The organism is Psychrobacter sp. CMS30 (genome assembly GCF_904846565.1).
GTDB lineage: Bacteria > Pseudomonadota > Gammaproteobacteria > Pseudomonadales > Moraxellaceae > Psychrobacter > Psychrobacter maritimus.
Genome location: NZ_CAJHBF010000002.1, coordinates 171,466 through 229,136, shown reverse-complemented (window position 1 = coordinate 229,136; position 57,671 = coordinate 171,466). Strand labels below are relative to the sequence as shown.

Below are 57,671 nucleotides of genomic sequence, written 5' to 3'. Positions count from 1 at the left end.
ATTGGCAACGGTTTTTAGCGCTTGGTGCAGGATGCAATAACTAAGCGCTAGAAAATAAGCAATAAGCGTTAAAAAATAAGCACGATCAAAACCTCTTTAAACCCCCGTTTTTACAATAACAAGGATGTTGTTATGACTCTCAAAGACCGTTTTCGCGCGCCGCTCACGCCACGTGCACTTTTACCATCACTGGGTGCCGCGGGCTCTATTGCCGCTGGTGTGCTACTGATGACCCTGCAAGCTACCTCCGCCCAAGCAGCTGGACAGTATTATAACTGCGCCAATCCAACGGGCTGTAAACTGGTCAGTAGCAAGTATTTTACCTCAAGCCATACCGATACCAAATATCCTGTCGTAATGGCGCATGGGCTTGGCGGCTGGACGAAGCTGTTTGGCGTGCTTGACTACTTTTATGGCATTCCTGAAACCTTGATGGCAGGTGGCAGCGAGGTTTATAGCACTAAGACCTCCGCTGTTAATAACAGTGAAGTGCGCGGTGAGCAATTACTACAACAAATCAAAACCATTACAGCGATTTCAGGTAAACCCAAAGTAAATTTATTTGGTCACAGTATGGGCGGTATCGATATTCGTTATGTGGCTGGTGTGGCGCCTAATTACGTTGCCTCTGTGACCGCGGTTTCAAGTCCCGAGCAAGGCTCAAAAATGGCCGACTGGGTTATTAAGCAAGTCGTGGAAGGTAGCGCGAATAGTGGCTATGCTGAAGGTGAATTTAACGTAGGCTCTCAGATTGCTTTAGGCTTCTTTAAGTTCGTTGGTGGCTTTATGGACGTCGGCTCAGGTATCAGCTTTAAAGAGATACAAGAGCAAGATGGCTGGGAGGCGGTAACAGCGCTATCTACTGCGTCTTCGGCGAAGTTTAACGCCAAGTTTCCAGCCGCTATGCCTAGTAGTTATTGTGGTCAACCTACCAATACTGAAGTCAACGGTAACAAGTACTACTCTTTTAGCGGTATCGGTCAAGTGACCAATGGCTTAGATCCCAGTGATTATCTCTTAGCATTGACTGGGACCACCTTTGATGGCGAGAGCAATGATGGTTTGGTTTCTGCTTGCTCTAGCCGTCTAGGCTACGTGATTCGTGATGACTATAAAATGAACCATTTAGATTCGTCAAATCAAGTATTGGGCTTGACGGCATGGGGACAGCCTAGTCCTAAAACTTTATATCGCGATCAGGTTAACCGCTTGAAAAAAGCCAACTTATAAAGCTATTTTTTAAAGCTTGTTTTAGAGCTCATATATAAGTTAGCAAATTAACCGCTTTTAAATAAAAGGGTCAGTTCAATAGTGACCCTTTTATTTTATCCCATTTTATGGATAGTAACTTCCTATATAAACCGCTTGATTAAATAAGATATTCTCGTTATGTCACATAATCGCCGTGTACCATTTTTGCCCGTTATCATCGCTGTCATAGTCGTTTTAGTAGGAGCAATTATTTGGTGGTTTAAGCCGAATAATTCTAGTAATGCTTATTCTCAAGAGCAGTCTACAGCGCTGGACAATCAAACAAGCGCCAGCTTTACAGACGAAGCAAATGTTAATAATGGCATCGACACATTATCCAAGCAAAGCAGTAGCCAATTTACCACAGGTCTTGAGAATCTACCGCGCTCATTACAAGGGACGGATGTAGATGGTGAGATTATCATTGATGAAAATAAGCAGCTGGTTGTTACTGAAGGCTTAAGGCGCTTATTTGATTATTTCTTATCGGCGTTAGGCGAAGAAGAGGAAGCCGTTATTTATGCTCGTGTGGAAAGCTATATCCGCAGTCACACGCCAGAGCCTGCCGCCAGCCAAGCGGTGACGATATTTGACCAATACGTGGCCTATCTTAAAGCGATTCCTGCTATAGAAAGCCGTTATGGCAATCTACAATTACAAGCGACAAAAACTGGCGAGCTGGATTTAAACGTGGTAGCACAGCAAAAACAAGACGTCGCCAAATTGCGCCAGCAACATTTTGATAAAGCGACCATTAAAGCCTTCTTTGCGGCAGAAGATGAGTATGATGATTACAGTCTTGCGATGGTCAAAATCAACCAAGACAAGCAGCTCTCTGACGCGCAAAAAGAAGCGGCCAGACAGGATTATATTAGCCGTATGCCAGACAACGCGATTAAAACCAATATCGCCCAGCAAGCCAATCTTAATGAGCTAATTACTCGTACAGAGCAGATGCAAGCGCAAGGCGCAACGGCTGAAGAATTATACAATATGCGCCGTGCTTTGGTCGGCGCGCCAGCAGCAGCAAGGCTTGCACAGGTCGATCAACAAGATGCTGACTTTGATCAACGTTTTAAGCAGTATCAAACACAAAAACAGCAGCTGTTAAGTCAAAATGCAGATAAAGTACAAGCGCAAACCCAAATCAATCAAATAGAGCAGCAGCTATTTAATGAGACAGAACGCAAACGCTTAGCAGGATATGCGGCTTTACAAAAGCAAAAGGCAGCTGCTTTAAATACGAGTGTCAATTCCAATTCTAATTAATTTAATGCTTGATTACGCTCGGTAAAGGCTTGGTTTCGAAATGAACTATTGGCTAAAGCGTTAGCAGGTAATAATTCCTCATACAAGGTGCGTTAGCAAAAAAACCATACAGTGGAACAAATATCGCGGTAATCGATACCCAATCTATAATGACAGTCAGCTATCATTTGTGCATAATAGCGCCATTGTTTAGGTTAATGAAGAAGACAATAAATTAATCATAATAAAAATGCATACTTAAAATAAAAGATAATGACTACTTTTTTATTTTGAATGTTAACCATTACAGGAGCTAATATGAAAAACATGACTAAAATGATGATGGCTGCAACCCTTGCTGTTGGGACACTTGCTGCAGCAGGTTGCCAAACCACGACCCCTAGTGTTACCGCACCTGTGACTCAGCCAATTACTGCTGATGCCCTACAAGCGCATAACTGGCAGCTTGTCGATGCTAAGCGCACCAATGGCGAGAAAGTAAGCCAATTGTTCTTTGATCCAGCAAAACCATTAACGCTAAAATTCTTTAAAGATGGCACCACCAACCGTGTGACCTTTACCAATACTTGTAATAACATAGGTGCTAGTTATAGCGTCGTAAATGGCAATGTTGTATTAGGTAATGTCATGTCGACGATGATGGCCTGCCCTGAGCCACAAGCCAGCTTTGATACCGCGACATTGGCGACGGTACAAGGTAAATACAGCATCAATAATAATGCTAATAATGTGCCTGTTTTGACTATTAAAAACGACAATCAAGTCGCTTATTTTAAAGCCGTTGCTAAATAAAGCAGTCTTTAAGTAACTGATTTATTTAATACGAATGCTATAAAATTTAATATAAATAATGCCTCACTAATCAGTGGGGCATTTTTTTATCTAAAATTTGCCATGGTTTACGCTACACTGTCATAAGCTGCTAAACCAAGTATTTAGGCAGCAAAGTATTCAGGCAGCTATGATGTTTTTTATGCTATTCATTTTTTAACCTTATTTATTAAGATTCTCAGTACGCAATAATCAACATTTTATTGGACGTCATCTTATGTTAAAAATCTTTGTATCAAAGTCATTCTTCGATATACGTACGCTGAGTAGCATCACGGCGATAACGGCGTTTAGTTTGTTAGCGGGTTGTCAAACATTAACAACAAGTAATATGACTCAGACACCTGCTGATATGAGTGCGAGCAATCCACTGACGGCGCGCATGCCAGCGATAGATCAGCAAGGGCGTATTGCTTATGTCGAAGAGCAAGGGTTTAGCGCTGCAAAGATATCGACACTTTATAGCATTCGTCCTGATGGTAGCGACCGCCAATTGATAGATCAGTTAAATGGTTATATCTATGCGCCAGCGTGGTCAGCAGATGGTCAGATGCTGGCCTATAGCAAACAAGCACCGCGCCAGCATCCCAAAATTTATATTTATGAGCGCAAAAGCAACACGCAACATCTAATCGTAGATGTGGAGGGCAGTAATTTATCAGCCTCATTTTCGCCTGATGGGCAAAAACTGCTCTATAGCTCAACGGTTGGTGGTAATGCTGATATTTATGAGAGGCGTCTAAGTGACGGCAATACCAAACAGCTCACTACCTTGCCAAGTACTGAGGTGCAGCCAAGCTACGCTAGCGACGGACAAAGCTTTGTCTATACCAGTGATAAAGTCCGCGCTGGTCGCCCAAGTATTTATCGTTATAACTTTGCCACGGGTCATGCGAGTATTATACCGACAGCCGGCTATGCGGCCAGTCCGCAACTGAGTTTAGATGGTCAACGTTTGGCATACCTCAATGGTCGTAAGGCGGCGGTGATGACGCTTGCTACTGGGCAAGTTATCAATCTGGCAGAAACGGGACTAGACGAGCCCGCGCGACTGTCGCCTTCTGCACAGTATGCTGTCTATCCTACCAAGCTTCCACAAGTGAGCGGTCAAAATGGCGGTAGCTTAGTTATTCACTCATTATCCGGTAATACAAGTTATGCGATTAGCAGTAGAACGGGCGGGGTAGTGCGCTCACCCATTTGGGGTCGTTAAAAATTTTTTAATCTAAAGGTAATAAATATCATGGCGCACAAGAAAAAGAATGTCCGCAAAAAAGAATGTCCAGTCTGCGAGCGCGAGTTTAGCTGGACTAAAAAATTGGATAAAAACTGGGAGAGCATGGTCTATTGCTCGGACCAATGTCGGCGTATTAAAAAATATGAAGGTCTAGATCATCAAAAAGAAGATAAATAAGCGTTAATAGTCATTTAGAGGTATAAGGGAATAAGGGAGCAGACGATGGCACATAAAAAGGTAAACTTACCGCAAAAAGTCTGCCCCGTTTGCCAGCGTCCTTTTACTTGGCGTAAGAAGTGGGAAAAGGATTGGGAGCAGGTAATTTATTGTTCTGAGCGGTGTCGGCGTGCAAAAAGTAAATCAGATTGATTTTGAACTAGGACGAAATTAGTAGATAGCTAATCCTGCTTTTCGCTCGTATCTACTTATATACGCGAAGCACTAGCCAAGGTTTGATATGTTACTTGCTTCATATTTCAAAATAAGCTATTGCAAGTCAACTATTTAATCAGAATAACTACTAAAATGAGAGCTAAACTGCATTTCAAGAAAATATTACTTGTTTTTAAGTAAGCGAAAGACTCTTACATTATTGCAATTACACTCTCTCGAATTTCTTATATATAACTACTAAAAGCTGACAAGTATAATGATTATAGAAGCGTCTATTCTAGCCAATTTGTTAAAAGAACCAGTAACTAAGTCGGCTACTTGGCTGTTTGGGAAAACGTCAGTAGCTATTAAAAATAGAAAAATAGAAAATTCACTACAAGGCTTATCTGAGAAAATAACAGACGTTGCAAAAGTAAAAACAATATACAAAAATGACTCTAGTATAGACTTGCATGAATTTTATATTCCAACCAGAGTGAAGAATGTAAACATTCAGATTAATAAAATCATAGATATTGATGAAAAAAATATTGTTCTTGAGGGGACAGTGGGTCAGGGTAAGTCCATATTTATGAGGTATCTAACTTATCAAGAGGCTAGGTTAGGTAAGCGAATACCTATTTTTCTAGAACTGCGGAAGCTTGAAACTAACCAGAGTTTAGAAAATGCAGTCAGCTCTACTATAGCTGAATGGATACCAATATTTTCTAAAAAAAATTTTCATGTGTTGGCTGAAAGTGGAAATTTAGTCTTATTTTTAGACGGTTTTGATGAGGTAAGTCGTGACAAGATAAAAGGGTTCCTGAACGAAATAGAAAGGTGGCATAGGTATTACCCTAAAATGCAAATGATAATTAGCTCTCGTCCAGGAGATGATATTCAAAACATCAATGCTTTTAAAGTATCTCAGTTAGATCCATATAAATATCCTGAGCAAAAAGCATTGATAGATAAGTTAGTTCAAGAGGCAGATGTTAGAAATATTTTAAAGGAATCAATTGAAGAAAGTAATTCTGAAATTAAAGGTCTGCTTACAACTCCTTTAATGGTAACTTTATATGTGATGATATATAGGGCATCTTCCGAACTACCTAAAACTCAAAGTGAATTTTATAAAAATATATTTTCTATATTGTCGACTCGTCATGACAAGACCAAGCCTGGATACAAAAGGGAGTTTAATAGCAGCTTAGACGAAGTAAAGCTACAAGAAATATTTGAACATTTTTGTTTTACCAGTTTCAGAAAAGATGAATTGATATTCAGTTACCCAAGAGTAATAGAAATAATTAGTGCTTATATAAAAAATAAAAATATTAAATCAGAAGCTGGAGATATTCTTCAAGATTTCTCTAAAGTAGTTTGCCTTCTTCCTGTAGATGGGCTTAACTATACTTTTGTGCATAAAAGTATCCAAGAATACTTTTGTGCAAGTTTTATAATCAAAAAATCCGAATCTTTTAAGAAAAGATTTTATAGCGATTATTTGAATAATTTTATGGTATTTTCCAACATGAAAACTGTAATAGATTTCCTTAAGGATGGTGATAGATATAGCTATAATAATTTCTATTATATTCCGCTTTTAGAGGAATATATAAGAGTTTTTGATATTAATGAATATAGTAACAAGGTAGTAGAAAATATTTTAATAAAGGTTTATGGTAATAATAAAGTATCTATTAAGTTACTTGCAGAGGGTAATATTAGAGTGCTAATAATGAATATTCCAAAAGAAATTAATAATATTGTTTTTTATACCTTTGAAATTTTAGATAACAAAAAATCTTATTCGCAAATGACTGGATTACATAATGCTTCTGTCGAGGGTTTAAAAACAGATGGCTATGTTTATCTGAAAGATTACCTTAACGAGCACCAGTTGAATTTGATGAATAATAAAGCTGAAAATGAGTGCAGTAAATTATTAGATTTATACTGAGAACTCAAAAGATATGTATCTTTAGAAGAAGATTATGAGTATGAATAGTTATATTAATTTCCACAGGATTAGCATGGTTATTGTCAGCAAATGATAAAAGTATTTTTTTATTAAGCGAGCAATAAGTTTGCTTATTTAACGCAAATCATTACCCCATAAAAAATGGCTTACCCACATTAAATGAGTAAACCAAAAATTAACTATAAATTATTTAAGCGTTAACTGAGTTTCATGTTCCTACAAATTCGGATTCAACCACTTCTCAGCAGTTTTCATATCCCAACCTTTACGCTCAGCATAGCTCTCTAACTGATCGCTGCTGATTTTACCGACGTTGAAGTATTCACTCTCAGGATGCGAGTAGTAGAAGCCGCTGACCGATGAAGCTGGCCACATTGCATAGCTTTCAGTGAGTCTTGTACCGATAGCATCAACCGTGCCTAGCCACTCAAAGAGTTTGCCTTTTTCGGTATGCTCTGGGCAGGCAGGGTAGCCAGGTGCAGGGCGGATACCAACATATTTTTCTTTAATCATCTCATCATTAGTGAGCGACTCAGTCGGTTGGTAACCCCAATATTCTTTACGAATCAGCTCATGTAGATGCTCAGCAAAAGCTTCAGCTAAGCGGTCAGATAATGCCTGCACCATGATGGCGTTATAGTCGTCACCAGCTGCTTTATACTTTTCAGCCAATGCTTCTGTCCCAACTATAGAAACCGTAAAGCCGCCAAGATAATCGGTATGAGCTTCCGATGGCGAGATGAAGTCCGCTAAGCTAAAGTTTGGCTTGCCGCTGGCTTTGTCGCTCTGCTGACGCAAATGCTCAAATTGATATTCTGCTGTGCCGCCCTCAGTTGGTGCTTTGTCATAGACGGTGACGGTATCGGTACCGGTACGACGGGCTGGCATGAGCTTAAAGACGCCTTTGGCAACGATTAACTTCTCATCAATCATTTTTTGCATCAAGTCATTGGCATTATCAAACAAATCGCGTGCGGCTTCACCAACCACCTCATCTTGCAAGATTTTTGGATATTTACCAGCAAGTCCCCAAGAGATAAAGAACGGCGTCCAGTCGATATAAGGCAGCAGGTTAGTGATGGGGTAATCATCGAATATCACTTGTCCAAGCTTATTAGGCACTGGCGGTACATAGTTGTCCCAATCATCTTTAAAACCAAGCTCTATTGATTCAGCATAGGATATTTTTGCCGCTTTTGGTTGACGCTTAGCAAGGCGCTCACGTACTTTGATGTATTCTTCGCGCGTCTCATCGATTAAGCCTTGACGGTGCTCTTTGGATAGCAGCTTAGTCACTACGCCAACTGAGCGTGAAGCGTCCGATACATAAATGACGGCATCGTTTTGATATTGTGGTTCGACTTTAACCGCCGTATGGGCTTTAGAAGTCGTTGCCCCGCCAATCATTAAGGGTAGGGTCATGCCGCGCTCTTGCATTTGCTTAGCGACATAGACCATCTCATCGAGGCTTGGAGTAATCAGACCTGATAGCCCGATGATATCGACTTCCTCAGCGATTGCTGTATCAAGGATTTTTTCACAAGGTACCATCACGCCCAAATCGACGATATCGTAGCCATTACAGCCAAGTACCACGCCGACGATGTTTTTGCCGATATCATGAACGTCACCTTTGACCGTCGCCATAAGGATTTTACCTTTCTTTTCGCCCTCGACTTTTTCGGCTTCGATATACGGGTTCAGCCACGCGACCGATTGTTTCATCACGCGAGCAGATTTCACCACTTGCGGTAAGAACATTTTACCAGCGCCAAATAAGTCACCGACGATATTCATACCGTCCATTAATGGCCCTTCGATAACTTCTAATGGCTTGGGATACTTCTCCCACGCCTCTTTTGTATCGGCATCGATAAAGGTCGTGATACCTTTTACTAGCGCATGAGCAATACGTTCTTCGACCGTGCCTTCGCGCCATGACATATCGACGGTGCTGTCTTTTTTCTTACCGCCATCTTGATAGCTTTCAGCGATGGTCATCAGACGTTCGGTGGCATCTTGACCGCTCTCGCCTTGGTTGCGATTGAGCATGACATCTTCGATGGCGTCGCGGGCTTCCTTTGGAATATCATCATAGAGCTCAAGCATCGCTGGATTGACGATACCCATGGTCAAGCCGTTTTGAATCGCATGATAAAGGAATACCGAGTTGATGGCTTCACGAATCGGGTTACCACGGAAACTAAACGAGACGTTAGAGACGCCGCCCGATACCATGGCATTTGGTAAGTTTTCCGTAATCCATTTGGTCGCATTAATAAAGTCAGCACCGTAGTTATTATGCTCAGTGATACCGGTCGCAACCGCAAAGATGTTTGGGTCAAAGATGATATCTTCACTCGGAAAGCCGACCTCATTAACCAAGACGTCGTAGCTGCGCTGACAAATCTGAATTTTACGCTCGTAAGTATCAGCCTGACCGTCTTCATCAAATGCCATGACGATGACCGCTGCACCATAGCGCATACACAGCTTGGCACGCTCGACGAACTCGTCATGACCTTCTTTTAACGAGATAGAGTTGACGACGGATTTACCTTGGATACGTTTGAGACCTTCTTCGATAATGTCCCATTTAGACGAGTCAATCATCAAGGGTACGCGGCTGATATCAGGCTCGCCAGACACCAAATTGACAAAGTGAATCATCGCTTGCTTGGAGTCAAGCATGCCCTCATCCATATTGATATCGACGATTTGCGCGCCGCCTTCGACTTGGTCGCGGGCGACATCCAGCGCTTCGGTATAGGCTTCGGTTTTAATCAAGCGTAAAAACTTTTTAGAGCCAGTAACGTTAGTACGCTCACCGACGTTGACGAACAAGCTTTCAGGGGTAATGGTAAATGGCTCAAGTCCCGATAAGCGGCAAGCAGGGGCGATTTCTGGAATGACGCGCGGTGGATAATTGGCCACCATATTAGCGATTTGGCGAATATGCTCAGGGGTGGTTCCGCAGCAGCCGCCGACGATATTTAAGATACCCGCTTTGGCAAAGCCTTCAAGCAGTGCCGCGGTTTCTCTAGCGCTTTCATCATACTCGCCAAACTCATTGGGCAGCCCAGCGTTCGGATGCGCAGATACATAAGTATTGGCAATATTTGATAGTGTTTGGATATGTGGACGTAGCGCATCAGCGCCCAAAGCACAGTTAAAGCCAACTGATAATGGCTTAGCATGGCGAATCGAGTTATAAAACGCCTCAGCCGTTTGACCTGATAAGGTACGACCTGACGCATCGGTAATCGTACCCGAAATCATAATCGGTAACTCAAAACCAATATCATCAAAGACGCCAGTTACCGCAAAGATGGCTGCCTTGGCATTTAGCGTATCAAAAATGGTCTCGATTAACAGGATATCGACGCCGCCTTCTATCAATGCTAGCGTCGCCTCGCGATAGTTCAGTACTAATTCATCAAAGGTAATATTACGAAAGGCGGGGTCGTTAACATCGGGAGATAATGAACAGGTACGCGACGTCGGACCGATAACCCCAGCGACAAAGCGCGGCTTTTCTGGGGTCTTAGCGGTAAATTCATCAGCAGCTTCGCGCGCAATTTTGGCAGCGGTTTTATTCAGTTCCGGCACCAGATGTTGCATATTATAGTCGGCCATCGATAGGCGCGTACCATTAAAGCTGTTGGTCTCAATAATATCCGCACCGGCTTCCAGATGGGCAATATGAATCTCTTTAATCATCTGCGGCTGCGTGAGTACCAGCAAATCATTATTACCACGTACATCTTGCTCAATATCGGCAAAACGCTCACCGCGATAATCTGCTTCCTCGAGCTTATAGTTCTGAATATGCGTGCCCATTGCTCCATCTAACATCAAAATCCGCGACGCCATCTGCTCAGTGATACGAGCGCGCGCGTTTTGTTGCTGTACCTTATAAGGAAACACAGCAGGCGGCGTGAGAATAAAATCATTAGCCGTGTTTGATGCATTAGCTACATCTGTATAGCTATCAGCGGAAGAAGAGGTCGGTGATGTATTAGTCTTTTGAGTCATAGGAGCGCTGCTTATAGAGTCAAGATAATAAAGGGAAGGAGGTAACGTCGTTCAATATTTTTTAGGGTTAGCTTAGTAATAGAATAGGGCGTTTAAATCATATACTTCATAAAATAACGGCTTAAAACCGATAAGCAAATCTGGATTATTCTAGCATGAAATGCCTATGAATCACGGGATTGTGCTTATTCCGCTTTGGCAAAACCATTGCAGCCATCGCATTTAAACATATTTGAAATTTGGCGTTTTACAAATGGCTTTATGATTAAACGTACCATGACGCATGCATGATAGTGTTAGATTTTATGGCATTGATTCTCTTGTGTTGATTCTATTGGATAATGCCACTTGGTACAAATGAATATCCTTTCACGCAATGATTACATAAAGCTTTGCTTTCAAGCGTGAAACTCTAATTATTCACCTAAAACACTGACAAAACTTACATCGATAGCACAAAAAATAGCGTAAACGTAAATTTATAACGACTAGCTATATGTTAATTTAAGTTCAGAAGGATTGGCGTTTCATAAGCAATGCTTATTAGTAACTGCTAATGATTTTTATTTGTGAGTGATTAACAATTGGGAATCAACCAGCGATGTAAGCAGTGCTTCTGATATAAGCAGTGGTTCTAAGGAAAGACAATCTGACTGTAAGACGGTCATAAAAACTAAATAAATTATAGTTATTTAATCATTAAGGACAATGTTATGAAACTAGTTAAAATCGCCACCCTTGGCACTCTGGCACTTTCTATCGCAGGTCTTAGCGCTTGTAATAATATGATGCCAACCAAAAGCCCAACTATGAAAGCACCGATGCATAGCCAAGCTACCACCAGTATGAACGTGGTACAAATCGCTCAAAGCAATCCAGATTTTTCGCTATTGGTTGAAGCGGTGGTCGCTGCTGATTTAGCAGGCGCATTATCTGATACCAGTGCAAGCTATACGGTATTGGCACCGACCAATGCCGCCTTTGTTCAAGCATTACAAGAAACAGGTATGACCAAAGCTGAGCTGTTTGCCAACAAACCATTACTCACTAAGATTTTGACTTACCATGTGCTAAAAGGTAACACGCCCGTTTATCAAAAACACGTCAGACCCGGTAATTACACCATGCTAAGTACGGATACATTGGTCATTACACCACAAGGCAGACTCATGGATGAAAGTGGTCGCATAACCAAGATTCTAAAAACGGATATCGCTGCGAGTAATGGGGTGGTGCATGTGATTGATAGAGTACTAATGCCTAAATAAGTGATTAATTAATTTCTTAAATAAGCTCTTATATAAGCTGTATAAATTCAAACAAGGATTTAATAAGCTGCTCATTTAGGTAGTACACAAGCTCATATAGTACAAAGCGATATTATTAGCCTATAAGCCAATATTGGTTTTTAAGCTAAAAAGGGTTATTAACCTAACAAGGGCTTTGTACACGTGATCGATACAGTGTCGCTACCTAAGTAAGCACCAATTAAAAAATAATCAGCTAATATGGTAGTCATTGAAATCGTTGGTTTATTTCTAGGACTTACGAATTAACTAAGTGTTTAATTATTAAAATTTTACCCATTCACTAAGTTACTTATTTATAAGCCATTCACTCAAACCCTTATCCATCCTTAACCCTTACCCATTTATAAACATCCAATCACCAACCATTTACCCAAAGGAATACCCTATGTTAAAGAAGAACCTATTATCTATCGCTGTTGTTACCGCTGCATTGTCACTAGCTGCTTGTAACGATAAAGAAGCCGTTACCGAGCCAGTAGAGCCAGAAGCGACTACTGACGTCGTCGTTGAGCCAGAAGTTGCCCCTGAAGCAATGGCTGAAGCAGACGCGACTGCGATGCCAGCAGATATGGCTACCCAAAGCATTGGCGAGATGGCAGCCGGTAATGAAAATCTAACCATTTTAACGGCAGCACTACAAGCCGCCGACCTTGATGATATGATGATGGCAGAAGGTCAGTACACGGTATTTGCCCCAACTGATGATGCCTTTGCTGCTTTATTAACCAAGCTTAACATCACTAAAGAACAGTTATTGGCAGATAAAGAGATGCTCACTAGCGTCCTAACTTATCATGTCGTACCGATGGTAGTAAAAGCCGCTGATATCCCTTATGGCAATGCTATTGAAACCGCAAACGGTCAAACGTTCTCTATCAGCGATGCCAACGTCATTACTGATGCGAGCGGCAATACGGCTAATATCGTTGGCACAGATATGATGGCGACCAATGGTGTAGTCCATGTAATTGATAATGTATTGCTACCTAAATAAGCTGGTTTTATCGCTATAAACAACAATAAAAGTATCTAAGTATTTGAGAAGCCCAGCCACCGAGCTGGGCTTTTTGTATTTAATGACTTATTTCATGACTCATCGCAAAATATATCACTGTCTTTATGACAACCTTACGCGCATAAAAAAGCCCGAGACAATGGCCTCGGGCTTTTTGTTTTTTATCGATGTTATCAATGCTATTAATGCAATACTATCAATGTCATCGATACTATTAACACGATTTAGACAGCACTACAGTAGAGTGAATTATAGACGCTCTTTATGTAGTGGATCTTGTGCTGCCATTCTTTGTTGTTGCTTAAGATGACGCTCTTCCCAATAAGGCGCGTTTTTGATACCGAATTTTGCTGGATCAAACGTATAGTGCTTCACGCCTGCTTTACGCTGTGCTTCATAGTCTTTAAGCATGGTAAGCGTTGGACGGGCCACAAAGAAGATGACCAAAATACCAACGATATTAAGCCAAGCCATAAGACCAACACCGATATCACCAATCGCCCAGATATAACCGGCTGAGTTAAGACCACCGTAGGCAACCATCACCATGATTAGTACTTTAACTAAGAATAGACCGGTTTTATTGGCACCGCGGCTGATAAAGCGCGTTAAGTACGCGACGTTTACTTCAGCGATATAGTAGTAAGCCAAGATGGTGGTAAAGGCAAAGAAGAATACGGCGATAGCGATAAAGATATTACCAAATTGACCGTATACCGATTGCATTGCCATCTGTGTAAAGGCTGGTGAGTTAATTTCAGTAGCAGCAGCTACATTTTGTAGAATGAACTGACCATCTGGTAACGTACCTTGAATGTTATACATGCCAGTAGACAAAATCATAAATGCGGTAGCAGAACAAACCAGTAACGTATCAACGTAAACTGAGAATGCTTGTACCAAACCTTGCTGTGATGGATGCTCAACTTCAGCAGCACCAGCAGCATGAGGACCTGTACCTTGACCAGCTTCGTTAGAGTAAATACCACGTTTCACACCCCAACCGATAGCTGCACCAAAACCGGCTTGCGCAGTAAAGGCATCACCGATGATCAAGCCAAATACATCTGGGATCAAACTGAAGTTACTGAACATGATAATTAAAGCTAACAAAATATAACCGATTGCCATAAATGGAACGGCGTATTCAGTGAAGGTTGCAATGCGTTTGATACCACCGAAGATGATGACACCTAAGATGACCAAAATGATAGCGAGACCGACCAAACGCATAGAGCCGACTTCTAGTCCTGCCACATTCATGATAGTTCCTTCACCCATGACTTGGGCAAAAGCACTAATAACGCCATTCGCCTGTACACCAGGTAAGAACATACCACATGATAAAATAGAAGCGATTGCGAAAAGTATACCGTACCATTTTTGACCAAGCGCACGTTCAAAGTAATAAGCCGGACCACCGCGATATTCGCCAGTGATGACGTCTTTTTCTTTATAAATCTGCGCAAGGGTTGATTCGACATAAGCGGTAGATGCGCCTAAGAACGCCACAACCCACATCCAAAATACCGCACCAGGACCACCGAAGCCGATAGCTGCTGCTACCCCTGCGATGTTACCCATACCCACACGACCTGCTAAGGATACGGCAAGTGCCTGAAATGATGAAATACCCTGTGCACTCGACTTACCTTTAAATAGTAAGCTGATCATTTCACTGAATAAACGTACTTGTACGAAGCGCGTCATGATGGAATAAAATAAACCTGCGCCCAAGCATAAATAAATTAATGCCGGGCTCCAGATAATTCCGTTTACTACATTAACTAAACTTTCCATATGTATATATTCCTAGTACTGTCTCAAAGTGGCTATATATGATGATGCTTAGAGTAAGTTTGCTATTTAATTTCCTTATTAAAACCAACTTCTCAAATAATCGGCATCTACTTAAACCTATCGATTAAGTTTCATACGCGCTTAGCCACCAAGAATGGACTGTAGTTTTCTGTCTTTATCCGCGGGGTCTATTAGCAATATTGATCGCAGGCAAGCGCTTATTGGCGCTAGCTAGTAATCAAATTCACTCCTTATTAACTGCTTATTTATAAATGGCAATAAATGAGCGACGGTTGCTATTCTTATCTATCTTTTTGCAGTTTGATAACGACGATATTTTGTTATCACGTCATAAATGCTTAAGCAGTTATCAATAGATCAGCGGATAAAGCAGGCGGTTATAATATTAAATCTCCATCCTCAAGGTGATGGCAATCCACTTTCTATGAGTCATATCGGTCGCTTACATCTCTATGCTAAGCTTGATAGGCAAGCATCTGTTTGCTTATCAATCCTTTTTTAAGGGGTTGTTATCAATTCTCTAGTACCAAAAATGTAACAAGTCCACTACCAAATGTATTCAAACCGTACGGCTACGTAACTGCAATTTGCCATATTTTTTAGCCAATTACTAGAATTTTCTTTATAAAGGCGTTTATATAGTAGTGTTTATTAACACTGAATTTATGCCATAGAGTGATAAAATCCTTTGTTTATCACGCTTTTGTCACGACTTATTCAATGTTGCTGAAAATATAGTCAGGATTTATGAGTTAAGAGAGGTCGAAAAAAGCGCTCAAACTCTTGCTATTAGCCGTGCTTTTGCGGTTGTGTTTTGGTAACGATGAATTGTAAAAGTAACCTGATAGCGCCATTATTAGCACAATGTATGGCAGGCGACACATTTGTAGAGGAGGAGATATACGCCTATATAAATGTGTATGATTAAAAAAGTGCTTAAAAAAACGTCTTGTTTGTTATTTACTATTTTTAGGAGAGTCAAAAATGACGCGTAAATCTATTGTAAAACCTATGTTGCTAGCAGCCGTATTGGCCACTTCTACCGTTGGCTTAACAGGTTGTGGTTATAACAATCTGCAAGCGCAAGATGAGCAAGTCACTGCGTCGTGGTCGGAGGTGGTCAACCAGTACCAGCGCCGCTCGGACTTGGTGCCAAACTTAGTGAAAGTTGTGCAGCAATATGCGGAGCAAGAACAAGAGGTATTTACCCAAGTTGCTGCGGCGCGCTCACAAGCTGGCGGTATCACCATCACTCCAGAGCTGCTCAATGACCCTGAAGCGATGGAGCGTTATGCCGCTGCCCAAGACCAGATGACTGGGGCGCTATCACGTCTAATGGCGGTTTCTGAGCGTTATCCTGATCTAAAGTCAGATGCGTTGTTCCAAGACTTGCAAGCTCAGCTTGAAGGCACGGAAAATCGTATCGCTGTGGCGCGTAATCGTTATATCCAAGAAGTTCAAGGCTATAACACCACAGTGCGCCAGTTCCCAACCAATATTACTGCCAAAGTATTTGGTATGGATCCAAAGCCAAACTTTAGCGTCGCCAATGAAAAAGAGATATCGACTGCACCCAGTGTAGACTTTGGTGATGACGATACGAAGACCGCTCAGTAAAGTGCAGTAAAGTAAAATCGTGGCGGATAAAAATAAGTGTTTATAGTGAATTTTTCTATTGAGCGCTTTTATATCCGTCGCCTTGCCGTTAGCTTGGTTTTGCAGCCATTAATTTAGTCAAGATGTTATTTGAGGTGGTATAGATTAGATGAATAATTCAAAAGCACTTTTATCCGCATTATTATTCACCCTAAGCATCGCTAGTGGCTCGGTGCTGCATGCTGCGCCCAATACCGATGCTAATACCAACGGCAGTGTTAATGATAATATTGCTGTCGCTAGCGATAGCGCGTCAGATATGCAAAATCGTAGTGTCGAGGATTTGGTGGCGATTGCCAAAGCCGCAGAATCTAATGAAGCCCTTAACGATGCTGTCTTAGGTAACGAAGCGATTAATGAAGCCATCATTGGCAATGATGCTATTAATCCCAATGCGGCAAACGCTAATAATGGTAGTGGCGAAAAAGGGACAGGCGCGTCGACAGCCACTAAACCAGCTGTGCAGTCGAGTGCCAAAAGTGTCGATGCTGATAAGCTCATCCTAAATTCACCCATCATTGATCAAGCCAATATCTTAAACCCGCAAGAAAAACAACGCTTAGAGGCGCAGCTAAGAGGTATCTATCAGCAAGGTTTGGCGCAAGCTGCAGTTGTCATTGTACCGACGACCAATGGTATGCCAATCTTCGACTATGCGTTACAGGTTGCCGAAAAATGGCAGCTCGGTAATAAAGACATTGATGATGGCTTGCTGATGGTCGTTGCCGTCAATGACCGCGATATGTACATTTTGACCGGTTATGGGTTAGAGGGTGTGTTGCCCGATTCTGCGGTCAACCGTATTATTCGTGAAGATATTACGCCGCTATTTAAGCAAAATGACTATGGCGCTGGGATATTGGCCGGCGTTGGTGCCCTGCAAACGCGTCTGACCGCTGACCCTGAAGTGTTGGCGCGTGCCGATGCGCAAGCGGCTGAACGCAGTCAAAGCCAAAGTGATATTGGTGAAAATCCATCACCAGTGTTTTTATTCGTGATGGCGATGATATTTGGTAGCTTTATTACCAGTATCTTTGGGCGCATCTTTGGTTCTATCCTGACTGCGGGCGGTTTCTTTGCAGGCTCGCTTGCCTTGGGCGGTGGTTTCTTTATGACCTTAATTATGGCGATATTTTTATGGCTGTTTTTAATTTCGCGCGGCTCAGGTGGCGGGCGCGGTGGTCGTGGAGGACGCGGCGGCGGTGGCATGGTGTTCTTACCGGGTATGGGCGGCAGTAGTGGCGGCGGCTTCGGCGGTGGTGGTTTTGGCGGCGGCGGCTTCGGAGGTGGTGGCGGCGGCTTTGGCGGCGGCGGGGCAGGCGGCTCTTGGTAAAGGCGGTTTTGATAAAGGCATGTTAGGTTCAGACATTAGATGATTGCCAGCAATGGCGTACTTGAGGAAATAATATAATGGTAAAAAGCAATTCGTCGCAGGCAAGTTTTGCTCGTTGGTGGCGTCAAGTACTGTTTGTCCCTATGCTGCATAGCAAATGGCTAACGCCAGCGGCTAAAGCGCGGCTGACAGAGCAGGTGACGTTGGCTGAGCGTGGGCATCGCGGTGAGGTGTTTTTAATTATAGAAAATCACTTACCTGTCCAAGATGCCTATCGTCTTGATTGTCGTGATCGGGCGATTGATTTGTTTAGTGAATATCGCGTTTGGGATACGGAAGAAAATACGGGTGTTTTAATCTACGTCAATATCTGCGAGCATAAGCTTGAAATCGTCGCGGATCGCGGTATCAGCACGCATGTAAGCCCGACTGTGTGGCGCGCCATGTGTGAAAAAGCGGTTTCAGGTATTGCCAATCAAAAAACTGAAGAAAGCTTAGCAGAGCTACTAGATGAGGTAGGTCAGTTATTGCGTCAGTATTATCATCTAGGCGATGATCCCGCCGGTAATGAGCTGTCTGATACCGTGGTATTTTTAAAATAGCGTTTTTAATACTGTATTTTTGAAATGGCTTTTATGCAGTAGCTCTTATTATGAAGCAACCCTTATTATAAAGTTACCCTTATAAAGTCCTGTTTATAGCTGAATGCAAAGGTTTGCTGTTTGTCTATGGGGTTTTATGGCCAATTGAAATATAATAGCCTTTATAGATATACCCCGCTGACAAACGCAGCGCTTAATAAAAGCCACTACTGGAACACTATGATTGAATTAATAAAGAAATTACCCAAAGCGGAGCTGCATTTGCATATTGAAGGCTCATTAGAACCGGAGCTGATGTTCAGATTGGCGAAAAAGAATAATATAGACATCCCTTATAATGATATCGAAGATGTACGCCGCGCCTATAATTTTACCAATTTACAAACCTTTTTAGATATCTATTATGCGGGCGCCAATGTCCTAATGACCAAAGACGATTTCTACGATTTAACGTGGGAATATATTCTAAAATGTGTTGAAGACAATGTCATTCATACTGAGATATTTTTTGATCCGCAAACCCATACCGCAAGGGGCGTGCCGTTTGAAGCCGTTATTACGGGTATCAAAGAGGCACTCGATGATGCTAAAGAAAAATACGGCATCACTTCTTGTATTATCATGTGTTTTTTGCGCCATTTATCGCAAGAAGAGGCCTTTGAGACCTTAGAAGAAGCGATGGCATTTAAAGACGATATCATCGGTGTCGGTCTTGATTCTTCTGAGCTGGGTAACCCTCCTGCCAAGTTTAAAGAGGTCTTTAAAAAGGCAAAAGAAGCAGGCTTTACATTGGTCGCTCATGCTGGCGAAGAAGCCGATTTTTCGTATATTTATGAAGCGTTGGATTTACTAGGTATTAGTAGAATCGATCATGGTGTGCAATCGATAAAAAGTGCCGCATTGATGCAACGCCTAAAAGAGGAGCAAATGCCGCTGACGGTTTGCCCAAACTCTAATATCGAACTCAAAGTTTTTGACAGCTATCAAGCGCATAATATCAAAGCGCTGCTAGATTATGGTCTTAATGTCAGCGTCAACTCCGACGATCCTGCTTATTTCAAAGGCTATATCAATCAAAACTTTATCAATTTATGTGAAAATCTGCCGCTAACGGAAAACGATATCATTACTTTGGTAAAAAACTCTTTTAGATCATCATTCATAGATGATGAATTAAAAGAAGCATACTTAGCGAGAGTTGATCTTGCGCTGCAATAAGCATTGATGTAGTAAGGCACTGATTGAATAAAGCACTGATTGAATATATCTTTAATAATAAAGGCTTAACGATTGATATCAATCGTTAAGCCTTTTGTTTTGTCATTTGCTATTATTTTAGGGTCAAGCGATTATAACGCAGTGATTTTTTGGATTAATAACGGCATCACCATTCCTGCTTTTTCCGCTAAGGTAATATCCACGATGGCATTGGGTGTCGGATTTGGATTTATCTCAATAATTTTAGCGCCATTATCTTTTGCTAGTTGTGCCAGCCCAGCGGCAGGGTAGACGAGACTTGACGTACCAATACTGATAAAAGCCTCACAATCAGCCGCCGCTTGTTCAGCCGTCTCCCATGCTTGTACGGGCAACGCTTCACCAAACCAAACGATATCTGGTCTAATATAACCATCACAATGCGGACAGTTAATCAGTACCTCACTATAATCCATAGTGTCGGCGCTGCTATATGAGCCTCTAGATTGCTTCTGATAAGGTGTCTTACATTGGCTACAGCGATTACGCCATAGATGTCCATGCAGATGAGTGACCGTACTGCCAGCCTGTTCATGCAAGTCATCGACATTTTGAGTAATAAGCGTTATGTGCTGGCCAGAGGATTGGCTATGATACTGCCACTGCGCTAAGGCGTCATGGGCGGGATTTGGTTTTTTATCGGCGACCACTTGTCTGCGCCACTGATACCATCCCCAAACCAGTTTTGGGTCACGTGCAAAAGCCTCTGGCGTCGCCAAATCTTCAGCGCCATAGTTTTCCCAGAGGCCTGTTTGCTTATCTCGAAAAGTGGGAATACCGCTTTCTGCTGAAATCCCTGCGCCAGTTAAAATACAAATGCGCTGTTTTGCGCCAAGTAGTTTGGCCGCATGGTCGACTTCTGCTATTAACGCTGCTGATAATTCTGCTAACATGACCTAACCCTTATTAACAATGGATATAGACTTCTATGATAGATGGAATGTGGTGGCTTGTCATATTGCTGGCAGTCGTCGTTGGATTATGGTTCTTGGCAAAATCGCGCGCCCCTAAATTCGCTGATAAGCATAGTCCAAAGTCGACAAGTATGAAGACACCGATAAATGATGCGCTGCAAAAAACCTCAGAGTTGGTAAAGCAGCATTTTCCTGACTACCGTGTCAACCGCAAAACCAATCATTTGCTTATCAGTAAGCAAGATAAAAAAATTGCCATGATTACGATTGATAAAAAGATTGCCGCCGGTCAGCGCCGTTTGGGTGACGTACCTGTAATTAATTATCACCGTGTACCAAGCCGCGCTCAATTAACCGCAAATTTACAAGATGCAGAGTAGTTTTATATAAATTAAATGGTTTTAACAACTCTATGTACAACATTTTATCGATGTTAGCGCACAACGATAGGCAGCAGTTAAGAACGCCAAGCGTTGCTGTCAAAGGGTTGTAGAGAAGATGGGTGAGACTAGGAAAAGGTAAAATACTACTGATTATGATGATTGGTGCGCTCGGCGGGAATCGAACCCACGACCCTCGGCTTCGGAGACCGATACTCTATCCAACTGAGCTACGAGCGCATAATTTATTGACTAAAAACGTACTAATTAACGCCCTGTATAAACGAGGATGATTAGCTGTCTTTAATACTGCGAGACGTCTAAAAATTAAGACCGCTTAGTCTAACAAATAAAAGCCATAAAGCCAATGAATGAAGGTCGCTATTGAGGTTTTTTAAGAAAAAACACCATAGTCAGCAAACAGGCATGGCAATCTACCTGTCTTTTCCCTTATAATGTCAGGGAGAATCCATATTTATAATCACCGATTACAAGCGCGCCTGCATGCGGGATGGCTGTTTGCTATTGATAACTGGTTTGGTTGTCAAAGGAGGACAGACAGAATGTCCAAGCCGTGTCGGCCCTTGTATACGCAATAAGAGAACGTGACGAATGAGAAAAGTAGTTATGTTATCGGCAGCTGCCATTCTAGGAATCGCTAGTATCGCTGTGAGCCAAGCTGAAAGTGTTGTAGACACTCCTGTAACCATCTCTGATGTTGCAGAAGGGCAAGACGTTGTCGAAAATGCGCCGCAAAAACTGGGTGATGATACCCAAGCGGCTGCAGATACCACCGATGGGGCTGCACCTGCTGATGCCGCTGCAACTGCAACAGACGGTGCTGATGCCGCTGCGCCAGCTGAAGCAACTGCCGCTGCAGCACCTGCTGCTGAAGAGCCAATTCCAGAGGACACGCCGCAAGTACAAAAGCTGATTGCTTTGTATCCTAACTTGATTGCTCGTATTCAACCTGTTGCTAAAGTATGCTTTGAAGACGACGAAGTTTGTGACGTGACCGCACGTTCTGCTGGTCCAGCTGCAGGCGATGGTCCTCGTGATGGTAAAGATGTTTATAACGCTGTCTGCCAAACTTGTCATGCGTCAGGCTTACTTGGCTCACCTATGTTAGGTGACGCTGGTGCTTGGGGACCTCGTATCGCAAAAGGTACAGAGACTTTGTATACTCATGCTATCAATGGCTTCAACGCCATGCCTGCCAAAGGCGGCGCGGATATTCCTGATGAAGAAGTACAAAGCGCGGTTGATTATATGATTGGTGAAGCAAGCTAGTTTTTATTAGTTGCTAGTTATTAGTTGCTAGTTATTATTTGCTAGATAGTAAGCTACATTTAGCCAAATGGTTTTTAGGCTGATGATTTAGCTGTGTAAGCATGATTTATTGCTAATAAATCTATTCAGCCTTTTAACGCCTGTATTGATAAAGCGTCTATTTCATTTAATGAGGTAGGCGCTTTTTTAATGATGAGTATTATCAATATGATACTTCTCATAGGGCACAGTTGAAATTCATTGCTAGTAGCCTCACTTTATGACATTACATCGTCTCTTCTAGATATTAGTATACTAAAAATACCAGTATGCTAAAAATCGCTGTCCATACAAATTTATAACCAATAAAGAGGTATTCATGTCTGAAGTACCAGCACTTGCTATTCAGAATTTATCCAAAACCTATAGCAATGGGTTTTCGGCACTCAAAGATGTCAGTTTAACCGTCCCGCAGGGTGGTTTTTTTGCGCTGCTTGGGCCAAATGGTGCTGGTAAGTCAACGATGATTGGCATTATTAGCTCACTGTTTAAGCCGACGGCCGGTAGCGTAAAGATTTTTGGCACGGATTTATTAGAAAATCCCTCGGTGGCCAAGCAATACCTTGGGGTCGTGCCGCAAGAGTTTAACTTTAATCAGTTCGAAAAAGTGGAAGACATCTTGATTACTCAGGCGGGTTACTTTGGTATTTCTGCTAAAGAAGCACGTCCACGGGCAAAACGTCTACTGACCGCACTTGGCCTATGGGATAAGCGTGATAGCAAATCACGCGAATTATCAGGTGGTATGAAACGCCGCTTGATGATTGCTCGTGCATTGATTCATAAGCCAAAACTGTTGATTCTTGATGAGCCAACGGCTGGTGTTGATATCGAGCTGCGCCGCTCTATGTGGGAGTTTATGCAGCAGATTAATATCGAAGAAAATACCACTATTATCTTGACCACGCACTATCTAGAAGAAGCGGAGCAGCTGTGTAAGCGTATCGCGATTTTGGATCATGGTGAGATTCGTATTAATACAGAGATGAAAGATTTACTTGCTCAATTGTCGGTTGAGACTTTTGTTTTTGATTTAGAGACGCCGCTTACGCGTCAATTAGATTTGACTGGGATAACGGGATTGTCGCAGCCAGATGAGCAGACGCTGGAAGTGACTTTAACAGAAGGTGAGTCGTTAAATGGTGTCTTTAACCAATTATCAGAGCAAGGCATTACTGTGGCGAGTATGCGTAACAAGGCCAACCGCTTAGAAGAGTTATTTATGCGCTTGGTAGACAAAAATATCGATAGTGCCGACAGTATGAAGGAGGCAGGACTATGAGTCAGGACATGAGTGATATGAATAAAGCAGCACAGGTATCTCGTCCTCATGACGGCTTAACCATCGCCCAAAAGTGGATTGCGTTTCGTACTATTTTAGTCAAAGAAGTGCGCCGAATTTTACGTATTTGGCCACAGACTTTATTGCCGCCAGTCATTACCATGAGCTTATACTTTGTCATCTTTGGTAAGATGATTGGCTCGCGTGTCGGTGAAATGGGCGGCGTGCCATATATGCAATTTATCGTGCCCGGTCTCATTATGATGTCGATTATCACCAACAGTTACTCTAACGTGGTTTCGAGCTTCTTTAGTGCTAAATTTACGGCCAGTATCGAAGAGCTTTTGGTTTCGCCGGTGTCTAAGCATGCGATTTTGATGGGTTATATCAGTGGTGGTATCTTTCGCGGACTGGCGATTGGTATTATCGTCTCGATAGTGGCGCTGTTCTTTACTGACCTTGGTATCGAGCATTTATTTGTGACGGTATTTACGGTACTTGGCACCTCTATCTTGTTTTCATTGGGCGGCTTTATTAACGCAGTATTTGCCCGCTCATTTGATGATATCTCCATCATTCCAAGCTTTGTACTAACACCACTGACCTATCTTGGCGGGGTGTTTTACTCGATGGAGAATCTGTCACCATTTTGGCAAAACGTCTCGTTACTGAACCCGATTGTCTATATGGTGAACTCGTTCCGTTACGGCATCTTGGGATATTCTGATGTCAATGTTTGGTATTCGATGGCGGCTATTTTTGTATTCTGTGCGATATTTTATACCATCGCCTATCGCTTGCTGAGTAATGGTTCACGCGTACGCTTGTAGTATTTGTAGTTTAGCAGGTCATACTTTTACTACTGCCTGCTTGACCTAGTTGGTAATTGGCCATTTCAATAAGATTTTAACGCTTTAATATTAGGAAGATAAATGAGTATTCACGGTATCTTGGGTGAGCAAACCACCGACTATCCGACTGAGTATAGTCCAGAGACGCTATATCCGATTGCTCGTAGTATAGGACGTGATGCGATTGGCTGGCAAGACGATAAACTAAAAGTCGGCGTTGATTGGTGGCAGGCGTTTGAGATGTCTTGGTTAAATTCCCAAGGTATTTCACAAGTGGCTATTGCTCGCTTTGGTATTCCGGCAAGCTCGCCATTTATCGTTGAGTCAAAGTCGCTTAAGCTATATTTAAACAGTATTAACTTTACTGAGTTTTCTGGCTGGGACGAGGTGCAAGCGCTGATAGCCAAAGATTTATCAGCCTGTGTACAAGCAGAAGTAACCGTTGAGCTATTTGATTTAAATGATAGCCTGAACGATAAAGCAACAGGCTTATTGATTGCACAACCTGAAGGTGTTTGCATCGATGAGGCGCTTGCAAATAGCAGCGAGAAAGTAGCGCTAACTGAACATCCTGATGCGTCATTATTAGCTAAAAATGAAAGCGATTTTAGAGACTCTGAAAAAGAAGTTGGCATAAATTTCAGCTTTTATTCTAACTTGCTGCGTAGTAATTGTCCGGTGACCAATCAGCCAGATTGGGGCACATTGGCGGTTTCGATAAGCAGTGAAAAGCCAGTTAATAGCGCCAATATGCTGCGTTATATCTTAAGCTTTCGTCAGCATAATGGTTTTCATGAGCAATGTGTCGAGCAGATATTTGCTGATTTGAGTCAATACTATCAGCCAAGTACATTGATGGTTCGCGCATGGTATACACGCCGCGGCGGTATCGATATCAATCCTTGCCGTGTCAGTGATATGAGCTTATTACCTAAACCAAGCCGTTTAATACGTCAGTAGGTAAAAGGTTGGCTTTTCATCAGTTACTGAGCAATTAGTGTAGACATAAAAAAGCGCCTATCTTATTCACTAAGATAGGCGCTTTTTTTATGTCATAAGTTTTATTAATAAAACTATTTGCTGCTTACTTTTGAGATCACTTCTTCACGGCTGAGCATTTGCTTTTCTGCCTCACGGCGATTGACGTATTCGTACTTACCTTCAGCCAAGTTACGGTCTGAAACCACGATACGATGTGGAATACCAATCAATTCAAGATCGGCAAACTTAACGCCTGGACGCTCGTTACGGTCATCAAGTAGTACATTGATGCCTTGCGCTTTTAGCTCTTCATACAAAGCGGTCGCCGTCTCCATGACGGTCTCTTCTTTTGACTTCATCGGAATGATAGCCACTTCAAAAGGCGCAATCGAGTCATCAACGGTTGGCGTTTTTGGCCACATGATGCCGTTTTCGTCGTTGTTTTGCTCGATGGCAGCCGCGATGATACGGCTAACGCCAATACCATAACAACCCATCATTAGGGTAACAGGCTTGCCATCTTCACCAGATACGGTAGCATTCAGCGCTTGCGAGTACTTATCACCCAACTGGAAGATATGACCGACTTCGATACCACGTTTGATTTTTAGCGTGCCTTTACCATCTGGAGAAGGGTCGCCTTCTTGTACGTTGCGCACATCAACAATACGAGTAATGCTTGCATCACGTACCCAGTTCATACCAACGGTATGTTTATTGACTTCATTCGCGCCCGTGACAAAATCTGACAAGGTGGCGGCTGAGCGATCAACAAATACTGGCATATCCAAATCAACACCGATAAAGCCTTTATGCAGACCAGCGGCTTTTAGCTCTTCATCAGAGGCCATCATAAGCGGCACATTGGCCTCTTCGATTTTCTCAGCTTTGATGGTATTGAGCTGATGATCGCCACGTAAAACGATAGCGATTAATTGCGGCTCACCATCTTCAGTATGACCATGAACGATTAAGGTTTTCACCGTCGTCTCTAGCGGTACGCCTAGATGTTCAGCAACCACTTTACAGCTGGTCATGTTTTCCGTTAAGACGTCTTCGCGCTCCGTTTTTGGTGGCTGACGCTCAGCGGTGCTTACCGATTCAGCAAGCTCGACGTTGGCCGCATAATCAGAAGAATCAGAGAAGGCGATATCGTCTTCGCCGCTGTCTGCCAACACATGGAACTCATGCGAAGCAAAACCGCCGATAGAACCTGTATCCGCTTGTACCGCACGGAAATCCAAACCCAAACGGGTAAAGATGCGCGTATAAGCGTCATACATATCATGGTAAGTCTTAGCGAGTGACGCTTGGTCAACGTGGAAGGAGTAGGCGTCTTTCATGGTGAATTCACGCGCACGCATTACGCCAAAACGCGGACGAATCTCATCACGGAACTTACCTTGGATTTGGAAAAAGGTAATCGGCAACTGCTTATAACTGCGCAGCTCACCTTGGGCAAGATTGGTGATGACTTCTTCGTGCGTCGGGCCCAAAACAAAATCGCGGTCATGACGGTCTTTGAAGCGTAATAGCTCAGGACCATAATCGTCAAATCGACCGGTCATCTGCCAAAGCTCAGCAGGTTGGGTCATTGGCATCAGCACTTCTTGAGCGCCGACGTTTTGCATCTCTTCGCGAACGATGCGTTCGACTTTTTGCAACACGCGCAAACCCATCGGCAACCAGATATATAATCCAGAAGCGATTTTACGAATAAGACCTGCTCTTACCATTAATTGGCTTGAGGCGATATCAGCATCGCTGGGAGTTTCTTTTAGCGTGGCAAACAAAAATTGACTGGCTTTCATAAATAAAGCATAACCTTATCAACGATAAAATAAATAAGAAATAGTAGGATATTGAGCGTGTGCTTTGATGGCCGACGCAAGCTTACCTTTTATCACTTGGTAATAGTCTAGGACATGCCTAGCTAAAAAGTACTGCGACAAACAGTACATCAGTAGAAAGTGCGTTCATAAAACGCCTTGCAAAAAGGCTGGAACTTTTCATTTTGTATTAAACGTCCATATTGGCAACGTCATATTTTAGACATATAAGCCAGAAAAATAGGTGTACGCCAACATTTTGCTTATACAATCTGACTATGTTAGGTAAAGTTCGCCTAAGACGCAATGACTTTTTGTTTTTTCAGCCAGAACATTACTTAAAGAGCCAAATATGTTGGTATTAATTCGATTATTTAGCGGTTTTAAGCATATTTATAGCAAATAATGAGCTGACTTCCTCGCCATAGCACTATTGAGAATTATGTAGAGTATTGGTAGTTATTACTTGAAGTTAACGCGCGCAACTAGCATTTATATCTTAGATTTCGATACTAAATATTTAGCTTTTTAACTCGCTTATAAAAACAAAAAAACTTTGAGGTAGTTTACATGACCAATCCTGAGAACCATTCTTCTATCAGTAATAATAATGCCAATCAGCCGCCTGCGAAAAAACCCATCGCTATGATGTCGTGGTTGGTATTGATGATTGGTCTTGCCGCGCTCGTTTTTGCGATTTATAGTCTGCAAAAAAGTAGCAAAGAAGCGCCGATAGAGACCATTACCCGTGAAGGGGTGGTGATGCAGATTCAGAAATTGAATCGCTTGGAGACGGTGGCGTTTAGTGTTGATACGGTGATTACTAGCCAAAAATCGGGCAGTTGGATGAAGCTGTGGCAAGATGAGCAAAAAGGCTTGTTTATCGCCCGTGGGCGCGTAGAAGCGGGGATTGATTTGAGCGCTTTAACGCCTGAGATGGTGCAAGTGATAGCGCCTGCTGAGGCTGCTATAAAAAATGCTGAAAACGTGGATGCCAATAATCCCGTCTCTATCATGCCGCAAATTCACATTACTTTACCGCCATCAGAGATATTTTCGGTTTATTTAGACGATATCGAGATTTATGATTGGCAAACGGGCGCTTTTGGCATGATGCAGGTTGATCCAAAGATTTTGCAACAAGCGCAAAGTATGGCAAAAAAGGAAGTGCTTGAACGGGCTTGCCGCGGTGATGTGATGAATATGGCATTAGAAAATGCGCAAACCCAGTTGCAGCAGTTATTTTCATTAACTGGCGCAGTAGTAACGGTAACGACGCAGGGCGCAGGAGCATGTCAGATGCCAGTGACTAATGCTTAAATGGTTTGGATTTTGGCATTGTAAAGGGTTAGGACGAGGAGAGAGATTTCGGCGTTCTGATAAATATCTTCGCCAGTTAACAGTTGTTGCTTGAAATGATGAGTAATAGGGTTATTATATTATATAGCAGGACTTATTTGTGATTAACGACAGACTTATAAATACTGTCGTTCAAATAGGCCTATATCTCATATAATGTAAGAGGTGGCATCTATGACAACTTCTAATAATCAGCCGTCTGCCCATGAGAAGCGCAAATTAACCAAACATCCTAAAGCAAAAGGGTCGCTATCGTTTGCGACTTGGGTACTGTTAATCCTCAGTTTTACCTTATTCGCTTATGCCATTTACACCATTAAGACGCGGATATTAGAGTCAGATACTGATAGAGCGAGTGCGCCACAAAGTAGTTTGGTGCAAATAGACAGCTAAGGCTTTTAAAATCATGACTGTTTTTTAACTTATAACTGAGTTTTAGTTCATGGCTATTTTTAGTGTATAACTGTTTTTAAATTTAGAGCCGTTTACGTCTTATCTTTTAAATTCTGCAATCGCTAATTGCCGAGCAGCTTTGTGTTCAACTATTGGTATTGGATAGTTAATATTAGCAAACTTACTACCCTTAGCCAGTTCTTTACGCATTTTATCCTCGCTATGCAAGATGCTGGCAGGGACGTCTTTTAATTCCGGTAGCCAAGTCTTGATAAATTCGCCATCAGTATCATGAGTTTTGGCTTGGCTAAAGGGGTTCATAATACGGAAGTAGGGCGCAGCATCCGTACCTGTTGATGCGCTCCACTGCCAGCCGCCGTTATTTGAGGCAAAGTCACCGTCTATCAGCTGCTGCATAAAGTAGCGCTCACCTAAGCGCCAATCAATCAGTAAGTCCTTGGTCAAAAACATCGCCGTGACCATCCGTAAGCGATTGTGCATAAAACCAGTGGCATTTAAACAACGCATCGCGGCATCAACTAAGGGCACGCCTGTCTTACCTGTGCACCATGCCTTAAAATCATCATCGTTATATGACCAATGAATCTTACTATCTGTATCTTCTTTATACGCCTTATGGCGGATGAGCGTTGGCTTATCAACGATTACATGACGATAAAAATCTCGCCAAGCAAGCTCGCTTAGCCAGCGATTAATGTCATTGTTGTCAGAGTTCTTAAGGGCGTTGCCATCATCACTGTGCAATTCTTCCAGCACTTTTGTGGCTTGCAAATAGCAAAGTCTGGGACTGATTGAGCCAATAGTCAGGTAGGCTGATAATTGACTAGTCGCGTGTAAGCTTGGCACATCGCGACTGATATCGTAGTTGTTAATATCATCAGCGATGAATGCCTCTAAACGCTGGCAAGCTGCATCTTCGCCAGCAGGGTAAGCTGCACGAGCGTAATCAAGCTGTGCGTCCATATCAATATGCTTTAATGAATCAATACCTTCTGAACAGCCATCTTGTAATGTCTTTTGACAGTCATCAACAGTTCCTTTACTTAATTTTTCGATATCTTTGATAGTCGTGGCGCTGGCTTTTGAGATTTTTAGCTTGGCGTTGTTGTTGTTGTTATTTATAGCTGCTGCTTCATGCATTTGCATGGTGCTAACATCTAAGGTATGCCGCCATTTTTTATAAAATGGGGTGAATACTTTATACATGCTGTCACCATCATTGGTGGTAATGCTTTGCGGCGGCAAGATACATTGGTCATGCCAGCGAATAAATTCGATATCGTTTTTTGCCAGTTGTTTGGTGAGTTTTTCATCACGCTCAATCTCATTGCCTTCGTACTCATGATTTGCCATCACACAGCTGATGTTATTGGCCTCACATAATGTGCTTAGCGCCTCGACACAATCAGAAAAGCTTGGACAAACCTGTACGTTCAATGTGATATTCAATTGTTTATGCAAAGATGTTGCTAAGATTGGCAAGGTGCGGGCGATGTGGTCGAGCTGTGTGAGTGACATATCATGCGCTTGCCACTGTTCAGGCGTAAGGAAAAACATAGCACTGACTTGCGCCTTGTCTGCGTTCGCCCGTTCACAAAGTGCCGCCAACGCTGTATTATCATGCAGCCGCAAATCACGACGAAACCACATCAAGTAATGCGGCATACTGACATTCTTATTATCATGATTTTCGTCATTTGCTGATGCTGTCTTAGACATTCAATTATTCCTATTTTGATCAATCGCAATCATAAACAAAACTATGAATAAAAGTATGCTAGGATAAGTTTTTGGATGCAATTGATTTGCCAATTGATTAACAAATCAGCATCATATTTAGGGATTAGAGTTTAGCGCGAACTTGTCAAATGACATCATACTCAATATCACATTTAACGTTTTAAGGTCATATAATGCACGTTAAGTTTTGCGGCTTTACCCAGCTTGATGATGTCAATACCGCTGTGCAGTTGGGTGTTGATGCGGTCGGTTTGGTATTTTATCCGCTAAGTCCGCGTGCGGTGACGCTAGCGCAGGCGCAGATATTAAGCGCTGCCTTGCCTGCTTTTGTCAGTGTCGTGGCATTAGTGGTCAATATGCCTGAAGATGAGCTGATTGAACTGGCAAATAATGTCCCTTTTGATATCATTCAATTCCACGGTGATGAAACGCCTGAACAGTGCCAGTATCTGGCAAATGCCGTCAATAAACGCTGGATGAAAGCGCTGCGTATTAATGCTGAGCAAGATACTGTGGAAAATGTAAGCGCACGGATTGATAGTTTTGCCGCCGCAGGGGCGAGCAGTATTTTGCTTGATGCTTATCATCAGTATAAATATGGCGGTACGGGCGCGCGCTTTGATTGGAGCCTGATTCCAGATAATAGCGCACTGCCGATTATCTTAGCGGGTGGACTGGATGCCGACAATGTCGCTGTGACTCGTGAATTGCCTATTTATGGCCTCGATGTTAGCGGTGGGATTGAGATTGATAAAGGTAAAAAAGACGATGCTAAGATGCGTGCCTTTATGAAAGCAGTAAAGCGTGACCGATGGCAAAACGAGACGGTCACTGACGCTCTCTAAGATAACTGCTATATTTGTGCTATTTACTCTTATTTAAGCGTTATTCCGACTTCCTGATTAAATCTAATTTTTTTATCCTAATATTTATACGACCAATCCTTATACTAAAAGATACCACTTATCGTAGGAATTATCATGAGTCATGCCACGAACAAAGCACCATCTGCTACTGCACAATCTATCAATACCTTTACCAATCCAACAGACGTACAAGACTTTAACCAATACCCTGACGCACGCGGACATTTCGGCGTTCACGGTGGTCGTTTTGTCTCTGAAACCCTGATGGCGGCATTAGAAGAGTTAGAAGCGCTATATACTAAAGTAAAAGCCGACCCTGCATTTTGGGAAGAGTATCATAATGACTTGGTCAATTATGTTGGTCGTCCAACACCGCTGTATCATGCTAAGCGTTTAAGCGATGAGATTGGTGGCGCGCAAATTTACTTTAAGCGTGAGGATTTGAACCATACTGGCGCACATAAAGTGAATAACACCATTGGGCAGGCACTGCTTGCCAAGATGTGTGGTAAGAAGCGTATTATCGCTGAGACCGGCGCAGGTCAACATGGTGTGGCAACGGCAACGATAGCTGCTCGCTTAGGGTTAGAGTGTATCGTTTATATGGGTGCTGATGATGTCGAGCGCCAAAAGATGAACGTTTATCGTATGCGTTTGCTAGGGGCGACCGTTGTGCCAGTGACTTCAGGTTCGCGCACGCTTAAGGACGCGATGAACGAAGCGATGCGTGATTGGGTAACCAATGTGGACAGCACGTATTATATTATCGGTACGGTTGCCGGCCCGCATCCTTATCCGCTATTGGTGCGTGATTTCCAAGCGATTATCGGTAAAGAGGCGCGTATCCAACATTTAGAAAAAACAGGTAAATTACCAGATGCACTAGTTGCTTGTGTTGGCGGCGGCTCAAATGCTATTGGTCTATTCTTTGATTTCCTAAACGATACTGAAGTCAAAATGTATGGCGTTGAAGCGACAGGTGACGGCATTGAAACCGGTCGCCATTCCGCGCCATTGGCCGCTGGTCGTATCGGCGTGCTACATGGCAACCGTACTTATCTGATGGCAGACGATGAGGGTCAAATCCAAGAAACGCATTCTATCTCAGCGGGTCTTGACTATCCTGGCGTCGGTCCTGAGCATAGCTTCTTAAAAGATATGAAACGTGTTGAATATGTTGGCTGTACCGATAAAGAGTCATTGGCAGCCTTTCATGAAGCGACACGTAAAGAAGGCATTATCCCTGCGCTCGAATCTGCCCATGCGGTTGCCTATGCGCTTAAGCTGGCTAAAACCATGACCCCTGAGCAAACCATTATCGTTAATATGTCAGGTCGCGGTGATAAAGATTTGCATTCGGTAATGAAAGCAGAAGGGATTGAGCTGTAGTCGCGTATTTTATTGCGCGCTATAAATCCGCTTTTATAAAATAAATTGATTGGCTCTCTCATCAAATCGTAGAGGGTCAATATAGCCAGTTTGAATTAATTGTAGAGAACACTATGACCCGAATTGAAAGCACCTTTGAAACCCTAAAAGCACAAAACAAAAAAGCCCTAATTCCTTATGTCATGGCGGGCGATCCAACCCCTGATAACTTTGTTGGCTTACTACATGACTTAGTCAAGCACGGCGCAGATATGATTGAAGTGGGCTTACCGTTTTCTGACCCAATGGCCGATGGCCCAACGGTTGCATTGGCTGGCGAGCGTGCTTTAGCAGCAGGTACCAGTACGCGTGATGCACTAAAAATGGTGGCAGAATTCCGCAAGCAAGACACGCAGACGCCAATTATTCTCATGGGTTATCTTAATCCCGTTGAAATCATCGGTTATGACAACTTTGTCGCTTTATGCGAGCAATCAGGCGTAGATGGTATTTTGATGGTTGATTTGCCACCAAGCGAGGCGGGCAGCTTTACTCAGCATTTAACTGAACATGCGATGAATGAGATTTTCTTATTATCGCCGACCACTTTGCCTGAGCGCCGTGAGCAAGTACTGACCCATTGTGGTGGGTATATATATTATGTGTCATTAAAAGGCGTGACGGGTTCGGCAACGCTTGATACTGATGATGTTGCGACCCAAGTGCAAGCGATTAAAGCGGAGACCGATTTGCCAGTATGCGTGGGCTTTGGGATTCGTGATGCAGCATCGGCCAAAGCAATCGGTAAGCATGCCGACGGTATCATTGTGGGAAGTGCGCTGGTGCAAAACTTTGCTGATATAGATGCTAAAGATGCCTCTGCGGTTGCGGCAGCTCAGCAAAAAATCATGGCAAAAATGGACGAGCTACGCGGCGCACTCGATAGTTTAACGGTCTAATATTATATCGAGTGTATGGGCATCAACGTGTGTATGGCTCAGCAACGTCGTTGTCTTATTATTTATAAGAGGGGCGATAGCTGTTTTTATATCAAGGATTATCGTAACTTTTATAACAATGTTTATAAAGACACGGTTAAATGACTTTGCTAAAGTTAGTTTACGTGTGTAAACTAACATCACATATAAATTGTTACAGTTGCGCATAAGCGTGCTTTATAACTGCTGATGTTATAAGGCTATGTGACTTTTAAACTGATTCTTATAAACGGACTTCTTAGGGACAAGTAACTAAGCCAACTAAGACAACTTGTCGATAAGCCTTTGATAATGGCGAATACTATGACTGATACCATAACACCAGATACTATAAATAATAATGCTGCGAATAACGGCGCTGCGCCAAATAATACTGCAGGGCAATCGTGGTTTAATCGCCCGATACCGGGTATTAAGCAGCAACTGACCGCACCTTTAACGGCGGTAGAGACCGAACCGTCAACGAAATGTAGCAGTTGTCATTCAATGATTACCAATACGGCGCTGATTTTTAATTGCTATGTCTGCCCGCATTGTGACCATCATTTACCGATGAGTGCTCGTGAGCGCTTAAACTGGTTGCTCGACCAAGTAGAGGGTGAGCTAGGACAGCAGTTCACTGCCAAAGATCCATTAAGCTTTGTGGATAGTAAGCCGTATCCGCAGCGCATGACCGAAGCACAGGACAAGACCGGTGAGTCTGAAGCGCTAATTGTGATGTACGGTAAATTGCGCAATCTTGATATCGTTACTTGCGCCTTTGACTTCCGCTTTATGGGCGGTTCTATGGGCTCGGTGGTTGGCGACCGTTTTGTAGAGGCCGCTGAAAAAGCCCTTAAAGATAAAGTTCCCTTAGTCTGCTTTGCTGCTTCTGGCGGTGCGCGCATGCAAGAAGGTTTGCTATCATTAATGCAAATGGCTCGTACTGCGGCGGCGATTGAACGTTTACGAATTGCTGGCGTGCCATATATCGTGGTATTGACCAATCCTGTTTATGGCGGGGTGACGGCATCGCTTGCTATGTTAGGTGATATCCATTTAGCAGAACCAAAAGCCATGATTGGTTTTGCAGGCAAGCGCGTGATTGAACAAACGGTTCGTGAGACGCTAGAAGAGCCGTTCCAGCGTGCTGAGTTCTTATTAGAGCATGGCGTGGTCGATGAAGTGGTACATCGTCATCAATTGATTGATACGATTTATCGTTTGCTTGCAAAGCTATGCCGCGTACCGAATGTTGCTGCTTAACATGTGCTGAGCTGGTAAAAAAAACAGGCAATTGAGCTTATCAATACTTAATAGCAGGCTTAGCTTTGCCGACTAAATATAATCAGTGCAATATAAAATAAGAACGTTAGAAATAGCGTTCTGCGGGTATAAATTTTCTTCGCTTGCTATGCGCTTCGCACTCCAGAGGCTTTGCAAAATTTATCCCAGCAGCACTGTATTCTTTTTAAATTAAATCGACTAAGTAAAAATTACGAATAGCATTTATCGTTAATAACGGTAAATGCTATTTTTGCTTTTTGGTCAGGTAGTTATATACTGTTCCTATTTTCTTAATGAATATCTTTTAAATAACTAGTTCCTAACCGACTATCTCAATATAGGTTCCGCTCATGTCTGACTCTTCACTTTCTACCTCTACCACTCCTACTGAGCACTCGAGTTTGACCGAATGGCTTGATTATATGCAGCAGATTCATGTCTCGGCGATAGATATGGGGTCGCGAGTATTGCCGGTTGCTGAGGCGTTAGGCGTGGTACAGTCAGCCAAAGACGATGCTTATGTATTTACCGTAGCGGGCACCAATGGTAAAGGCTCAACGACTGCGGTCATCGCGCAGATGTGCCAAGCGGCAGGATATAAAACGGCCTTATATCAATCACCGCATTTGAGTGTGTTTAACGAGCGTGTGCGTATCAATGGCGAGATGGTCAGTGATGAGACGTTAATTGATGCCTTTAGCAAAGTGGAGGCGGCGCGGTTGCGGTGCGCTTTAACCTTGTCATTTTTTGAGATGACAACGCTTGCAGCATTATTAATCTTTGCCGAAGCAGACTGCGATGTCTGGGTATTAGAAGTTGGGCTCGGCGGTCGCCTTGATGTGGTCAATATTATTGACCCTGATATGGCGGTGATTACCAATATCGCTATCGATCATGTCGATTGGCTAGGGGATAATGTCGAAGATATTGGCCGTGAAAAAGCAGGTATATTACGTGATGGTATTACTCTAGTTTATGGTGCTACTGCGATGCCTGCTAGTGTGCAGCAAGCAATTGATACGCATCAGGCAACTTGTTATCAAGCTGGGCAAGACTTTGATTATCGTGAAGTGGATACCGACGTTTGGCAATACAGTAATGCCGCTGTCACCATGCAATTACCACGTCCAGCGCTGTCATTGACCAATACGACCAATGCCTTATCAGCGGTGCTGGCAAGCCCATTAAATATTGATAAAAAGGCTATCGAACAGGCATTGCAGACGGTCAAGCTCGCTGGTCGTTTTGATTATCGTGAGACGCATAACCGTCATTGGTTGTTTGATGTGGCGCATAACGAGCAAGGCGTTGAGTTTTTATTGGCGCAATTATTACCGCTTTGGCAGCAGCATTTGGCCACGCAAAATAGCGCTGATGCTCTCAATCAAGGCAGTAGTCAAAACAGCAGCCAAGAGAATCAAGCCAACCGTAAACCTGCCAGCATTAAAATGCTGTTTTCTATGTTGGGCGATAAGGATATCAATAAAGTCGTACAGCGTTTGACCGAAGCGGGCTTGCCTATTAGCGATTGGTTTATCGCTGAGATTGATTATCCACGGGCGGCGAGCACTGAGCAGCTGCAAAGTATCTTAGCAAGCTATGTCGATAATGCGCAAATACATGAGTTTAAACGTTTATCAGAAGCCACCGATGCCGTTATAAATGACAGTCAGGTACAAGACTTAATCGTGGTATGTGGCTCGTTCCATACGATTGGTGAGGCGCTAGCGGCACTTGCGGTTGATGATTTAAGTTAAAATCGTATTTATATAATGTTAATCTTAGCAGTAGCATGATGGCAGACAGTATGAAAAATATGCTTTATAATCAAATTGATTTAGCATCCTGCTATACAATGCTATGAGAGAGATGCTCGGCATAACCTTTATAAATGGATGGACGTAACCGGCGGCAATGGCAACTATTTAACTATCAAGGCTGTTTATCAAAGCGATTTAAACTATTTAAGTATAGTTTTAAGACGATAGTTTTTGACATGATAGTTTTTGAGACGACAGCTTTGAAACGACAGTTGCGCCGCTCAATCAACCTTATTACCAACTAAGAGACGTAAACGGATGAACTTTTCGAGACAAGCCTTATTGGGCATTGGGATGATTATAGGCGGTAGCGTGATGCTATACGCCATGGTGCAACAAATTGGTGATAGCAACAAACCCCAACCAGCGTCAGCGATGATAGATAAGCCAAGCCCGGCACAAGAGTCTCCGCAGCCATTGACGACTGATATCGAGACTGAAAAGCGCATCTTGGCACAAAAACAAAAAGAGCGCGCTGCTCGTGTTGCAGAACAAGAAAAGCGTGCTCAGCAGTTCTTAACCGAACAAGAAGCGGCTGAAGCACAAGCATTGGCAAAAGCCCGTGCGGAAAGTCAGCAGTATATGGCCAGTAGCGCACCAGCTGCTGAAGAAAGTAAAGAGTCAGAGGCTGCAAAAAACAACCTTGCCACGCCAACGGTAAAGCCTCGTACTGATAGCAGTAATAGCACTACTGCTTCAGCTGAAAATGATGCAAAAGCTCGCGAGCAGCAAAAAGCTGCCCAAGCACAACAAGAAGCTCAGCGCCAAGCTGCTCTTAAAGAGCAAGCGGCTGCTAAGAAATTAGCAGATAGTAAAAAGGAAGCTGAGGCAAAAAAGCAGGCTGATGCTAAGAAACAAGCGCAAGCTGCCGCTGAGAAAAAGCGAGAGGCAGCAGAAGCAGCTAAAAATGAGCCACCAAAGTCGCCTTCTGATTACCAAGTAAAAAAAGGCGATGGGCTGATTAAACTGGCGCGGCAATACAATATGCCGGTAGAAGTCTTGGCACAAGCGAATAATCTTTCGCCATCGACATCACTACAACTGGGTCAAAGTATTACCATACCATCGCGCAAGCAGGTGGAGCGCTTAGCGCGTGAAGCAGCGGCAGCTGAGCAGGCGCGTGAAGACAAGCGTCAAAAAGAAGAGGCGCTAGCCAAGAAGTCGGCCGATGCCAAGCGTGAGGCGCAGCAGAAACTTAGTGAGGCGCGCAAAGAAGTGAAAGAAACCGATGCTAAAGGTAGCTTTGGCGTGCAAGTGGCACTGGCAAATGACCAAGCCAAAGCGGATGAGTTGGCAAAGAAATTCCAATCTGCCGGCTATCAAGTAAAAACTAGTCCTACCAGTCGCGGTGTACGCGTTATCGTTGGTCCTGAGCGTGGCAAAGTTGCGGCATTGGCCTTAAAAGATAAGATTAATAGCGACCCCAAAGTTAATACGACAAGTGCTTGGGTCTTATACTGGCGCTAAAATAGCGTTTATAGTACTGTAATTATAGTGCTGTAATCCGATAACTATTATTGCTAAATACATAGCTACATTTCAATTAGGCTGGTTTATATTTTTATCGCTGTAGCTGATTTTATTCAAACACGACATCTATTGTCGTGTTTTTTGTTTTATTGTTTGCCGATTGGCGCAAGCTTGGTTACGATGAGCGCCGCTCTTTCCTATTTCTCTCAGTTCCTCTCTGTACTGTATAACCTGTCAGCCTATAAAGGCTGCCCTGTCGCGGTTGGCCATGTGTTGTCATTTTTTTTAGTGACATCAGCACACGTAGCTGACGGCTTTCATTATGTATAAGGCAAAACCATGTTATTTGGCGTTATATTTTTAATATTGGCGGTTGGATTTGTAGGGTTGATCACCCTGCCAAAACTGTTTTCTCCTAAGCAAGTTACTGAACCTGAACCGCCACCTGTGCGCGGTGATGAGCTGGCTATTTGGCCCTTTGCACCGATGCCCATTATGACGGACACGGAAGTAATATTTTTTAATAAGTTAAAAAATGCTTTGCCTGAATATCATATTTTTGTCCAAGTCCAGCTGTCACGTATCATCGAAGCCAATAGCAGTGAAACCTCAGAACGCAGTTTTTGGTTTAATCGTATTTGTCGTCAAAGCGTTGATTATGTCATCGTTGATGTCGATGCACAGACTACTTTGCTCGCCATTGAGCTTGATGATTGGACGCATAGCAGTAAAGCGCGGCAAAAGGCCGATGATAAAAAGGATAAAGCGCTTGCCAGTGCGGGTATTGCTATCGTGCGTTTTCATGCCGAGCGTATGCCAAGTGCTGATATGCTGAGATATGAGCTGATGCAGGTGATTGAGAGTTATTAGTGTAAATTATTTTATTATCAGGCAAGTATATTTAAAAAATAAATCTTCATTTTGTGTAATATTAATTATATATTTCTTTACTTTATAGATAGATTCCAAAAATAAATAGCTTATTTTTTTTAATAAGGAGTAAACTTAAGTTTCTTAGAATGGAGTGCAGTCTATGGTCTTAAGTGGATCTTCATAACTTAGATTCATAGGTTCATTTCTATCACTGTTTTTTGGAAGATATTTAAAATATAAGGATTATGTTATGAAGGTTTTTAAATTAACAGCATTAGCGTTTGCTAGCACTTTGGCATTGGCGGGTTGTGGTAGTGATAGCGACAACAATGGCTCTAATACTCCAACTGTTCCTACTAAACCTCCTGTCGATAACGGTCTTTCTGAGAGTGAGCAGGCAAAAGAGATGATTCGCACGGCCAAGCTTTTTGTCAGTGACAATAAGGCAGTCACAGAGGCTTATAAAGGTGCGAGTGATATCCTAACAGAAAAGCAAGAAGCACGTCTTAGCTATACCTTTGATGTGCCAAATAGCCTGCATTATTATATGCAGGAAAATAGTTTATCACAATTAAAGGCGACTGATATTATCGCTTTGGCTAATGATCAAGAGTTTAATAATACTTTAGGTGATTTTGCATTGACGCCAGAGAGTGACTTTTTAGCAACATTAAATGCTGATGGACAATTTAAGCTATCAGGTACTACTAAGGTCGTGGTTAAAGAATACGATTATATCTATAATCCAAATACTGGTGTATATAACGAAACACTTGTTAGTCAAGATACTTTCACGAGTGCATTTGATGGTTTTGAAAATGCATTAAGTTCTAATACCAGCAATACTAGTTTCAATGGTGGTATTGGGTTTAAGAGTATAAAAATAGGTTCTGGCACTGACGCCGTCACTCTAAGCTCTACAACCAAAGGCTTTACGGTCAATGGTCAGTTCAGTGACAAAGTGGTGGTCGATGACGAATTTGATCTTAATGATGTCAACCGAGCGGGCATCACTTTAGAGAAGGCTACTATAAAATTAGGCAACTTGAAGCTGTCGGCTAATGATAGCGTAATTGAAGCGAAAGACTTTGAGTTTGCCGCGCTGGATATCAGTAAAAAGCTGAAAGATGGCCAATTGGTCGTTAGAACCATACCTTATAAATTTGCTGTCACAGGTAAGATGACCAAGCAAAAACCTAGCACGGATGTCACCATTACACTTAATGCTACTGCTAATGATGCAGATATCAAAAACTTTCTAACAGTCACTGACAACGGTAATATTGAAGAGACAGCCAATAAATATGTAGGTATGGAAGTTATATTGGCGCTTCAAGGTAAAGTAGCTAAAGAGGGTGCAACGGCGACGATTCCGCTTGACTTTCAAGCCAATCTTAAACGTACTGCACGTAACGTTGTAGAGCTTCGCGGTTTAACGGCTAGTGTAGACGGCAAAACACTTTTTGTCACCGGTAAGACTAATTTAGATAATGATTATAATGCAGTAAGTACTCAGTTTATCGTTGAGCAAAATAAAGCGTCGATTAAGTTAAGTGTCGATGCCAATGGTGATTTCATTAAAGATAAAATGGGCAAGCTAGGCGATATCATGGTTAATGGCAAAGATTACGGTGATTTAATGGATAATAAAGGCAAAATTACTGCTGTATTCCCTAATAGTAATGGTTCAGTTGACACTATTATTCTATAAATATAGTAATCATGTCCGTTCTCAAACGTGGTTAATAGCGATTGAGCGATAGCAATATCAAAAAAAGAGGCAGTAAGTACTGTCTCTTTTTTATGCCTTTTAATATACGTGAGAAATTTATGTCATTCTTTAGCCAAGCTATCTATATATTTTCACAACAGGATTTAGCGTTTTTCGCCAAACGTAAGCTGTCATTTATTGTTCCAACAACAATCGCTATCATGGCCTCAACGTCTACTTCAGCTCAGAGTGAAAATCCTAACTTATACTCTAATCTCAACTCGCCATCTAATCCTACTACAGATTTATTGAATAATCAGAATATAAACGAAAAGTCTCAGGTGGATTGGACAGTGATGGCAACCGCCCACAGCCCCGCACAGCCTATTGCTGCTTTTATTGGTGATTGGGATGCCCCATTAGACTCAGGTGAGCACGCGTATTTACAAGGACGTGCAGATTTAAAGGTACGCCCTGCTGGTAGCGTAATGAGCTATGGTTTAGGCTGGCGCTACGATTACTTAATGACGTTTAGCGAAGAGACAGCAGAGGTATATTGGCAATATGAAAACAAACAGCCATCGAGCACTAGCCAATCATACCCATTATTTTTAGATGCTAAGCATAATGAGAGATTTGGCGCTAATGTCGGTTTTACCCAGCCACTAAGTCCTAATTGGCAGTTAACGACTCATGCCAATATATGGCAAGGATTACATGCACTTGAAGGTAAGGTTTCGGGCAATCTGACCACAAGAGTGTTGCCTGATACTGAAGTAAATAATCTAAGGGACAGCGTTGATAAAGCCGATGCCTATGTCGATTACTACTATGATGAGCCTGCACTGGGTGAAGAAAATCTAAACTGGTATCCTGCTAAACCATCTGGTTATGGCTATTCCTTAGATTTACAACTGGCAGGAAAACTATCTGATAAAACGCAGTTGACACTTAGTGGCTACGATATATTTGGGCGTATGCACTGGAAGAATATGCCAAGCACGCGCTATGCGTTAGATTATGATGCCAATGGTCGACCTTTATATACGATTGAGGGTCAACTTAGCACTAAGGATGTCACACAGACGCTACCATGGCGAGTTGAGGGTAGTCTAATACACCAATTAAATAATCAGTGGCAGCTTGGGGCACATGCGCAAGTCAATGATATTCAAGACTTGTATCAACTATCGGCAGGTTATCAGCTGACCGCTAATAATTATCCCATGACCATCACTGGATTGATGGAGCCACAGACTAAAGCATTAGGTATAGCGTTAGATAGTAAATATGGTGGTATCAAGTTATTAACGGATGATATTGATTCAGAAAAAGCCAAACGCAGCGAGATTAGTCTATATGGACGTTATGCTTGGTAAGGGTTCAATTAAGTCAATCTCATTAGTTATCAAGAAAAATAACTGTTCAAATAAAAGCTATGCAAGTCAATTATCTACACAATCTCGCAGTCGAGGATAAATGACAATCGGTCTATCACCTTCAAAGTATAGCCCTGTTTTTAAGATAGCATTTTCAGAATTGATAAGTGGCAACTGACGACCATCGTAGAAGTCGCGCTTGCTAAACCATTCGATATAATGGGCGGCGCGCAATACGCTGATATCAAACTTCGCAAGACTCATGCTATCAGTTTTATCGCACCATTCGTGCATGGGGAAGCTGGGTGTTAGCCAGTGAGGATAGACGAAATGAGCGATGTTCATTGGCAAAAAGAATCGCCCTTTTATGACACCATAACGCTTATCAATCTTAACTTGTCCATGCTTCTCAGTATCCACCCAAATGCTACAAAACTGCTTGGTTTGCATATGGGTCATTTTGCGCTGTAGATTGTCGTTGGAGTTGATCCCAACCCAATTAATCGGCTCAAAAGGTGCGGCACCCATAAAAAACTTAATCGCCAACTCCCAATGTTCAGTGAGCTTTTCCTCATGATTATATAAAATCAAATCCAGCTCACCAATCGTCTGTTTGCCATTGTATAACTGTACGTTATTAGCAAGTGTCTCATACGGATGCAATTTGCGCGCAAAGCCATCTTCTAGCCAAAATGACAATAAGCCTTCAAAGTGAAAACCTAAGCGATTGGGGCTAGGACGTTTTAATAAATAGCGGGTCAGTGCCTGATAGTCATTGGTGGTATCCAACTCTTTTAAACGCTGCTGATAAGCTTCAAACTGCTGTTGCCAAAAGCTTGCGCTATGTACGAAGATAGTATGGGTATTTTGGTACGGTGCTACATCTAGCCACTCCGTCAAAACGTTAGGGCAGGCAAGCACATACGCCAAATCGCGCACATAAGGTCGCTGGTACGCTTCCCAAGGCGCATAATTGGCATGAGTTGCGAGAGTTGTAGGGCGTGGCACGCTAAGCTCAGACATAGGTCAAATCAGAATAAATATAAAGTATTTACCCTAGCGGCTCAATTGCTAAAAGTCTATAGGCAATCGTAATATGTTAAGATTGTCGTCATCTGGCAGCATATCTTTTGCCAATTATTCAATAATAATGAGGGTTAAAAAATGAAATATCTTTTGCAAGTCGACTTTCCTTATAGCGGACCTTTTGGCAGTGCGTTTTTTGACGCCATGAAAGAGCTGGCCGAAGACATCGCAACCGAGAACGGTCTGGTCTATAAGCTATGGACAGAAAATGAAGAGACGCAAGAAGCGGGTGGCATTTATGTATTTGATAATCTGAACGATGCCAACAGATATTTAGAAAAGCATACCCAAAGGCTGACCTCATTTGGTTTTAAAGACATTAAATCTAAAGTATTTGTCATCAATGAAGCGCTAAGTACGATTACTAAAGCATCTTTGTAATTCTTCTTTTAGGTAAATAGTAAAAATAGAGCTACGACATTATCGTGAGCGTATCAAGATGCGCATTAGACTGCTTGATTACTTCTTCTATTAATTGTTGACCTATATTCGCAAGCTTTGTAGCACGTTCAGTGTGTCCAGTTTTAATAGCTTCTGGTATAGATGAGAGTAATGCGTTAATTGAATCTAGATCCGCTATAACGGTTTCAAAATGGCTAGATAGGTGATGCTTTTCGGTAGCAATGAGTTTGATATGATTAACAGTATTGTTTGTGTCTAGCTCTTTAGGTACCCCCAATTCTTCTGAAGTCATCATGATCCAGTTAACGTCGATATCAAACTTACGCGCGACTTTTATAGCTCCCTGATTGGATATACCTCGTTTTGACCAATTGGTAATAGTAGCAGGTGTTGTTTCTAGCGCATGTGCTAATTCAGATGGCTTTAAGTTGGTCTGTTGAAAAACGCGAACCATAGTAGGGTGTATGTTTTTCATTGAAAAAACCTATATAGATTATAGTCGACTTATCATTTCGTAAATCTATTATGTATCAAATTATTCATTCTACCTTATATTTAAGGTTATTTTATTATTTTCCAAATTTCGACTCAAAAAAAAGCCAACCATTGGATTCAATGGCTGGCTTTTCTCTTTAACTATTATGTTTGGTCGGAACGGCAGGAAGTAAAGTATAGTCTGTATGCCTTGATTTATATGGGTTTGTTGTTTTTGTTTTATGGCGATACCAACAATAATACCAACAATCGTTTTTAATAACGCCCTTTTTTGGCTGTTTGCTGCTTCACTCAATATTATTTTGTAATTATTTTCACTGTTTGCCGTTTCAACATTTCTCAACATGCCAACAAATTAGGAATACTTTTTTATACTTGATACTTTCTTTCATGGGGTTGTTTTGCTAATGACTGCACGCGCTCAATAATGGCGCTTAAATGTGTGCGTTTATAATGCGTTTTATTGCATCTGTACTATTTAGCCCATTGGGAATTATTCCAGTTCTTTGCTTCCTAAAATATATCTGCTTCCACCTCTATCCGTTTGCGGTACTGACTTGGCGGTAAATAGGAATAATAGAAAATGCGCTGTTTTGCTTCCTATTCTCCTTGCTTCCTCACTTTTTGCTTCCATTCCCCAATTTTGGGGGCATCTGCCTAGTAGGTTTTTACGCATTATAAAAAGGCGCTTACCTGTCCGAAAAGTCCCTTACGATACCTGTGCATAAAGTCCCTTTTATTGACTCAAAAAATTACCCTCTACGATGTCCGAAAATTACCCCAGTCCTTTTAAAACAGTCCGAAAAACTACCCCTTTTATGGACTCCGAAAACCCCTGTCATTGGTGCTTGCCTCGCGTGCGCGCGCGATACTTGTCCATTAATTAGCTAAGCCCTTATGCTGTATGGCTTTGCATTAATGGCAGTCATAAGCTGTTGAGCGTCTAAAACCTCATGTTTTATCATGTTCTGGCATTGAGTAATTCACGTTTGAATGTAAGGTTTTATCAGGTTTTGGATATTGGGTTTTGCTGGGTTCTAACGTGTCCGAAAACCACCCCTTTGCATGAGATAGGCTCAAAACTGGGCGCATCTAAAACCTTAGGGAAACCTTAGTTTCTTTACACTATAAAAAGGGCTTGGTCTGTCCATTGAGTACCACTTATTTAGTTTTAAACCTTAACATTTATTAACATGCTGGCAGTCGGCAAACTGTTTTGAATGTCAACAAAAGGCAACATGCTGCCCATGATTTGCAAATGAGTATTGAGCGCCTAACCTCATGGTTTCCTCAGGTTTTTGCAGTCCATAAAAAAGGCAGACGATAAACGCCTACCTTTGATTATTTTTTCTGTACCTTAGTTTTTTGCTTGGGACACTTGGGACAACGGGACAGCGCCCGTGGTTATTGGCTTGTAGCTGTCCCAGCCCATTTTTTGCCCTTGGGACACTTGGGACAGATTAACAAATTGAGCTACTTTGTCCCAGCTGTCCCAGTGGTGTTTTATTGCTTGGGACAGTGCCTAGCCCTTGCTGCGTATGGGTTGTCCCAGTTGTCCCAGCTGTCCCAGTGCTTTTAGTAGGTTCACAACTTAATATCTCGTTTTTGATTGCATAAACGCGCGTACGGTTTTTCTTGAATAGTAAAGATACTCTACACGTTTTGCGGTCGCTTTCTGTCACATTCAATAATCTAGCTTCATCTAACACTTGCAATACTTTGCTTTTGCTAAATGGTGAACAGACTTCATCAAACGTACTGGTAGAGAAATAATATTCCCCTGTGTCGTAGTTATGATAGCCAGCACGGTTTGTTATCTTAGTTTCAAAGTCTTGGTGCATGTGAATGTGGCAAGGTTGAAAGCGACTACTACCATGCTGTTCAATAAATGCCTTGATATGCTCTATGATTTGGCGCTGCTCATGCTCACCATCACGCCCATAGTTATCAAGCCAATTATCTAAGCATGTCATAACGGCGGTGGTTGCTTGTCCTGATTGCCAGCCTGTGATACCTGCCAGCGTTGCCATTTCACCAGCCGCCGCCACAATAGCGAACCGTTTAGCGACTCTATACGCTTGTGGGGCAAGGTCGCTGTAATTGCTCATAAAGTCATTCACAAGCTGCCTAGCGGTGGCTGTGGTCGCTGCCTTGTCACTGGTGATATGTTCTAGCCATGCAATACCAGCCACGCCATAGTAAGCCTGTGATAACTCTTTTATCTTATCGGCTTGTGCTGCGCCCGTGTCTGCCAGTACCAAACTATCAAACGTCTTTAAACCTTTGCCAGCATCAGCATCAATATGCGCTACTCGCACCTCAATACCTGCATTGGTCTTTTGTCCTGCCTGCGCCATAAAGTTTTGCAGTGACTCCTCACCATTAGATAAAAAGATAATGCGCCATGTCTTAGCAGTTCGGTTATGCCCTGTAGTGGTACTCCTACCTTTGCCTTGACCATTAGCCAGCATATAAACCGCTTTGCCTACTACTTTGGGATCACATTCGCTTATCTCATCAAGCGGTAAAAAGCTGTCGTTATGCTCGCTTGCTGTGCCCTCTAAGGCGTTATCAGTGCTGCGCCATGTCTTAGTGTAGCTGTCAGGCTTACCCCATACACTAGCCGCTAATTTAAGCGATAAAGACTTGCCCATACTTGATGAGCCTAAAAGGTGAAAGCCGCCCCCGTCATCATCTAACAGTGCGAGTAATTGACCAGCAAACGCGCAAGCAATAGAGAAAACAAAACGGCTCTGTTCGGCTAATGGTTTGCATAGCTCATCACGCCATTGTTCTAGTGTGCCTTGCTGGGCTATGGTGCTGTTGATTGCATGGGCAGACTGATAGACGATTAACTGCCTACCATCGCTGCCTATTGCGCCATCAGGTAATATATATTGCTCATCATGCCAGCCCAACCTATCTACGCATAACGCCCGTTTGTGAATAGGGTAGTTTTGAATATAGGCGTCTAAGTAACTGCGCTGTTTGCTATTGGTGGTAATGCTCAATCCTTGACTGGCAAGCTCCTTGCGATACTCACGGGCATCACCTTGTAATAAAGCAAGTGGCATTGACCATGTGTGTAGCTCGCTGTCATCATCACGCCATTGCAATAATCGCCCCCATGTACCGCTATTTGTGTCCCGTGTCTTAGCGATAACCTCAATCGGTGAACAAATAAACGCCTTAAACTTAAAGGTTATGTTTGCTGGGTCGTCATCGTTATATTTCACAAAAAATAGCCCATCATGGTATAGCTCAAAACGCCCATCAGCATAAACCATCGGTTCATTCAGCTGTGGATCATCGCGCCATTCAGGATAGTAAGCGGTGTCTTTTAGGTTAATGATTTGAGTTTCATCAGCTGCCAGTATTGCCTCATAGCTATGGTTAGCATGTAGCATAGTGACGATATCAGCTACGGTAACCAACGCCCTAGCATTCACGCCTGCCAATAGATTTATCATGCCTTTGTTATTAAGTGTCATTGGTATGGTAACGGGCGCGGCGCTGCTCCAATGCTGCACCATCTTTTTAAGGTGTTGATTAGTCTTTTGAGGGCTAATAATGATGGTTTTATCACTTGCCATCAGGCACGCATAAGCATCTATGCCGTTCTCTAAGTCATCGAACGCTAGTACCTCATTGGCTTTGTTTGCCTCACCAATGACGATAGCGCCATACCCTGTAGGGTCAATGACAATAGGCTTAACTTTGCTGTTTGGGGTGTAGAATACTGCGCCTACAATATCGCCTTGTTTGTCGGTCAATCGTAGGGCTATCGTGCCAGTGGTCGGTACTACTTTGTCATCATTTGTAGTAAGATTGTCGGTGACGTTGAGCAAGCTATTAGGCGGTAGTAGGTCATATAGTTTAAGCAATAGCTTATCGTCTGCCAGTCCTTGCCGTGTGACTGCATCAAAACTATTCATTACCACTGTAAAGCCTGTGCTAAATGCACGGGCTTTTTCATGGGCGGCTGTTTGTGGTGTGGTGGTCATCTGTTCCCCCTTGCTTGTGACTGGTTCGGCTTACGCGCTGCTCTATACTTTTTGTAGTAGCTTTTGCGCTTGGCGTGCTTACGGCTTTGCTTTGGTGGATAGCTCTTATTAGTAGGCACAAGCATCTACCTTACCAAAGCCAGTTTGGGCTAAGGGTTCGTTGATAGTGTCCAGTTGGCTATAAAGCAGATTAATCCAAGTATCGGCGGCATCTTGTGACAGACGCGCTAATGCTATGGCTGCATGGGGTTCTATTTGACGGGTAGCGATAAGATGGAATAACTGCCCCATGTCATGCAAGGTAGTAGCGGCGGCATTAATATCACATGCAATATCGGATAGCATGATAGACGGCATTAAAATCACTTCGTCATCATCGGCGGCGGTGCAATCTATTATCTTGATTTGGTGTTTGCTGCCATACAGTGCGTTAATGGCTTGGCGGTTTGCTGGCGTGTCATGGAATAATGACGGGGCGGCATCATCGCGGCTTACCTTGCCGTCATTGCGGTAATGGTATGTTTTACCGTTGGTGGTAAAGCCTAAACAATTATATTCTTTATCATTGAATAGCTGATAAATGCCATTGCCTACAGATGGGCATAGAACGCTGTCACCTGCCTTGAATGTGGCTTGTGTGCTGTTGGTAGTGGTTTGAGTGTTTGAGGTCGTACGGATTGAATTAGGCATGATAGCCTCCTAACGTTTTTTGAGTTAATGCCACGCTATACGGTAAAAGTATAGGGTGACGGGTCTTACTCTCGGTAACGTTAGTAACCGCCCTGCATATTCGCCTTACGGCTCTTTTATTTTGCAGCGTCAACCCGTCATAGTCGGTTAGCAAGTGATTTGCTATAGATATGAGGGAATGCCCCCTTGATGCGCTTAAATGCGCTCTTAGGGTAGTGCTTGATGGCATAGTGACAGCTTGAGAGGCTGCGCTATTATCAGGCACAAAAAAAGCCAATGAGTAACGGCTGGCTTGTCCGCTAACGTTTTTTGAGAGGTCTATATAGTAACCGCTGTTATCATCAGTTGCAATCGGTTTTGCTTGTACTGGCTGGCAAGCGATTAATGACAGTAGCAAGCCAATACCTGCCACCCATGCCATGAATATGATAAAGCTAAGTAGTAAGCCGCGCTTATGTGGCTGTGTGCGATTGTGTGCCCCGTCACGGGCTTTTAGATTGTTTTTGGTATGATTATCACACATAGCGCGTTACCTCCATTTCAGGCATTGATAGAACGCTGTCCATCTGTTCGCTGGCATCAGTGGCAAACAATGAGTCCCTAAACAATGCAGCAATGACGGCTTGAATAACGCCTTTAGATATTGGGTCGTCTGTCTGCACGGCTTGCAATGCCATAGCGTAATGTTCGGTATCAATTGATAATAAGATCAGCTGCTCGTTGATATGCTCTAACGTGTCCGCTATCTGTAATAGTCTGTCGTTTGATTGGCTCATAATTGCACCCCTGTAGCGTCATGGTTGCCATCGGCTGGCGTGTCTATCCAGTAAATTTTGAACGTCTTACCATTGCGTTTGATGGTCTTATCTTGGATTACTACGCCTTGCGCCCTTAGGTCACTAATGCGCTGTAAAAAGCATGTTATTTGCCATAAATCATAGGCTTCATAAGTAGATAGGCTGTTACCTGCCAGTAGGTGATTATGGATAATCTGCTTATAGCTTTGTTTGGGTTGCCGTGTATTCATGGGTTACACCTCGCTAGTGGTTGAGGTGTGAGAATTAAGCCATTCGTGAATGTCTGCATAGCTCCATGCGGTCATGGTAGGGCTTAGCTTCTTGCCAGCTGGGAAACGTCCATCTTTTGACCATTCAAAAAGGGTGGTTTTGCTAAAGGGTAGGAATGGCAGAATATCTTTAGCCCTGCCCATGCCTGTAGTAGGCAGTTGCATAGTTGGACTGTTTACGGTGGTTGGTTCGGTATCGTGCGAGGTGTTACCAGTAAAGGGAATAACTGGCGCGTTTTGGGTGGTGTGTGTCTGGTTCATAGCTCAATGTAGTGTATGGAGCCGTAAAGTTGTTCTACGGCTTACATGGGCTATGTTAGGGGGTGGGGGTTTTTAGCAGTTTTATATAACGGCGAAGTGATTTTATATAAAATCCTAATCGTCTTTAGTTTGTTCAGTAGCGAGCTTTAGCCAGTTGCCTATAACCTGATTACTTACTCTCATGCCATTAATCTTGATTTGGTCAAAAATAATAGAATTTGTAGTATTGGGCTCTTTAGATGCGTAAGGGCTATCAAGGCTTAAATCGGCTATTTGCGCCATAGCTAAAACAATCTTAGCAGCATAGTTTTGCGATTTTGTATTTAACTCTTTATTGTCATCAGCTGGCTTGTCTGTCTGTTCTCTTAATTGCGCTTTGACTTGTGCGAGTTCGCTTTCAAGCTCTGCTATTTTCTCCTCATATTCGCTAATAATCTCTTTGTCACTTTTGAACGGTTTTTGTTGGTGTGGAAGTTTTCTATTTAGTCCTGCTTCGATAAGCCTATAGAAGTTATGACCTTGTGAATTTTCGCCATGCTTATCTATCACTTCTTGCTCTTCTTTTGCTCTTTCAGCATCACTTTTTACATTAGTATTTATATATGAAAATATCTTAAAACTATCTCTAGGCTCTGTTATTGTCACTATATCGTTACCGTCTATACTATAACCTAACGTACTGCTCTCTTCTAAAGGTAGATTGAGTTCTTTTATAAAACTCATGCTCTGTAATTCTTCTAAGCTATAAAAAAAATCTATTTCCATAGGCTCGTAAAAATCTAATTCTTCATCATCATTATCTAAGTTATCATCGTAAAATTTATAACAAAAACCTATGTAATCATGGTAACCGTCTTTTGAAATCTCTTTGAATAGCTTGCTGGTTTTATATTCACAATCAACATCGTCATAAGTGTAGATGCGATAATGACTATCTATGTAATATTCACAAGCTAACTTGTCAAATTCGTTATATAAAAGAAAAGATACTACGTTTGTAATCGGTTCTTCTAGTCTGCAAGCTAGAAAACACAAGAAATCTTTAGGTGAAACATAGTTACTAGTTTTTTCTTTTGCTAAATCCAATAATCCCACAATACACACCCCTACACCCTTAAATAAAAGTAGGTGCAAGGCAGTGACAGCATAAGGGTGTGAATAGCTGTCGTTCGGGTAATTAGTCCTAGCCTTGCATAGTCGTTACAGCATGATGTTAGCCATGCTTTTGTGCTTGTTGTTTAAAGTCTGCACGTATTAAGTTATCAATCTTGCCAGCGTAAGCATTATCAATGAAGTTTGCCCATTCATTCATCATCTTGGTTCTGTAGGGTAGATGCTGCGCCCCGTTATAGGCTTTGCTGATTTTGTTTTCTTTCTCATGTGCCAGCTGTAGCTCTATTGCTTCGTGCATGTATTCCTGTTCGTGTAGGGTAGTGCTGGCAAGTCCACGGAAACCGTGCCCCGTCATTCTGCCTTTATAGCCCATACGCCATAGGGCAGTGATAAAAGCGTTTGTACTGTATGGCTTACGGGTTGAGGTATTAAAGAAAACGTACTGATCCGAAAACCCTAGCGCCTTGATTTGCTCTAAGATTGCCATTGTTTGAGGGGCAAGCGGTACTAAGTGAGGTCTATCCATTTTCATTTTGTCGGCTGGTATGCGCCATAACTTAGCTTTGTAGTCTATCTCGCTCCATTCCATAAAACGTAATTCTTGAGTACGCACAAACGTGTAGCACATAAACCATAAGCCTAGCTTTACCAGTAGATCACCCTCATAGGCGTTAATATCTTGTAGTAGCTTTGGTAGTTGCTGGCTGGTGATACGGCTATGGTGCTTCACCTTATGCGGCTTTAATGCTTCGGTTAGGTCGTTGGCTGGGTTGAGATTGGTTAAGCCCTCACGGATTGCTTGTTTAAAGATCTGCCCTGTTTGACGCATTGCACGCCTTGCCATATCGCTAGCGCCCCTTGCTTCGATAGCTTTACCGATAGCTAAAACATCAGGCGCGGTTATGTCCTCTATGTTCATGTGTCCAATGACGGGCTTAATATCGCGCTGGTATTGTGAGTAGTCACGGCTATAGGTGGTAGCGGCAATGTGCGCCTTGCGGTCATCGTGCCAACGCTGGGCTATGGTATCGAACGCCCTTGAACCGTCATTATCTGCTTGTGTCTTTTTCTTATCGTCTTTTGGATTGATACCATCAGCTATGAGCCTTTTAATCTCAATATTGCGCTGGCGTGCATTTTGTAGGCTCATTACTGGATAAGTGCCAATAGTGAGGGTTTGCTGTTTGCCTTGCCACCTGTAGGCGCTAATCCATGACTTAACGCCCGTATAACGCACCCATAATTGCAGCCCGTTACCATCGCTGTGTTTATCAGGTCGTTTTGTTTCAATCGAGGTGCTACTAGGCTGTAGCTTGTTGATACCTGTATGGGTTAGGGGCATGGGGTTATCCTTTGTTGGTATTGTCCATGTTGGTACTGCTCAATACCAACAATAATACCAACATTCTATATGGAACGCCATACACCTATATAACGCTCAATACCTGAAAAACGCCCAAAATAAAGGGCATACGGTCAATGACGGTATGCCCTAATATTGTGTTTGGTCGGAACGGCAGGATTTGAACCTGCGACCACTACACCCCCAGTGTAGTGCGCTACCAGACTGCGCTACGCCCCGAATGACTGACTATTTTACGCAAAATTATGCATATTGCAAGGGCTATTTATTTTAGCCAAAATCTACAGTCGCATTTTACTTATCATAGTCAGCATAACCAATGAGCAGTTAACCTTAACCCAATAGCTCTTTTAGGATTTGGTTTACTTGTTGTGGATTGGCACTACCACGGCTGGCTTTCATCACTTGCCCGACCAGGCCGTTAAAGGCTTTTTCTTTACCGCCGCGATACTCGTCGACCATCGCTTGATTTTTCGCGATGACCTCTTCAACAATGGCTTTGATAGCGCCGGTATCGGTTTCCTGCTTAAGACCTTTTTCTTCGATGATTTTATCAGCGGCGTCATCAGCGTCGCCGCCTTCACGCTCATAGAGAGCACTAAAGACTTTCTTAGCCAATTTGCCAGATAAGGTATCGTCTTTAATACGCGCTAGCATACCAGCCAATTGCTTGGCACTGATAGGCGAGTCGATGATGTCTTTATCATCTTTGTTAAGTGCACCGAGCAGATCGCCCATGACCCAGTTAGCCGCCATTTTGGCATCTTGTTGTCCAACCTCAGCGACGACATCTTCGAAATAATCGGCTAGCGGACGGCTACCGGTTAGGATACGAGCGTCATATTCTGATAGACCAAGTGCCTCTTCAAAACGTGCACGGCGGGCAACAGGCAATTCAGGCATCGCTGCACGAATGCTATCAACGGTATGCTGCTCGATACGGACAGGCAGCAAGTCAGGGTCAGGGAAGTAGCGATAATCGTTGGCGTCTTCTTTGGTACGCATGGTACGGGTTTCATCGCGCTCAGGATCGTATAGCATCGTCGCTTGGATGACTTTACCGCCGTCCTCAATGATATCGATTTGGCGCTCGATTTCACGGTTGATAGCGCGCTCGATAAAGCGGAACGAGTTGAGGTTTTTCAGCTCAGTACGTGTGCCAAGCTCGCTTCCTGGCTTGCGCACAGAAACGTTACAGTCGCAGCGGAATGAGCCTTCTGCCATGATGGCATCAGAGATACCAAGCCATGTGACCAGCTGGTGAATGGCTTTGATATAAGCAAGGGCTTCATGAGCTGAGCGCATATCAGGCTCAGAGACGATTTCGATTAATGGCGTACCAGCGCGGTTCAAATCCACGCCCGTCATGCCATCGACAGCATCATGCACCGATTTTCCAGCATCTTCTTCTAAATGGGCGCGGGTGATACCCATACGTTTAGGGTATTCGTTTTTCTCGCCTTCATTGACCACCACGTCGATATAACCCTTGCCAACGATAGGATTGGCCATTTGGGTAATTTGATAGCCTTTTGGTAAATCAGGGTAGAAGTAGTTTTTACGATCAAACGTATTAAATAAACCCAGCTCAGCATTGACGCCAATGCCGAATTTTAAGGCGCGATCGACGACGCCACTGTTTAATACGGGCAAGACACCCGGCAGACCTAAATCGACGATACTGGCTTGGGTGTTTGGCTCATGACCAAAGTCAGTCGGTGCGCTGGAAAATATCTTACTTTCGGTATTGAGCTGGCAGTGAATCTCAATCCCGATGACCACTTCATAGCCATCGACGAACAGCTCTTTGCGGACGATTTCTTGGTGAGCGGCATTATCAGTAGTAGTTGCTGTGTTCATTATACCGTCTCCTTCGCGATGGTAGAGTGTTGTAAATGGTGGTCGGTATGCTGCTGGAATAGGTGCGCGGTAGAGAGCAACTTGCTTTCTTGCCAATACTGACCAATCAATTGCAAACCAATTGGCAAACCGTTTGAGGTTAAACCAACAGGCTGACTAAGTGCAGGTAAACCGGCTAAGTTAACACCGATGGTATATACGTCACCCAAATACATCGTTGCAGGGTCGAGGTCTTCACCAAGCTTATAAGCAGCAGTTGGCGCGGTTGGACTGGCGATGACATCACAGTTAGCAAAAGCGTCTTCGAAGTCTTTGACAATGAGTCGACGTACTTTTTGAGCCTTGGTGTAATAAGCATCAAAGTAACCAGCAGATAGCGCGTAAGTACCGGTCAAAATACGACGTTGTACTTCAGGGCCAAAGCCTTCTGAGCGTGAGCGCGTGTATAAGTCGAGCAGGTCGGTTGGGTTTTCACAGCGATAACCAAAACGCACGCCATCAAAACGTGACAGGTTCGATGAGGCTTCCGCTGGTGCGAGCATATAATAAGTCGCAAGGGTAATCTCAGGGTCAGTAATATTGACCTCTACAATCGTTGCACCAAGCGCTTCGTATTGCTTTAGCGCTGCACGTACCGCTTGCTCGACTTCCGTATCTAGTCCGCTCGTAAAGTACTCTTTTGCCACGCCAATACGTAAGCCTTCTAATGGCTTCGCGTTATCACCAGCGGCAGTGACCGCAGCATTCAAATCTTGGACATAATCTGGCATATCATGTTTGATAGAAGTGGCATCGCGTGGATCATGACCAATCATCGGTTGTAGCAGATACGCACAGTCCATGGCACTACGACCCATGCTACCCGCTTGGTCAAGACTTGAGGCGTAGGCAATCATACCGAAGCGGGAGATACGACCATAAGTTGGCTTGATACCGGTTAAACCACAAAATGACGCTGGCTGACGAATAGAGCCACCCGTATCACTAGCGGTAGCAACGGGCACAAACCCTGCGGCGACGGCGGCAGCACTACCACCCGATGAGCCACCGGGGACGTGATTTAGATTCCAAGGGTTGTGTACCGCACCATAATGCGAGCTCTCATTATCCGAGCCCATCGCAAACTCATCCATATTGAGCTTACCAAGGCTAATCATGCCCGCTTTATCAATATTGGTGACGATAGTTGCGTCATAAGGTGAAATAAAGTTATGCAGCATTTTTGAGCCACAGGTCGTCAATACGCCTTGGGTACAAAAAATGTCTTTATGTGCCATCGGTACGCCAAGCAGTGGACGCTTGTCGCCTTGGGCACGCATCTCGTCGGCCGCTTGTGCTTGTGCGCGCGCGGTTTCAGAAGTATGAGTGATAAAACTGTTAATCTTGCTGTCGAGCGCGTCGATGCGCTTTATATAATGTTCAGTTAATTCCGCGCTGCTAAATTGTTTGTCTTGCAAGCCCGTAATAAGCTGCTGAGTACTTAAGAGGTGAAGTTCAGACATAAGGTGTCGTCCGTCAAAATGTGAGTAGCAGTAAATAGGATAAAATAAAGGCAAAAACTATTAGAATAATTATTCAATCACTTGTGGCACAAGGTATAAACCCGCTTCAACAGCAGGGGCCATTGATTGATTGCGCTCGCGATTGATATCGTGTTTGGCGACGTCTGCGCGCAAATCTTGGCAAACTTCATGAATGTTTGACAAGGGTTTGATATCGGTGGTGTCTACATTACCAAGCGTTTGCATCAGCTTTAGTACTTTGGTGATATCGTCGGCGTAGCTGCTGGCGGTGTCTTCATCAACACCTAAGCGCGCAAGGCGGGCAACTTCTAAGATTTCTTGACGGCTGACAGTATTTTCAGTCGCTGGGGTTGGCTGTGACATAATTTCTCCAGTTAAGGACAGTTTTTATTAGAGTAGGGTATGACTAAAATAGGTCAGTATTAAGAGAGATAATCGTTAAAACATACTAAAACAGGTTAAAAAATATGAAAACACAGGCTCTATCTGTATGTTTTATAGAGAGTGTCCTTATTATAAAGCATCTCAGCCAAGATTACAGAGCAGGGCTTTGATTGCTGCATTATTATCTATGCTTTATTGGTCTTTATGCTTCATTCATTTTTATGTTTTGCTCGTTGGCTTTATGAGGCGCTGCTGTTATTAAGCCTTGCTGTTACTAAGCGCGCAACTGTCTTTAGTAATATAGTCAATCTTAAATGAAACAAGTACAAGTATTATAATGCGCTACTGGTGTTCATTTTCCTTGCTTGCTGTGCCTACGCAGACAGAGGCTGCACAAAATGAGTACCAGTAGCTCTGTGTTCATTTTATAGCGGATCGCCTATAGGCTGACTTTAGAAAACAGCCTATTTGCAAAATTGACCGGATAGTTATGGATTGATTATCAATTAGTCACTATTTGGTTATGAAATACGTTACAGTATGCACCCACTGCTAAGCAAATTAATAAGCAAAACACTCAGCAGAAATGTCACATGGCTGTAGCGCCTTGTTAGTTATTGA

49 protein-coding genes and 2 tRNA genes are annotated in these 57,671 nt (G+C 42.9%); 30 read left to right on the top strand and 21 right to left on the bottom strand.

What is annotated here, in order from left to right; genetic code table 11:
* Positions 1-132 precede the first annotated feature (132 nt).
* The 7 genes from JMX94_RS02065 to JMX94_RS02035 all read left to right on the top strand — a co-directional run bounded on the left by JMX94_RS02065 (position 133) and on the right by JMX94_RS02035 (position 6,923).
* Positions 133-1,230: a triacylglycerol lipase gene (locus tag JMX94_RS02065; protein ID WP_201562743.1), complete on the top strand. Its 1,098-nt coding sequence runs from the start codon at positions 133-135 to the stop codon at positions 1,228-1,230.
* Positions 1,231-1,389: 159 nt separating this feature from the next.
* Positions 1,390-2,520, top strand: coding sequence for a lipase secretion chaperone (locus tag JMX94_RS02060; RefSeq protein ID WP_201562741.1), 1,131 nt, complete (start codon positions 1,390-1,392; stop codon positions 2,518-2,520).
* A 297-nt stretch (positions 2,521-2,817) separates the two neighbouring features.
* Positions 2,818-3,312 carry an META domain-containing protein gene (locus JMX94_RS02055; RefSeq protein ID WP_201562739.1) on the top strand — a complete coding sequence of 165 codons (495 nt, stop codon included), beginning with the start codon at positions 2,818-2,820 and terminating at the stop codon, positions 3,310-3,312.
* A 256-nt stretch (positions 3,313-3,568) separates the two neighbouring features.
* Positions 3,569-4,564 (top strand): PD40 domain-containing protein, encoded by a 996-nt coding sequence (locus JMX94_RS02050; RefSeq protein WP_201562737.1) that lies wholly within the window; start codon positions 3,569-3,571, stop codon positions 4,562-4,564.
* A gap of 30 nt (positions 4,565-4,594) precedes the next feature.
* Entirely contained in the window at positions 4,595-4,765 is a 171-nt protein-coding gene (locus JMX94_RS02045; protein ID WP_021813321.1) for a DUF2256 domain-containing protein, read from the top strand.
* A 45-nt stretch (positions 4,766-4,810) separates the two neighbouring features.
* The gene (locus tag JMX94_RS02040; RefSeq protein ID WP_201562736.1) at positions 4,811-4,957 is read left to right on the top strand and encodes a DUF2256 domain-containing protein; all 147 of its coding nucleotides are present in this window, start codon (positions 4,811-4,813) and stop codon (positions 4,955-4,957) included.
* 280 nt (positions 4,958-5,237) lie between these two features.
* Entirely contained in the window at positions 5,238-6,923 is a 1,686-nt protein-coding gene (locus tag JMX94_RS02035; RefSeq protein ID WP_201562734.1) for an NACHT domain-containing NTPase, read from the top strand.
* A gap of 237 nt (positions 6,924-7,160) precedes the next feature.
* Here the strand turns inward: JMX94_RS02035 and metH are convergent, their stop codons facing one another.
* Positions 7,161-10,979 (bottom strand): methionine synthase, encoded by a 3,819-nt coding sequence (gene metH, locus JMX94_RS02030; protein WP_201562732.1) that lies wholly within the window; start codon positions 10,977-10,979, stop codon positions 7,161-7,163.
* Positions 10,980-11,692: 713 nt separating this feature from the next.
* On the opposite strand from metH, the gene JMX94_RS02025 reads away from it, so the two are divergent.
* Both JMX94_RS02025 and JMX94_RS02020 read left to right on the top strand, forming a co-directional pair.
* Complete coding sequence (locus JMX94_RS02025) at positions 11,693-12,247, top strand: fasciclin domain-containing protein (protein ID WP_201562730.1); 555 nt, start codon at positions 11,693-11,695, stop codon at positions 12,245-12,247.
* A 427-nt stretch (positions 12,248-12,674) separates the two neighbouring features.
* Positions 12,675-13,283 (top strand): fasciclin domain-containing protein, encoded by a 609-nt coding sequence (locus tag JMX94_RS02020; protein WP_201562728.1) that lies wholly within the window; start codon positions 12,675-12,677, stop codon positions 13,281-13,283.
* A 270-nt stretch (positions 13,284-13,553) separates the two neighbouring features.
* Here JMX94_RS02020 and JMX94_RS02015 read toward each other — a convergent pair whose 3' ends face one another.
* Positions 13,554-15,104 carry a sodium:alanine symporter family protein gene (locus JMX94_RS02015; RefSeq protein WP_201562727.1) on the bottom strand — a complete coding sequence of 517 codons (1,551 nt, stop codon included), beginning with the start codon at positions 15,102-15,104 and terminating at the stop codon, positions 13,554-13,556.
* 1,005 nt (positions 15,105-16,109) lie between these two features.
* Here JMX94_RS02015 and JMX94_RS02010 point away from each other — a divergent pair.
* The 4 genes from JMX94_RS02010 to JMX94_RS01995 all read left to right on the top strand — a co-directional run bounded on the left by JMX94_RS02010 (position 16,110) and on the right by JMX94_RS01995 (position 19,934).
* A complete protein-coding gene (locus JMX94_RS02010) occupies positions 16,110-16,742 on the top strand; it encodes a LemA family protein (protein WP_201562725.1) in 633 nt (210 codons plus the stop codon).
* Between the two features lie 148 nt (positions 16,743-16,890).
* Entirely contained in the window at positions 16,891-18,114 is a 1,224-nt protein-coding gene (locus JMX94_RS02005) for a YgcG family protein (RefSeq protein ID WP_201562723.1), read from the top strand.
* Positions 18,115-18,191: 77 nt separating this feature from the next.
* A complete protein-coding gene (locus JMX94_RS02000) occupies positions 18,192-18,716 on the top strand; it encodes a TPM domain-containing protein (RefSeq protein ID WP_201562721.1) in 525 nt (174 codons plus the stop codon).
* Positions 18,717-18,935: 219 nt separating this feature from the next.
* Positions 18,936-19,934 carry an adenosine deaminase gene (locus JMX94_RS01995; RefSeq protein ID WP_201562720.1) on the top strand — a complete coding sequence of 333 codons (999 nt, stop codon included), beginning with the start codon at positions 18,936-18,938 and terminating at the stop codon, positions 19,932-19,934.
* Between the two features lie 131 nt (positions 19,935-20,065).
* On the opposite strand, the gene JMX94_RS01990 is transcribed toward JMX94_RS01995, so the two are convergent.
* Positions 20,066-20,866 (bottom strand): NAD-dependent deacylase, encoded by an 801-nt coding sequence (locus JMX94_RS01990; protein WP_201562718.1) that lies wholly within the window; start codon positions 20,864-20,866, stop codon positions 20,066-20,068.
* A 35-nt stretch (positions 20,867-20,901) separates the two neighbouring features.
* Here JMX94_RS01990 and JMX94_RS01985 point away from each other — a divergent pair, with 35 nt between their 5' ends.
* Positions 20,902-21,267 (top strand): hypothetical protein, encoded by a 366-nt coding sequence (locus JMX94_RS01985; protein WP_201562716.1) that lies wholly within the window; start codon positions 20,902-20,904, stop codon positions 21,265-21,267.
* A gap of 163 nt (positions 21,268-21,430) precedes the next feature.
* On the opposite strand, the gene JMX94_RS01980 is transcribed toward JMX94_RS01985, so the two are convergent.
* Positions 21,431-21,507 (bottom strand) — tRNA-Arg (locus tag JMX94_RS01980).
* A 372-nt stretch (positions 21,508-21,879) separates the two neighbouring features.
* Here JMX94_RS01980 and JMX94_RS01975 point away from each other — a divergent pair.
* The 4 genes from JMX94_RS01975 (at position 21,880) to queF (ending at position 25,689) form a co-directional block, all read left to right on the top strand.
* Positions 21,880-22,557: a cytochrome c5 family protein gene (locus tag JMX94_RS01975; protein ID WP_201562714.1), complete on the top strand. Its 678-nt coding sequence runs from the start codon at positions 21,880-21,882 to the stop codon at positions 22,555-22,557.
* 358 nt (positions 22,558-22,915) lie between these two features.
* Positions 22,916-23,878 carry an ABC transporter ATP-binding protein gene (locus tag JMX94_RS01970; protein WP_201562712.1) on the top strand — a complete coding sequence of 321 codons (963 nt, stop codon included), beginning with the start codon at positions 22,916-22,918 and terminating at the stop codon, positions 23,876-23,878.
* A gap of 17 nt (positions 23,879-23,895) precedes the next feature.
* Positions 23,896-24,708, top strand: a complete 813-nt coding sequence (locus JMX94_RS01965; RefSeq protein ID WP_201562788.1) for an ABC transporter permease — start codon at positions 23,896-23,898, stop codon at positions 24,706-24,708.
* Positions 24,709-24,810: 102 nt separating this feature from the next.
* The gene (queF, locus tag JMX94_RS01960; RefSeq protein WP_201562710.1) at positions 24,811-25,689 is read left to right on the top strand and encodes an NADPH-dependent 7-cyano-7-deazaguanine reductase QueF; all 879 of its coding nucleotides are present in this window, start codon (positions 24,811-24,813) and stop codon (positions 25,687-25,689) included.
* Positions 25,690-25,802: 113 nt separating this feature from the next.
* On the opposite strand, the gene JMX94_RS01955 is transcribed toward queF, so the two are convergent.
* A complete protein-coding gene (locus JMX94_RS01955; protein WP_201562708.1) occupies positions 25,803-27,521 on the bottom strand; it encodes a proline--tRNA ligase in 1,719 nt (572 codons plus the stop codon).
* 588 nt (positions 27,522-28,109) lie between these two features.
* On the opposite strand from JMX94_RS01955, the gene JMX94_RS01950 reads away from it, so the two are divergent.
* Together JMX94_RS01950 and JMX94_RS01945 are read left to right on the top strand one after the other, a co-directional pair.
* Positions 28,110-28,859 carry a DUF4230 domain-containing protein gene (locus tag JMX94_RS01950; RefSeq protein WP_201562706.1) on the top strand — a complete coding sequence of 250 codons (750 nt, stop codon included), beginning with the start codon at positions 28,110-28,112 and terminating at the stop codon, positions 28,857-28,859.
* A gap of 213 nt (positions 28,860-29,072) precedes the next feature.
* Positions 29,073-29,291, top strand: coding sequence for a hypothetical protein (locus tag JMX94_RS01945; RefSeq protein ID WP_201562705.1), 219 nt, complete (start codon positions 29,073-29,075; stop codon positions 29,289-29,291).
* 99 nt (positions 29,292-29,390) lie between these two features.
* Here JMX94_RS01945 and JMX94_RS01940 read toward each other — a convergent pair whose 3' ends face one another.
* The gene (locus JMX94_RS01940; protein ID WP_201562703.1) at positions 29,391-31,031 is read right to left on the bottom strand and encodes a deoxyribodipyrimidine photo-lyase; all 1,641 of its coding nucleotides are present in this window, start codon (positions 31,029-31,031) and stop codon (positions 29,391-29,393) included.
* Between the two features lie 194 nt (positions 31,032-31,225).
* Between JMX94_RS01940 and JMX94_RS01935 the strand changes: the two genes are divergently transcribed.
* From JMX94_RS01935 to JMX94_RS01895, 9 genes are all read left to right on the top strand, one after another.
* On the top strand, positions 31,226-31,897 hold the full coding sequence (locus tag JMX94_RS01935) for a phosphoribosylanthranilate isomerase (protein ID WP_201562701.1): 672 nt from the start codon (positions 31,226-31,228) through the stop codon (positions 31,895-31,897).
* A gap of 135 nt (positions 31,898-32,032) precedes the next feature.
* Positions 32,033-33,307, top strand: coding sequence for a tryptophan synthase subunit beta (gene trpB / locus JMX94_RS01930; RefSeq protein WP_227671025.1), 1,275 nt, complete (start codon positions 32,033-32,035; stop codon positions 33,305-33,307).
* Positions 33,308-33,420: 113 nt separating this feature from the next.
* Positions 33,421-34,245, top strand: coding sequence for a tryptophan synthase subunit alpha (trpA, locus tag JMX94_RS01925; protein ID WP_201562699.1), 825 nt, complete (start codon positions 33,421-33,423; stop codon positions 34,243-34,245).
* A gap of 330 nt (positions 34,246-34,575) precedes the next feature.
* The gene (accD, locus tag JMX94_RS01920) at positions 34,576-35,529 is read left to right on the top strand and encodes an acetyl-CoA carboxylase, carboxyltransferase subunit beta (protein ID WP_201562697.1); all 954 of its coding nucleotides are present in this window, start codon (positions 34,576-34,578) and stop codon (positions 35,527-35,529) included.
* A gap of 371 nt (positions 35,530-35,900) precedes the next feature.
* A complete protein-coding gene (locus JMX94_RS01915; RefSeq protein WP_201562695.1) occupies positions 35,901-37,307 on the top strand; it encodes a folylpolyglutamate synthase/dihydrofolate synthase family protein in 1,407 nt (468 codons plus the stop codon).
* A gap of 321 nt (positions 37,308-37,628) precedes the next feature.
* A complete protein-coding gene (locus JMX94_RS01910; RefSeq protein ID WP_201562693.1) occupies positions 37,629-38,837 on the top strand; it encodes a LysM peptidoglycan-binding domain-containing protein in 1,209 nt (402 codons plus the stop codon).
* A gap of 342 nt (positions 38,838-39,179) precedes the next feature.
* Positions 39,180-39,710 (top strand): DUF2726 domain-containing protein, encoded by a 531-nt coding sequence (locus JMX94_RS01905; RefSeq protein WP_201562692.1) that lies wholly within the window; start codon positions 39,180-39,182, stop codon positions 39,708-39,710.
* A gap of 253 nt (positions 39,711-39,963) precedes the next feature.
* Positions 39,964-41,424 (top strand): hypothetical protein, encoded by a 1,461-nt coding sequence (locus tag JMX94_RS01900; protein ID WP_201562690.1) that lies wholly within the window; start codon positions 39,964-39,966, stop codon positions 41,422-41,424.
* Between the two features lie 92 nt (positions 41,425-41,516).
* Positions 41,517-42,803, top strand: coding sequence for a hypothetical protein (locus JMX94_RS01895; protein WP_201562688.1), 1,287 nt, complete (start codon positions 41,517-41,519; stop codon positions 42,801-42,803).
* 66 nt (positions 42,804-42,869) lie between these two features.
* Here JMX94_RS01895 and JMX94_RS01890 read toward each other — a convergent pair whose 3' ends face one another.
* A complete protein-coding gene (locus JMX94_RS01890) occupies positions 42,870-43,826 on the bottom strand; it encodes a DUF1853 family protein (protein WP_201562686.1) in 957 nt (318 codons plus the stop codon).
* A 141-nt stretch (positions 43,827-43,967) separates the two neighbouring features.
* Here JMX94_RS01890 and JMX94_RS01885 point away from each other — a divergent pair, with 141 nt between their 5' ends.
* Positions 43,968-44,270, top strand: a complete 303-nt coding sequence (locus JMX94_RS01885) for a monooxygenase (RefSeq protein ID WP_201562684.1) — start codon at positions 43,968-43,970, stop codon at positions 44,268-44,270.
* 31 nt (positions 44,271-44,301) lie between these two features.
* Here the strand turns inward: JMX94_RS01885 and JMX94_RS01880 are convergent, their stop codons facing one another.
* From JMX94_RS01880 to gatC, 14 genes are all read right to left on the bottom strand, one after another.
* A complete protein-coding gene (locus JMX94_RS01880) occupies positions 44,302-44,766 on the bottom strand; it encodes a hypothetical protein (protein WP_201562682.1) in 465 nt (154 codons plus the stop codon).
* A 69-nt stretch (positions 44,767-44,835) separates the two neighbouring features.
* A complete protein-coding gene (locus tag JMX94_RS01875) occupies positions 44,836-45,132 on the bottom strand; it encodes a hypothetical protein (protein WP_201562680.1) in 297 nt (98 codons plus the stop codon).
* A 1,114-nt stretch (positions 45,133-46,246) separates the two neighbouring features.
* On the bottom strand, positions 46,247-48,790 hold the full coding sequence (locus JMX94_RS01870) for a DUF927 domain-containing protein (protein ID WP_201562678.1): 2,544 nt from the start codon (positions 48,788-48,790) through the stop codon (positions 46,247-46,249).
* Positions 48,791-48,898: 108 nt separating this feature from the next.
* Complete coding sequence (locus JMX94_RS01865; RefSeq protein WP_201562676.1) at positions 48,899-49,480, bottom strand: hypothetical protein; 582 nt, start codon at positions 49,478-49,480, stop codon at positions 48,899-48,901.
* Positions 49,473-50,003, bottom strand: a complete 531-nt coding sequence (locus JMX94_RS01860) for a hypothetical protein (RefSeq protein ID WP_201562674.1) — start codon at positions 50,001-50,003, stop codon at positions 49,473-49,475. Before JMX94_RS01860 ends, JMX94_RS01865 begins: the two co-directional genes overlap by 8 nt.
* Entirely contained in the window at positions 49,996-50,256 is a 261-nt protein-coding gene (locus JMX94_RS01855; protein ID WP_201562672.1) for a hypothetical protein, read from the bottom strand. Before JMX94_RS01855 ends, JMX94_RS01860 begins: the two co-directional genes overlap by 8 nt.
* Positions 50,253-50,507 (bottom strand): helix-turn-helix domain-containing protein, encoded by a 255-nt coding sequence (locus tag JMX94_RS01850; RefSeq protein WP_201562670.1) that lies wholly within the window; start codon positions 50,505-50,507, stop codon positions 50,253-50,255. Before JMX94_RS01850 ends, JMX94_RS01855 begins: the two co-directional genes overlap by 4 nt.
* Positions 50,508-50,510: 3 nt before the next feature.
* Entirely contained in the window at positions 50,511-50,807 is a 297-nt protein-coding gene (locus tag JMX94_RS01845) for an AlpA family transcriptional regulator (protein WP_227673468.1), read from the bottom strand.
* 114 nt (positions 50,808-50,921) lie between these two features.
* Complete coding sequence (locus JMX94_RS01840) at positions 50,922-51,902, bottom strand: hypothetical protein (protein WP_201562668.1); 981 nt, start codon at positions 51,900-51,902, stop codon at positions 50,922-50,924.
* Between the two features lie 118 nt (positions 51,903-52,020).
* Positions 52,021-53,262, bottom strand: coding sequence for an integrase arm-type DNA-binding domain-containing protein (locus JMX94_RS01835; RefSeq protein WP_201562666.1), 1,242 nt, complete (start codon positions 53,260-53,262; stop codon positions 52,021-52,023).
* A 163-nt stretch (positions 53,263-53,425) separates the two neighbouring features.
* Positions 53,426-53,502 (bottom strand) — tRNA-Pro (locus JMX94_RS01830).
* A gap of 114 nt (positions 53,503-53,616) precedes the next feature.
* Positions 53,617-55,143: an Asp-tRNA(Asn)/Glu-tRNA(Gln) amidotransferase subunit GatB gene (gatB, locus tag JMX94_RS01825; RefSeq protein ID WP_201562664.1), complete on the bottom strand. Its 1,527-nt coding sequence runs from the start codon at positions 55,141-55,143 to the stop codon at positions 53,617-53,619.
* Positions 55,143-56,645 carry an Asp-tRNA(Asn)/Glu-tRNA(Gln) amidotransferase subunit GatA gene (gene gatA, locus JMX94_RS01820; RefSeq protein ID WP_201562663.1) on the bottom strand — a complete coding sequence of 501 codons (1,503 nt, stop codon included), beginning with the start codon at positions 56,643-56,645 and terminating at the stop codon, positions 55,143-55,145. Before gatA ends, gatB begins: the two co-directional genes overlap by 1 nt.
* Positions 56,646-56,714: 69 nt before the next feature.
* Positions 56,715-57,029: an Asp-tRNA(Asn)/Glu-tRNA(Gln) amidotransferase subunit GatC gene (gatC, locus tag JMX94_RS01815; protein ID WP_183621128.1), complete on the bottom strand. Its 315-nt coding sequence runs from the start codon at positions 57,027-57,029 to the stop codon at positions 56,715-56,717.
* Between the last annotated feature and the right edge of the window lie 642 nt (positions 57,030-57,671).

Coding starts and splice junctions, on each gene's coding strand:
- JMX94_RS02055 (WP_201562739.1), top strand. CDS start 2,818: ATGAAAAACATGACTAAAATGATGATGGCTGCAACCCTTGCTGTTGGG.
- JMX94_RS01855 (WP_201562672.1), bottom strand. CDS start 50,256: ATGAGCCAATCAAACGACAGACTATTACAGATAGCGGACACGTTAGAG.
- JMX94_RS02000 (WP_201562721.1), top strand. CDS start 18,192: ATGGTAAAAAGCAATTCGTCGCAGGCAAGTTTTGCTCGTTGGTGGCGT.
- JMX94_RS01965 (WP_201562788.1), top strand. CDS start 23,896: ATGAATAAAGCAGCACAGGTATCTCGTCCTCATGACGGCTTAACCATC.
- accD (WP_201562697.1), top strand. CDS start 34,576: ATGGCGAATACTATGACTGATACCATAACACCAGATACTATAAATAAT.
- JMX94_RS01895 (WP_201562688.1), top strand. CDS start 41,517: ATGCCTTTTAATATACGTGAGAAATTTATGTCATTCTTTAGCCAAGCT.
- JMX94_RS02010 (WP_201562725.1), top strand. CDS start 16,110: ATGACGCGTAAATCTATTGTAAAACCTATGTTGCTAGCAGCCGTATTG.
- JMX94_RS01865 (WP_201562676.1), bottom strand. CDS start 49,480: ATGCCTAATTCAATCCGTACGACCTCAAACACTCAAACCACTACCAAC.
- JMX94_RS01885 (WP_201562684.1), top strand. CDS start 43,968: ATGAAATATCTTTTGCAAGTCGACTTTCCTTATAGCGGACCTTTTGGC.
- JMX94_RS02065 (WP_201562743.1), top strand. CDS start 133: ATGACTCTCAAAGACCGTTTTCGCGCGCCGCTCACGCCACGTGCACTT.
- JMX94_RS02025 (WP_201562730.1), top strand. CDS start 11,693: ATGAAACTAGTTAAAATCGCCACCCTTGGCACTCTGGCACTTTCTATC.
- JMX94_RS01905 (WP_201562692.1), top strand. CDS start 39,180: ATGTTATTTGGCGTTATATTTTTAATATTGGCGGTTGGATTTGTAGGG.
- metH (WP_201562732.1), bottom strand. CDS start 10,979: ATGACTCAAAAGACTAATACATCACCGACCTCTTCTTCCGCTGATAGC.
- JMX94_RS01975 (WP_201562714.1), top strand. CDS start 21,880: ATGAGAAAAGTAGTTATGTTATCGGCAGCTGCCATTCTAGGAATCGCT.
- JMX94_RS01985 (WP_201562716.1), top strand. CDS start 20,902: ATGATAGATGGAATGTGGTGGCTTGTCATATTGCTGGCAGTCGTCGTT.
- JMX94_RS01860 (WP_201562674.1), bottom strand. CDS start 50,003: ATGTGTGATAATCATACCAAAAACAATCTAAAAGCCCGTGACGGGGCA.
- JMX94_RS02040 (WP_201562736.1), top strand. CDS start 4,811: ATGGCACATAAAAAGGTAAACTTACCGCAAAAAGTCTGCCCCGTTTGC.
- JMX94_RS01915 (WP_201562695.1), top strand. CDS start 35,901: ATGTCTGACTCTTCACTTTCTACCTCTACCACTCCTACTGAGCACTCG.
- queF (WP_201562710.1), top strand. CDS start 24,811: ATGAGTATTCACGGTATCTTGGGTGAGCAAACCACCGACTATCCGACT.
- JMX94_RS01970 (WP_201562712.1), top strand. CDS start 22,916: ATGTCTGAAGTACCAGCACTTGCTATTCAGAATTTATCCAAAACCTAT.
- JMX94_RS01940 (WP_201562703.1), bottom strand. CDS start 31,031: ATGTCTAAGACAGCATCAGCAAATGACGAAAATCATGATAATAAGAAT.
- trpB (WP_227671025.1), top strand. CDS start 32,033: ATGAGTCATGCCACGAACAAAGCACCATCTGCTACTGCACAATCTATC.
- JMX94_RS01900 (WP_201562690.1), top strand. CDS start 39,964: ATGAAGGTTTTTAAATTAACAGCATTAGCGTTTGCTAGCACTTTGGCA.
- trpA (WP_201562699.1), top strand. CDS start 33,421: ATGACCCGAATTGAAAGCACCTTTGAAACCCTAAAAGCACAAAACAAA.
- gatA (WP_201562663.1), bottom strand. CDS start 56,645: ATGTCTGAACTTCACCTCTTAAGTACTCAGCAGCTTATTACGGGCTTG.
- JMX94_RS01990 (WP_201562718.1), bottom strand. CDS start 20,866: ATGTTAGCAGAATTATCAGCAGCGTTAATAGCAGAAGTCGACCATGCG.
- JMX94_RS02060 (WP_201562741.1), top strand. CDS start 1,390: ATGTCACATAATCGCCGTGTACCATTTTTGCCCGTTATCATCGCTGTC.
- JMX94_RS01880 (WP_201562682.1), bottom strand. CDS start 44,766: ATGAAAAACATACACCCTACTATGGTTCGCGTTTTTCAACAGACCAAC.
- JMX94_RS02005 (WP_201562723.1), top strand. CDS start 16,891: ATGAATAATTCAAAAGCACTTTTATCCGCATTATTATTCACCCTAAGC.
- JMX94_RS01870 (WP_201562678.1), bottom strand. CDS start 48,790: ATGACCACCACACCACAAACAGCCGCCCATGAAAAAGCCCGTGCATTT.
- gatC (WP_183621128.1), bottom strand. CDS start 57,029: ATGTCACAGCCAACCCCAGCGACTGAAAATACTGTCAGCCGTCAAGAA.
- gatB (WP_201562664.1), bottom strand. CDS start 55,143: ATGAACACAGCAACTACTACTGATAATGCCGCTCACCAAGAAATCGTC.
- JMX94_RS01850 (WP_201562670.1), bottom strand. CDS start 50,507: ATGAATACACGGCAACCCAAACAAAGCTATAAGCAGATTATCCATAAT.
- JMX94_RS01890 (WP_201562686.1), bottom strand. CDS start 43,826: ATGTCTGAGCTTAGCGTGCCACGCCCTACAACTCTCGCAACTCATGCC.
- JMX94_RS02050 (WP_201562737.1), top strand. CDS start 3,569: ATGTTAAAAATCTTTGTATCAAAGTCATTCTTCGATATACGTACGCTG.
- JMX94_RS02015 (WP_201562727.1), bottom strand. CDS start 15,104: ATGGAAAGTTTAGTTAATGTAGTAAACGGAATTATCTGGAGCCCGGCA.
- JMX94_RS01945 (WP_201562705.1), top strand. CDS start 29,073: ATGACAACTTCTAATAATCAGCCGTCTGCCCATGAGAAGCGCAAATTA.
- JMX94_RS01955 (WP_201562708.1), bottom strand. CDS start 27,521: ATGAAAGCCAGTCAATTTTTGTTTGCCACGCTAAAAGAAACTCCCAGC.
- JMX94_RS01835 (WP_201562666.1), bottom strand. CDS start 53,262: ATGCCCCTAACCCATACAGGTATCAACAAGCTACAGCCTAGTAGCACC.
- JMX94_RS01935 (WP_201562701.1), top strand. CDS start 31,226: ATGCACGTTAAGTTTTGCGGCTTTACCCAGCTTGATGATGTCAATACC.
- JMX94_RS01995 (WP_201562720.1), top strand. CDS start 18,936: ATGATTGAATTAATAAAGAAATTACCCAAAGCGGAGCTGCATTTGCAT.
- JMX94_RS02020 (WP_201562728.1), top strand. CDS start 12,675: ATGTTAAAGAAGAACCTATTATCTATCGCTGTTGTTACCGCTGCATTG.
- JMX94_RS01845 (WP_227673468.1), bottom strand. CDS start 50,807: ATGAACCAGACACACACCACCCAAAACGCGCCAGTTATTCCCTTTACT.
- JMX94_RS02045 (WP_021813321.1), top strand. CDS start 4,595: ATGGCGCACAAGAAAAAGAATGTCCGCAAAAAAGAATGTCCAGTCTGC.
- JMX94_RS01950 (WP_201562706.1), top strand. CDS start 28,110: ATGACCAATCCTGAGAACCATTCTTCTATCAGTAATAATAATGCCAAT.
- JMX94_RS02035 (WP_201562734.1), top strand. CDS start 5,238: ATGATTATAGAAGCGTCTATTCTAGCCAATTTGTTAAAAGAACCAGTA.
- JMX94_RS01875 (WP_201562680.1), bottom strand. CDS start 45,132: ATGTTGAGAAATGTTGAAACGGCAAACAGTGAAAATAATTACAAAATA.
- JMX94_RS01910 (WP_201562693.1), top strand. CDS start 37,629: ATGAACTTTTCGAGACAAGCCTTATTGGGCATTGGGATGATTATAGGC.